The organism is Enterobacter sp. CCUG 70166 (assembly GCF_020224095.1).
In the GTDB taxonomy this organism is placed as follows: Bacteria; Pseudomonadota; Gammaproteobacteria; order Enterobacterales; family Enterobacteriaceae; genus Enterobacter; species Enterobacter intestinihominis.
In genome coordinates this window covers 1-55926 of the sequence record NZ_NRIQ01000060.1, presented here as the reverse complement: position 1 = coordinate 55926, position 55926 = coordinate 1, and the positions used below count along the sequence as shown (strand labels likewise).

General features: G+C 45.1%; 59 protein-coding genes and 1 pseudogene. 25 read left to right on the top strand and 35 right to left on the bottom strand.

The features are described 5' to 3' along the window. The first annotated feature begins 221 nt into the window (after nucleotides 1-221). The 4 genes from CKK19_RS22995 to CKK19_RS22980 all read left to right on the top strand — a co-directional run bounded on the left by CKK19_RS22995 (nucleotide 222) and on the right by CKK19_RS22980 (nucleotide 2448). Complete coding sequence (locus CKK19_RS22995) at nucleotides 222-539, top strand: hypothetical protein (RefSeq protein ID WP_000785965.1); 318 nt, start codon at nucleotides 222-224, stop codon at nucleotides 537-539. A 22-nt stretch (nucleotides 540-561) separates the two neighbouring features. Then, nucleotides 562-867, top strand: coding sequence for a hypothetical protein (locus CKK19_RS22990; protein WP_001100610.1), 306 nt, complete (start codon nucleotides 562-564; stop codon nucleotides 865-867). A 44-nt stretch (nucleotides 868-911) separates the two neighbouring features. Beyond that, nucleotides 912-1583 carry a S1 family peptidase gene (locus CKK19_RS22985; RefSeq protein WP_000285959.1) on the top strand — a complete coding sequence of 224 codons (672 nt, stop codon included), beginning with the start codon at nucleotides 912-914 and terminating at the stop codon, nucleotides 1581-1583. A gap of 457 nt (nucleotides 1584-2040) precedes the next feature. After that, complete coding sequence (locus CKK19_RS22980; RefSeq protein ID WP_001371904.1) at nucleotides 2041-2448, top strand: hypothetical protein; 408 nt, start codon at nucleotides 2041-2043, stop codon at nucleotides 2446-2448. Between the two features lie 50 nt (nucleotides 2449-2498). On the opposite strand, the gene CKK19_RS22975 is transcribed toward CKK19_RS22980, so the two are convergent. From CKK19_RS22975 to CKK19_RS22945, 8 genes are all read right to left on the bottom strand, one after another. After that, entirely contained in the window at nucleotides 2499-2882 is a 384-nt protein-coding gene (locus tag CKK19_RS22975; protein WP_233144839.1) for a hypothetical protein, read from the bottom strand. Further along, complete coding sequence (locus CKK19_RS25395; protein WP_122966916.1) at nucleotides 2785-3000, bottom strand: hypothetical protein; 216 nt, start codon at nucleotides 2998-3000, stop codon at nucleotides 2785-2787. Before CKK19_RS25395 ends, CKK19_RS22975 begins: the two co-directional genes overlap by 98 nt. Further along, nucleotides 2982-3896 (bottom strand): IS5 family transposase, encoded by a 915-nt coding sequence (locus CKK19_RS22970; RefSeq protein ID WP_100185530.1) that lies wholly within the window; start codon nucleotides 3894-3896, stop codon nucleotides 2982-2984. The genes CKK19_RS25395 and CKK19_RS22970 overlap by 19 nt, the downstream gene beginning before the upstream one ends. Before the next feature lie 496 nt (nucleotides 3897-4392). Beyond that, nucleotides 4393-4884: a hypothetical protein gene (locus tag CKK19_RS22965; protein ID WP_000636790.1), complete on the bottom strand. Its 492-nt coding sequence runs from the start codon at nucleotides 4882-4884 to the stop codon at nucleotides 4393-4395. Between the two features lie 84 nt (nucleotides 4885-4968). Continuing rightward, on the bottom strand, nucleotides 4969-5484 hold the full coding sequence (locus CKK19_RS22960; protein WP_000228894.1) for a hypothetical protein: 516 nt from the start codon (nucleotides 5482-5484) through the stop codon (nucleotides 4969-4971). A gap of 564 nt (nucleotides 5485-6048) precedes the next feature. Beyond that, on the bottom strand, nucleotides 6049-9384 hold the full coding sequence (locus CKK19_RS22955; RefSeq protein WP_000502666.1) for a hypothetical protein: 3336 nt from the start codon (nucleotides 9382-9384) through the stop codon (nucleotides 6049-6051). A 222-nt stretch (nucleotides 9385-9606) separates the two neighbouring features. After that, nucleotides 9607-9960 carry a hypothetical protein gene (locus CKK19_RS22950; protein ID WP_000769182.1) on the bottom strand — a complete coding sequence of 118 codons (354 nt, stop codon included), beginning with the start codon at nucleotides 9958-9960 and terminating at the stop codon, nucleotides 9607-9609. A 153-nt stretch (nucleotides 9961-10113) separates the two neighbouring features. Beyond that, nucleotides 10114-10722: a hypothetical protein gene (locus tag CKK19_RS22945; protein ID WP_000926374.1), complete on the bottom strand. Its 609-nt coding sequence runs from the start codon at nucleotides 10720-10722 to the stop codon at nucleotides 10114-10116. A 193-nt stretch (nucleotides 10723-10915) separates the two neighbouring features. On the opposite strand from CKK19_RS22945, the gene umuD reads away from it, so the two are divergent. Both umuD and umuC read left to right on the top strand, forming a co-directional pair. Further along, nucleotides 10916-11350, top strand: a complete 435-nt coding sequence (gene umuD, locus CKK19_RS22940) for a translesion error-prone DNA polymerase V autoproteolytic subunit (protein ID WP_000111290.1) — start codon at nucleotides 10916-10918, stop codon at nucleotides 11348-11350. After that, a complete protein-coding gene (gene umuC, locus CKK19_RS22935; protein WP_001371894.1) occupies nucleotides 11340-12593 on the top strand; it encodes a translesion error-prone DNA polymerase V subunit UmuC in 1254 nt (417 codons plus the stop codon). Before umuD ends, umuC begins: the two co-directional genes overlap by 11 nt. Nucleotides 12594-12638: 45 nt before the next feature. Here umuC and CKK19_RS22930 read toward each other — a convergent pair whose 3' ends face one another. Next, nucleotides 12639-13448: a DsbA family protein gene (locus CKK19_RS22930; protein ID WP_000031378.1), complete on the bottom strand. Its 810-nt coding sequence runs from the start codon at nucleotides 13446-13448 to the stop codon at nucleotides 12639-12641. A gap of 370 nt (nucleotides 13449-13818) precedes the next feature. On the opposite strand from CKK19_RS22930, the gene CKK19_RS22925 reads away from it, so the two are divergent. After that, a complete protein-coding gene (locus CKK19_RS22925) occupies nucleotides 13819-14166 on the top strand; it encodes a hypothetical protein (RefSeq protein WP_121343843.1) in 348 nt (115 codons plus the stop codon). A gap of 59 nt (nucleotides 14167-14225) precedes the next feature. Here the strand turns inward: CKK19_RS22925 and CKK19_RS22920 are convergent, their stop codons facing one another. The 3 genes from CKK19_RS22920 to CKK19_RS22910 all read right to left on the bottom strand — a co-directional run bounded on the left by CKK19_RS22920 (nucleotide 14226) and on the right by CKK19_RS22910 (nucleotide 15848). Further along, nucleotides 14226-14486, bottom strand: coding sequence for a hypothetical protein (locus tag CKK19_RS22920; protein WP_001439466.1), 261 nt, complete (start codon nucleotides 14484-14486; stop codon nucleotides 14226-14228). 195 nt (nucleotides 14487-14681) lie between these two features. Continuing rightward, entirely contained in the window at nucleotides 14682-15074 is a 393-nt protein-coding gene (locus CKK19_RS22915; protein ID WP_000843243.1) for a hypothetical protein, read from the bottom strand. Between the two features lie 24 nt (nucleotides 15075-15098). After that, nucleotides 15099-15848, bottom strand: coding sequence for a thioredoxin fold domain-containing protein (locus CKK19_RS22910; protein WP_000720274.1), 750 nt, complete (start codon nucleotides 15846-15848; stop codon nucleotides 15099-15101). Nucleotides 15849-15995: 147 nt separating this feature from the next. Between CKK19_RS22910 and CKK19_RS22905 the strand changes: the two genes are divergently transcribed. The 4 genes from CKK19_RS22905 to CKK19_RS22890 all read left to right on the top strand — a co-directional run bounded on the left by CKK19_RS22905 (nucleotide 15996) and on the right by CKK19_RS22890 (nucleotide 18876). Continuing rightward, nucleotides 15996-16535, top strand: coding sequence for a lytic transglycosylase domain-containing protein (locus CKK19_RS22905; protein WP_000494968.1), 540 nt, complete (start codon nucleotides 15996-15998; stop codon nucleotides 16533-16535). 82 nt (nucleotides 16536-16617) lie between these two features. Beyond that, the gene (locus tag CKK19_RS22900; protein WP_001371950.1) at nucleotides 16618-17175 is read left to right on the top strand and encodes an HAD domain-containing protein; all 558 of its coding nucleotides are present in this window, start codon (nucleotides 16618-16620) and stop codon (nucleotides 17173-17175) included. A gap of 123 nt (nucleotides 17176-17298) precedes the next feature. Next, the gene (locus CKK19_RS22895) at nucleotides 17299-18360 is read left to right on the top strand and encodes an HNH endonuclease signature motif containing protein (RefSeq protein WP_000902297.1); all 1062 of its coding nucleotides are present in this window, start codon (nucleotides 17299-17301) and stop codon (nucleotides 18358-18360) included. 9 nt (nucleotides 18361-18369) lie between these two features. After that, the gene (locus tag CKK19_RS22890; RefSeq protein ID WP_000654195.1) at nucleotides 18370-18876 is read left to right on the top strand and encodes a YrhA family protein; all 507 of its coding nucleotides are present in this window, start codon (nucleotides 18370-18372) and stop codon (nucleotides 18874-18876) included. 122 nt (nucleotides 18877-18998) lie between these two features. Here the strand turns inward: CKK19_RS22890 and CKK19_RS22885 are convergent, their stop codons facing one another. From CKK19_RS22885 to CKK19_RS22865, 5 genes are all read right to left on the bottom strand, one after another. Continuing rightward, on the bottom strand, nucleotides 18999-22949 hold the full coding sequence (locus CKK19_RS22885; protein ID WP_000386160.1) for a conjugal transfer protein TraG N-terminal domain-containing protein: 3951 nt from the start codon (nucleotides 22947-22949) through the stop codon (nucleotides 18999-19001). 8 nt (nucleotides 22950-22957) lie between these two features. Further along, nucleotides 22958-24373: an IncHI-type conjugal transfer protein TrhH gene (gene trhH / locus CKK19_RS22880; protein ID WP_001257292.1), complete on the bottom strand. Its 1416-nt coding sequence runs from the start codon at nucleotides 24371-24373 to the stop codon at nucleotides 22958-22960. Beyond that, complete coding sequence (locus CKK19_RS22875; protein WP_000196727.1) at nucleotides 24363-25409, bottom strand: thioredoxin family protein; 1047 nt, start codon at nucleotides 25407-25409, stop codon at nucleotides 24363-24365. Before CKK19_RS22875 ends, trhH begins: the two co-directional genes overlap by 11 nt. A 591-nt stretch (nucleotides 25410-26000) precedes the next feature. Beyond that, nucleotides 26001-26513: a hypothetical protein gene (locus CKK19_RS22870; protein WP_001140952.1), complete on the bottom strand. Its 513-nt coding sequence runs from the start codon at nucleotides 26511-26513 to the stop codon at nucleotides 26001-26003. Nucleotide 26514: 1 nt separating this feature from the next. Then, a complete protein-coding gene (locus CKK19_RS22865; RefSeq protein WP_000004208.1) occupies nucleotides 26515-27315 on the bottom strand; it encodes a hypothetical protein in 801 nt (266 codons plus the stop codon). 759 nt (nucleotides 27316-28074) lie between these two features. Here CKK19_RS22865 and mobI point away from each other — a divergent pair. Genes mobI through CKK19_RS22825 form a run of 8 tightly spaced genes read left to right on the top strand, consistent with a single transcriptional unit; the run spans nucleotide 28075 to nucleotide 38217 of the window. After that, the gene (mobI, locus tag CKK19_RS22860; RefSeq protein ID WP_000071885.1) at nucleotides 28075-28560 is read left to right on the top strand and encodes a conjugative transfer protein MobI(A/C); all 486 of its coding nucleotides are present in this window, start codon (nucleotides 28075-28077) and stop codon (nucleotides 28558-28560) included. Next, on the top strand, nucleotides 28557-29294 hold the full coding sequence (locus tag CKK19_RS22855; RefSeq protein WP_000995978.1) for a hypothetical protein: 738 nt from the start codon (nucleotides 28557-28559) through the stop codon (nucleotides 29292-29294). The genes mobI and CKK19_RS22855 overlap by 4 nt, the downstream gene beginning before the upstream one ends. A gap of 9 nt (nucleotides 29295-29303) precedes the next feature. Continuing rightward, entirely contained in the window at nucleotides 29304-32450 is a 3147-nt protein-coding gene (gene mobH / locus CKK19_RS22850) for a MobH family relaxase (protein ID WP_001011152.1), read from the top strand. Continuing rightward, complete coding sequence (gene traD, locus CKK19_RS22845) at nucleotides 32450-34534, top strand: conjugative transfer system coupling protein TraD (RefSeq protein ID WP_001284073.1); 2085 nt, start codon at nucleotides 32450-32452, stop codon at nucleotides 34532-34534. Before mobH ends, traD begins: the two co-directional genes overlap by 1 nt. After that, a complete protein-coding gene (locus tag CKK19_RS22840; protein ID WP_000343600.1) occupies nucleotides 34534-35643 on the top strand; it encodes a hypothetical protein in 1110 nt (369 codons plus the stop codon). Before traD ends, CKK19_RS22840 begins: the two co-directional genes overlap by 1 nt. Then, nucleotides 35630-36292, top strand: a complete 663-nt coding sequence (locus tag CKK19_RS22835; protein ID WP_000718549.1) for a DUF4400 domain-containing protein — start codon at nucleotides 35630-35632, stop codon at nucleotides 36290-36292. Before CKK19_RS22840 ends, CKK19_RS22835 begins: the two co-directional genes overlap by 14 nt. A 10-nt stretch (nucleotides 36293-36302) precedes the next feature. Further along, a complete protein-coding gene (locus CKK19_RS22830) occupies nucleotides 36303-37484 on the top strand; it encodes a S49 family peptidase (protein ID WP_000952985.1) in 1182 nt (393 codons plus the stop codon). Nucleotide 37485: 1 nt separating this feature from the next. Then, the gene (locus tag CKK19_RS22825) at nucleotides 37486-38217 is read left to right on the top strand and encodes a nuclease-related domain-containing protein (RefSeq protein WP_000338612.1); all 732 of its coding nucleotides are present in this window, start codon (nucleotides 37486-37488) and stop codon (nucleotides 38215-38217) included. Nucleotides 38218-38503: 286 nt separating this feature from the next. Here the strand turns inward: CKK19_RS22825 and CKK19_RS22820 are convergent, their stop codons facing one another. The 11 genes from CKK19_RS22820 to CKK19_RS22770 all read right to left on the bottom strand — a co-directional run bounded on the left by CKK19_RS22820 (nucleotide 38504) and on the right by CKK19_RS22770 (nucleotide 45547). Next, on the bottom strand, nucleotides 38504-38857 hold the full coding sequence (locus tag CKK19_RS22820) for a hypothetical protein (protein ID WP_000210769.1): 354 nt from the start codon (nucleotides 38855-38857) through the stop codon (nucleotides 38504-38506). A 65-nt stretch (nucleotides 38858-38922) separates the two neighbouring features. Then, the gene (locus CKK19_RS22815) at nucleotides 38923-39207 is read right to left on the bottom strand and encodes a hypothetical protein (RefSeq protein ID WP_001091367.1); all 285 of its coding nucleotides are present in this window, start codon (nucleotides 39205-39207) and stop codon (nucleotides 38923-38925) included. Nucleotides 39208-39563: 356 nt separating this feature from the next. Continuing rightward, the gene (locus CKK19_RS22810) at nucleotides 39564-39863 is read right to left on the bottom strand and encodes a hypothetical protein (RefSeq protein WP_000442693.1); all 300 of its coding nucleotides are present in this window, start codon (nucleotides 39861-39863) and stop codon (nucleotides 39564-39566) included. Between the two features lie 432 nt (nucleotides 39864-40295). Beyond that, nucleotides 40296-40664, bottom strand: coding sequence for a hypothetical protein (locus tag CKK19_RS22805; protein ID WP_000537761.1), 369 nt, complete (start codon nucleotides 40662-40664; stop codon nucleotides 40296-40298). 225 nt (nucleotides 40665-40889) lie between these two features. After that, nucleotides 40890-41426, bottom strand: a complete 537-nt coding sequence (locus CKK19_RS22800) for a hypothetical protein (RefSeq protein WP_000800251.1) — start codon at nucleotides 41424-41426, stop codon at nucleotides 40890-40892. 67 nt (nucleotides 41427-41493) lie between these two features. Next, nucleotides 41494-41931, bottom strand: a complete 438-nt coding sequence (locus CKK19_RS22795; protein ID WP_000286108.1) for a hypothetical protein — start codon at nucleotides 41929-41931, stop codon at nucleotides 41494-41496. A gap of 44 nt (nucleotides 41932-41975) precedes the next feature. Next, the gene (locus CKK19_RS22790; RefSeq protein ID WP_000856246.1) at nucleotides 41976-42272 is read right to left on the bottom strand and encodes a hypothetical protein; all 297 of its coding nucleotides are present in this window, start codon (nucleotides 42270-42272) and stop codon (nucleotides 41976-41978) included. Between the two features lie 134 nt (nucleotides 42273-42406). Further along, the gene (locus tag CKK19_RS22785; RefSeq protein WP_000237191.1) at nucleotides 42407-43108 is read right to left on the bottom strand and encodes a hypothetical protein; all 702 of its coding nucleotides are present in this window, start codon (nucleotides 43106-43108) and stop codon (nucleotides 42407-42409) included. A 314-nt stretch (nucleotides 43109-43422) separates the two neighbouring features. Next, complete coding sequence (locus tag CKK19_RS22780) at nucleotides 43423-43704, bottom strand: hypothetical protein (RefSeq protein WP_000708863.1); 282 nt, start codon at nucleotides 43702-43704, stop codon at nucleotides 43423-43425. A gap of 65 nt (nucleotides 43705-43769) precedes the next feature. Beyond that, entirely contained in the window at nucleotides 43770-44954 is a 1185-nt protein-coding gene (locus tag CKK19_RS22775; protein WP_001272971.1) for a hypothetical protein, read from the bottom strand. Between the two features lie 416 nt (nucleotides 44955-45370). After that, entirely contained in the window at nucleotides 45371-45547 is a 177-nt protein-coding gene (locus CKK19_RS22770; RefSeq protein WP_001371930.1) for a hypothetical protein, read from the bottom strand. A 510-nt stretch (nucleotides 45548-46057) separates the two neighbouring features. Here CKK19_RS22770 and CKK19_RS22765 point away from each other — a divergent pair. From CKK19_RS22765 to CKK19_RS22745, 5 genes are all read left to right on the top strand, one after another. Next, nucleotides 46058-47002 (top strand): DUF5417 domain-containing protein, encoded by a 945-nt coding sequence (locus CKK19_RS22765; RefSeq protein ID WP_000778029.1) that lies wholly within the window; start codon nucleotides 46058-46060, stop codon nucleotides 47000-47002. A gap of 98 nt (nucleotides 47003-47100) precedes the next feature. Further along, nucleotides 47101-47700 (top strand): hypothetical protein, encoded by a 600-nt coding sequence (locus CKK19_RS22760; RefSeq protein ID WP_001031420.1) that lies wholly within the window; start codon nucleotides 47101-47103, stop codon nucleotides 47698-47700. Nucleotides 47701-47759: 59 nt separating this feature from the next. Continuing rightward, the gene (locus CKK19_RS22755; protein ID WP_000743059.1) at nucleotides 47760-48110 is read left to right on the top strand and encodes a hypothetical protein; all 351 of its coding nucleotides are present in this window, start codon (nucleotides 47760-47762) and stop codon (nucleotides 48108-48110) included. Between the two features lie 46 nt (nucleotides 48111-48156). Then, nucleotides 48157-48360 (top strand): hypothetical protein, encoded by a 204-nt coding sequence (locus CKK19_RS22750; protein WP_001015183.1) that lies wholly within the window; start codon nucleotides 48157-48159, stop codon nucleotides 48358-48360. A 281-nt stretch (nucleotides 48361-48641) separates the two neighbouring features. Continuing rightward, nucleotides 48642-48962, top strand: coding sequence for a hypothetical protein (locus CKK19_RS22745; RefSeq protein ID WP_000332796.1), 321 nt, complete (start codon nucleotides 48642-48644; stop codon nucleotides 48960-48962). 608 nt (nucleotides 48963-49570) lie between these two features. Here the strand turns inward: CKK19_RS22745 and CKK19_RS22740 are convergent. The 3 genes from CKK19_RS22740 to relB form a co-directional block, all read right to left on the bottom strand. Beyond that, on the bottom strand, nucleotides 49571-49729 hold the full coding sequence (locus CKK19_RS22740) for a type I toxin-antitoxin system Hok family toxin (RefSeq protein ID WP_001447866.1): 159 nt from the start codon (nucleotides 49727-49729) through the stop codon (nucleotides 49571-49573). A gap of 71 nt (nucleotides 49730-49800) precedes the next feature. After that, entirely contained in the window at nucleotides 49801-50088 is a 288-nt protein-coding gene (relE, locus tag CKK19_RS22730) for a type II toxin-antitoxin system mRNA interferase RelE (protein ID WP_000323025.1), read from the bottom strand. Then, entirely contained in the window at nucleotides 50088-50327 is a 240-nt protein-coding gene (gene relB / locus CKK19_RS22725) for a type II toxin-antitoxin system antitoxin RelB (protein WP_000534858.1), read from the bottom strand. Before relB ends, relE begins: the two co-directional genes overlap by 1 nt. Nucleotides 50328-50351: 24 nt before the next feature. On the opposite strand from relB, the pseudogene CKK19_RS22720 reads away from it, so the two are divergent. Then, nucleotides 50352-50468: pseudogene (locus CKK19_RS22720) on the top strand (hypothetical protein); the annotation flags it as partial. 121 nt (nucleotides 50469-50589) lie between these two features. Here CKK19_RS22720 and CKK19_RS22715 read toward each other — a convergent pair. The 4 genes from CKK19_RS22715 to CKK19_RS22700 all read right to left on the bottom strand — a co-directional run bounded on the left by CKK19_RS22715 (nucleotide 50590) and on the right by CKK19_RS22700 (nucleotide 55761). After that, on the bottom strand, nucleotides 50590-51513 hold the full coding sequence (locus CKK19_RS22715; protein WP_000167917.1) for a cation diffusion facilitator family transporter: 924 nt from the start codon (nucleotides 51511-51513) through the stop codon (nucleotides 50590-50592). A gap of 199 nt (nucleotides 51514-51712) precedes the next feature. Further along, nucleotides 51713-52285, bottom strand: coding sequence for a cytochrome b/b6 domain-containing protein (locus tag CKK19_RS22710; RefSeq protein ID WP_001515348.1), 573 nt, complete (start codon nucleotides 52283-52285; stop codon nucleotides 51713-51715). A 475-nt stretch (nucleotides 52286-52760) separates the two neighbouring features. Beyond that, entirely contained in the window at nucleotides 52761-53999 is a 1239-nt protein-coding gene (locus CKK19_RS22705; RefSeq protein ID WP_000219087.1) for an IS110-like element ISEsa2 family transposase, read from the bottom strand. A gap of 421 nt (nucleotides 54000-54420) precedes the next feature. Then, complete coding sequence (locus CKK19_RS22700) at nucleotides 54421-55761, bottom strand: ISNCY family transposase (RefSeq protein WP_000589001.1); 1341 nt, start codon at nucleotides 55759-55761, stop codon at nucleotides 54421-54423. Nucleotides 55762-55926 lie beyond the last annotated feature (165 nt).

Genomic DNA, 55926 nt, shown 5'->3' with positions numbered 1-55926 from the left:
GGTCACCAACATGCGTTGAGCCCCTTAGAATTGCATTCAGTTTAGCTTACTCTAAGGTGACGTTTCTATCTGGATAAAAAGTGACATTACTAAATGGTTCTAACAACTTAAGTGCGCATAATCAGGATTATGTAAGATCAGCGTTAAGTAGTCGATTTATTTGAAAGTGACGTCGTCTTTAAGTTAAAATCACCTATAATCAATACCTACTGGAGCAGCTCATGGCTGACACCTACCTCCCCCCGGGCTTTAAAAAATGCAAATCATGTCAGCAAGTTAAACCCTTTGAACAGTTTGGAAAAGAGCTCAAGGGCAAGTTTGGCCTCAAGAGTAAATGCCGAGCGTGTATTAGCGAGAAAAACAAAACGTACGCAGCAGGCCCAGGGGCCGAAGTAAAGACGCAAAATAATAGGACCTACCAGGCAGAAAACAAGACTGAGCTCGCGGAGAAAATGCGCGTTAAGCGTGCGAAAGAAAAATTTGGTGATCGCTATAATTCCTACCTCGCTTCTTTAGAGTCCATGAAAAAACTCAAATAATGTAATCGCCAACGGAGGAATAATGAATGTACATCTGAAATATGATACGATAAAGCACTATCACTTTGATTGGCTAACGCCTGCTGGCGACTATCCTAATTCAGCGGTTATGCTCGTAGGTTTCCGTGATGGGCGCTGGATTATTGTTCAAGAGTTCGGAAATGATTATAGCTGCTTCGAGGGCGTTCTGAAGAATGGTGATGATCTTAATACGGAGCCTAAATTCTATTCCGACTTAGAAAGCGTAGCGGTTGCTGCTTTTGGCATGATGAAGCAGATATATCCCCAGTACCAAGATAGCACGTTAGAAGAATTCCTCGCTGGATAAAATATTCTAGAAACCAAACTCGCCTTATTCGAAGGAAACTGACTATGTATAGAAAGGTTTTAGCTCTTTCAGCCTTACTGATTTCTGCTTGTTCCACCGATAATCCTCATAAACAAAGTATGCACCACAATGATTTTGAGCTTTCGGACTCAGCTGTAAAAATTCAAATCAAGTCTGGAAATAAGACAATCTCCGGCTCAGGTACTTGGATCGATGAACAACATATTCTTACAGCTTCACATTTATGGCTTGATGCAAGCAAGGATTATAGTCTAAGTATAATAACAAGGAATGGGAGCCAACCAGCAACAGTTATCAATATTGATGATCCTAAGAACCGGGACCTCGCTCTTTTAAAAGTAGAAAAAAATACTATTGTCAAAGCCCCACCTAATTGGAAGCTTCCAGTATGTGATAATGTTCTAGCTCCAGGTGAGTCTGTTTGGGTTCTATCGGGAATGTATAATACGCTTTCAAATACGTATGCTTCCCCCGACTCAACCTACTATTATAAAGGAATAGTTGGTTCTGATGGTTTGACTGCTTTTTATCAAAATGGAGTTAGTGGAAGCGCTGTGTTAAACCAATCTAAGAGTTGCTTATATGGTGTTGTGAGTCAACAAGACATTAAAAAGATCAATGTCTATCAGATATATATTACGAAGATTACTACAAATGAAATTATACGCGGATTCATAGGTTATAAAAATAATTAAATGAGCGTAATCTTACAACAGGCAATTCCGACGTTATCTGCGTTGGTCTACCTATCTGAACCTTTAAAAGGAACGTCTATCATGTATAAACTTTTACCCGCAATACTAGTCTTTCTTTCGGTGTTCCTTGGACTAATCGCTCTACTCAGTGCTATCAAAAATGGTTCTGATGAATTGGCGGTATTCCTCATTACACTTTCGGCGTGGTTCGCTGCTTTAAGTAAGTTTTATTCACTTAAACTGTATAAAAATAGTTAGCCTGTGAATCCAAATACAGTTGACAAGTATCCAGCACTGCCCCCGTGATTTATTCAGGTTAGAAGCATTCCCGGAGTGCAGGCTGGGATTAGAAAAGTTACTTTTCTTACGATGTACCAACCAATAGGGCACGACTTATCGTAATGCCTAATTACATATTACCTGTTTAAGTCGATCTAATAATTTCATTGGAGCAGACATGTCCCCGGAATTGGTATCAGGCATTGCACGAGTGGCGCATGAAAAGCTACTTTCAGTTTTGACGGAGTGCGGCACAAAGAAGACGAAAGGCACATGCCTTTTTGCAAGCTATCTTGTATGTTATTTAGCAAAAACTAAAGGTCTAGATGCTGTTGTTCGTGGGGGTAACGGTGCAGATGATGGCGGTATATTTACAGAGAGTGGTGGCTTTGGCCATTATTGGTGTGAATTGAACTTCGAAGAAGTGCAATATTATATTGACATCACTTCCGAGCAGTTTGGGTTTCATCCATACATAGTGAAACGCGTCAACGATATAACAGGATGGCCACGATATATTCCTGGTGATCAGGAAACGGTCGATAGTCATTTAGAACAATTATTACGCGACGGCTATACAGAATAGGCTGCGTATACACTATCGCAGCCTTTCAGGCTCTTAACCCTTGTGACCAGTTAACGGAACCACTCAGGATGACGCTGCCGATCAACGTTGATAACCTGCGAATTAAATTCAACGACATCCGCTGGAGTAAGCATTAATTCATCAGGATTTACAATAAATGGTCTTAAAACCACTTCGCCACCGTCTTCTTTTGCACCGTAGATATTAATAAGAAAGTGCAGTCGTTGATTTCCGTCAGCATTGCGTTGCCATTCTCTAAAAGTCAAAGTCTGTTTAATATAGTTTGTTAAAAGAAATGCGAATTCAGATTCTTCCGTTTGTGAGATACCGTTTTTGTTAGACATTTTTTTTAGTATCTTTCCGAGCATGGATACACAGGCATCTAGGGAAGGTGCGAATAAGCAGGTCATTTCTTCCCAAGCTGACTCGCTGATTAAAATTTCGCGGATCTGGGCCGATTTTTTTCCCGCAAACACATCGAATCAGCCTATTTAGGCTATTTTTTCCACCATTTCTGGCGTTATTTCCGGTTTTTACTGAGATCTCTCCCACTGACGTATCATTTGGTCCACCCGAAACAGGTTGGCCAGGGTGAATAACATCGCCAGTTGGTTATCGTTTTTCAGCAGCCCCTTGTATCTGGCTTTCACGAAGCCGAACTGCCGCTTGATGATGCGAAACGGGTGCTCCACCTTGGCACGGATGCTGGCTTTCATGTATTCGATGTTGATGGCCGTTTTGTTCTTGCGCGGATGCTGCTTCAAGGTTTTTACCTTGCCGGGACGCTCGGCGATCAGCCAGTCCACATCCACCTCGGCCAGCTCCTCGCGCTGTGGCGCTCCTTGGTAGCCGGCATCGGCTGAGACAAATTGCTCCTCTCCATGAAGCAGATTACCCAGCTGATTGAGGTCATGCTCGTTGGCCGCGGTGGTGACTAGGCTGTGGGTCAGGCCACTCTTGGCATCGACACCAATGTGGGCCTTCATGCCAAAGTGCCACTGATTGCCTTTCTTGGTCTGATGCATCTCCGGATCGCGTTGCTGCTCTTTGTTCTTGCTAGAGCTGGGTGCCTCAATGATGGTGGCATCCACCAAAGTGCCTTGGGTCATCATGACGCCTGCTTCGGCCAGCCAGCGATTGATGGTCTTGAACAATTGACGGGCCAGTTGATGCTGCTCGAGCAGGTGGCGGAAATTCATGATGGTGGTGCGATCCGGCAGGGCGCTATCCAGGGATAATCGGGCAAACAGGCGCATGGAGGCGATTTCGTACAGGGCATCTTCCATGGCACCGTCGCTCAGGTTGTACCAATGCTGCATGCAGTGAATACGCAGCATGGTCTCCAGCGGATAGGGCCGTCGGCCATTGCCCGCCTTGGGATAAAACGGCTCGATGACAGCGGTCATATTCTGCCATGGCAGAATCTGCTCCATGCGGGAGAGGAAAATCTCTTTTCGGGTCTGACGGCGCTTAGTGCTGAATTCACTATCGGCGAAGGTGAGTTAATGGCTCATGATGTCCCTCTGGGATGCGCTCCGGATGAATATGATGATCTCATATCAGGAACTTGTTCGCACCTTCCCTAGACTTAACGATGTTAAAATTTTGGTTGTATTAAAATCCTCCTGCGAAAGTGAAATCATCCATGTATTATCTTTATGATAGTCGGTGATATAAATAAAATGAGATGTAAAAGGCGTTGAGTGATTGAACTCTCCTAAGTTCCATCCATACTGTCTCACTGTATTTGAGCTAAGTTCTTTGTCGGTAATGTTCATAATTCATACCTTTCGATAAAGTCTGTAATGATAATTAGCTATCTCAAAGGCCCAGAACAACTCTTGAAATAACCTCACTCGAAGAATTTATCATATTGAACACCCCTACCTAATAACCTTGCCGACTTAATAAATCACAATAGCCCTCCCCTGTCATTTTAAAACGCTACTTGAATTTTTGATAGCTTATAGTTGTTTTACGTTCTTTGTGATACTCATATGTCATCTTCTCTTTCCAGTACCAATCTTGTAAATCCTGCAAGTCTAGCCCATTTTTCTCACGTATGCTTTCGTGTAATTCGCTAAGCGCGAGTTTATCATTAGGTTTATAAATGGCTAATTTTTCTTCAAATAAATCCAGCCAACGTTTCCCCATCTTTCGACGCAAAACAAACACCATCGTGATAATTGTACTGAAATGCACAGCAATTAGTTCCAACTTATGCGATTGCTGACCAGATAAAATTACTATTGTAACAACAGGGATGGCCGTATATAAAGCAATCAAAGCGACCATAAGTTGATATGGTTTTTCCCGTATTACCATGTCCATGGGTAAACCAGAGGACGCTACTGCTTGCCAAAATCTTAAATACCTTCCGATGGACTTAAACCTTTTCCCGTTTTTATGCATAAACCTGTTTTTATTTACTATCATGTTAGACCTCTATTTTTCTGTAATTCTAGAAGAATGTTACCTTAACCCTTAACAGGGATAACACCGCATGTATTATCTCCATAATCAAAGCGCAGGGCCGGTAATAAAAAGTACCATACCATCGATGTGTAGTTCGTTCAGTGCATCCCTGTCCGTGGATAGCTTTCTAATGTTGTCAGGAGTTGCATCAATCGGGTATAAATCTTGCGTCAGTTTGACGAGATTCTTCTCAGTGCAGGTAAGACCGCCTTCAGCGAGAGTGCGCAGGTAATCACTAAACACGACTTCTTTTTCATCAGAGGTAAGTCGCTCGAAGTACCCCATATGTTCGGACGTGAAATTCTCATCTGCAATACTTCTCACTACTGAGATGATATCCGACCTTATGACCAACTCCCGCACCGCAGCATAAAAAATCCTGCCGTAATGTCCTGACACGTTTTCCTTTGCGAGCCACCAGCGCTCATCCGTGGTAACGGGTACTGTGGTCGGGGATGCCAGTAGCAGAACGGGGCTTAAACCGGATCGCGATAACCCTTCAGCAAAAGCTTCTTCAGGAAGACTGCTAACAGGCTTGCCTTGATAACGTGCTTCTACCATCTATGCTTCTCCTTTCTGATGTAGGCATGACTGCCTTCTATTTAAGCAATCAGTAAACCGGATTGAGCTGAGCAACGTTATCCTTCTCCCATCATTGCTTGCCACTTTTACCATAAGCGCCAAACAATTAGCCCCATTATTCCGGTTGTAAACTGAACCTTAACACTAACCAGTATGAATCGGTCATCTGGGGCAAAGTGTCCACCGGGTTGAAGTAGCCAGGTTGTTAGCGGCGGATGGAAAGCCAGTACGAATCCGTAAACTATAAAAGCCAAGCTCAGTAAAAGAAGGAGCATGCGCCCAATACGTTTGAGTTGATAAGATAAACTCGCGCTAGTTTTTCGTGGGGGTACGATATGGTCTTTCAACACTGTCTCCTTGCCAGCAAATGCCGAAGCGCTGGCATAAAGATTAAACAATTTTTATGCCAGTTACTCCGGCGAGATGGGTGATAATCCTCGTTGCCATCATAAAGCCTTATCTCTTTCAAATTTGAGCGATAAGGGGTCTTTGAGCCTGTAATGGCTTTTTGTTTGATGTTTTGATGGCACCTGCCCCCGCGTTTTACCATGACCGAAGTACATAGCGGCTCACACCTTCTGCTGGCTGTTGCCACTCGCTATTCTCCGTTGACGGTCTGAGGCGCGTCGAGCCCCGGGAGATGTTTTTCATCGCCTGCTCAAGAGTGTCCATCCTGTAGGTTTTGATGTTCACCCCTTCTTCAGAAATAGGCCCCAGCAGTTCCGTAACCTCACGCTCACCCTGATAAATATCGACCCACTGTGTAATATTCACCTTATCACCATTCGCATCAATGCCACGTCGGTTAAAGTGGTCAATTTCAAACTCACACACGGTTACCGGTACCAGCCCCTCCGGGCGCGGATACCCGAGTATTTCATCAAAACCAGGTTCCCCTTCATCAGTGACCAGATCAGGCGTCAAATAGAGTTTTCCGTTACGGGAAAAATGCGCAACATGGCAGGACCACTGGTCATTTAACATCGTTGGCATGCTTGTGAACATTCCTGAATACCACCGTCTGGCATTATCAACTGATTTGGTGACGAGGATTTCATCTGGTACTTCCCCGTTGTCCATGGTGTAAAAACTGAGAGACAGAGCGGTATTTCTGCGTGAAAGTAGCTTTTCTTTATTGACCTCTTTATTTTCAAATTTGGACAGGTATTCCTCAAGGAACAGCGCCTGCAACTCGGGTGTCGGCGCTTTCTGATAAAACCAGTCGGCCAGGTCTTTAGTGCCAATATAGATGAGGCTGGCTTTACCTTTTTCGCTCTTGACCGCAACAGGAGCCATTAGGCTTACTTGCTGTACGTACTCACTGGTTTCATTGATACTTTCATAGGCCTCAATCCACTGGCCAAGCAGATTGGTGTAAATCACCGGATCGTTCAGCTTTAAAAACTGCTTAAGAGCCTGAGCGCCACGGGAGCATGTATCAAAATAACGCTGCTTCTCTTCGAAGCTTTTGAAAGCAGTCTTTTTGCCCGACCATGTGGCCACCAGCTGTTCATCTTCGAACAGGGTGTTTTCAGCTGGTAAGAAGTGTTTCATTTTCGCAAAACGTTGATGAGTGACGTTTAAGACATTTCGGGATGTAGCAAGTACCATTCGATGAACCCAGGCATGCCCTTCCATCCGGTTGTCGCATTCAAAATTTGCTGGTGCGGCATATGCAACAAGTTTCCCTGAAGCATTTACCGATAACCTGACCAGCTCATAGCCTTTGCTGCTAATAAAATTACGAACCCCGGGAAGATGTTTGAGCCCCACATCAGCGAGCATATAGAGCTGGTTCAGGAGCTCTTTGGAGCCCTTCTCTGTACTCATGGCAGCTTCCAGCGTCGCCCCCCTGTTATCAGCTCGCCAGGCTACAATGCATCGATCTATCAACTCTGATCTCAGATTAGGCTGGCCAATATTTCCATCGGCCAGAGCCTGGCTCAGCATCTGCCGGTAAGGTTCTTCTGCCTCACGCTCGGCACGAATATAATTTAAAGCCATCTTGAAGAAGCGAATGTAAAACAGGTGATTAGACCTGAATTTACGTCTGTGAATGTACCATTCGAGCTCCTCCGCTTTAATGGTATCCATGCACAGGAAACCCAGTTCAGCATCATTCCTGCTGGACTCCTTAAATAAAGACAAATTCACCTTACAATTGAAATCTCGATCCGTTGAGTATCTGTTTACTGTTGCGTTGACACAGATATCGTCTCCCTGACGGAATGCAATAACCGGCTCATAGTTTTTATGGGTTCTCCCAAGCCATTTATAGCCAGAGTAGCTGTTGTCTTCCTGAACTGCTCCTGGTGCTGTCACTGGGTTCATCAACGAATCCCAGTTGCACATTACCCGGGATCCGGACTGAAGGCATGAGTTTGCCTGTTCAAGATAACTTTGCAGAGACGGCCGTGTCTCAGCCATACCCAAAAGGCCAGAACCGTCTTTGTCGTGCAGAAATTGGAAGTACCGTTCCTGGAACTCAAGGCTCAGAAAACTGTAAGGGGTATTGGTATCATAGAAATCACCAAATAGTTTGAGCCGGTGATCGAGGCCGCAGATAAGGATCAGGAAACGACGGTAGTGAAGTGCCATAAGATCATGCTGCTTCAGTCGGTCGGTATAACTGACGTCCTCAAACTTTATGGTGCTGCCATCAATCCCCTGGAAATGTGCTTCCTGTTCGCTGGCGGAAGGGAATAGCTGCGAAGCCCCAAGATGGCTTTCTACCGAAGAGTAAACCTGATGAATATTTTGACCGTCCCGGACCAGAAGGAATACAACCCGGTTCCTGTCATTGCGGACATGATTTTCCCAGGGATCGCGGTAATCGATATAACGTCGTGTTGTGGCCATACATACGATGGAACGTTCGGACGGAAAAATCTGCTCCACCAGCCCGGGGCTGGTTCGTAAAGTTTCATGAAATTTTTCCATATCAGAGAAGTCGAACCAGCTATCGAGATCGCACCATACGGCCAGCTCTTCATCCACCATCAGCTTTGCCTGAACGACCTGGAGCGGGAGGTGTGATGGAGCGGATTCACCCTTCACGATATTCACTACCTCAACGTCTTTGCCGGTATACAGTTCCAGACTGCCAACGCCATCGTGGATTTTCTTCACATATTCCATGGCTTCTTCTGTAGTGGCCAGACTTGCCGCTGCAACTTCCTCGAAATAGGGCAGCATTCTTTTGCTGGCATTAGCGATTGCCTGCGTTCGTTGTGTGATGATTTTGCTGATGGCTGTGCTGATCTGCCCTTCTTTTAAGGCCGCTTCTCTGATTTGTTCAATGCGGGTATCTGAAATACCAGAGGACAGAGCATTTTGAACTGATCCAATCGCCAGTGAGGTTACCGCCTGCTGCTCTTGTGGGGGCACTAACGCAACGCTAAGGCCCGTCACAGGGTTTTCACGGTCATCTGTACCTAATTGCTCAATCGCAAGGTCACGGAGCCCCTGAGCATCGCTCACGAGGGCTGTAAGCGATGCCTGTAGGCTATTCACTTCTTCCTGAGCTTGTCTGAGTTCAGCATCCCGGATTACCTTATGGTCGGGTTCAAATACAAAACTGGACAGAAAATCCTTAACCAGGAAGCGATGCTCTCGCATTTCTTTGCCACGTTCCCTACGGTTGCCGCTGCTGTCTTCAGTGACAATAGCTACAGTCTGACCGTAAACGCGGGGATGGGCGCGTAGAATCACTGTGTGCAGCTTATCTTCAACGTAACGCAAAGACGTAATGAGCAGCGTATCCCCTGCCACAATACCCTCTTCAGGGATGCTGTCAGTGGACGTCCAGTACTGACCCGCCAGCAAAGAATGAAATCGCTCTAAACGGTCAATGTTATTTTTGCTGACCAGGTCACCCATATACCTTTCCTTCCAGATTCGTATGTTAGGTGAATCATACCAGATTGCACTTACCGTCTAATAACTCAAAAAACACCAACTTCGGCATTCACTAGAAATGAATCCGTCCACTATTATTCATTAATTAAATAGATTCTTAGATATGAATAGCGCATTGCTTTTAAAGCAGGTTTCGCAAAGGGTTAAAAAAGGCTTCTTAAGTGAAGCCTTTAATAATAAATGCTACTTATCTTCAGAGGGATACATTTCCCAGTATTTATTACGTACATTAACAAGGCAATGGTCTGCTGTTTCTGAAGCGCCTTTGTCGCGGTTTACAAAGGCTTCTGCAACTTCATCCAACTTATCCGGTACCGTATTTAATGGTAATGCCTGCTTCAGGTTGGTGGTTACCAGTTCCTTTGCTTTATCATGATTAAGTTCAGTTCGGATGCTTGCATCTTTACAAATATCATCAACCTTACCATCAAGAATAATGTTTGGGATAGGTTCGTTTTCAACTTTATGTGTAGTATTAGCAGAGGAGCCAAAAGCGACTGACATCATCGCACACAGCAGAATATTTTTTAATTTCATAGTTCACTCCATTATGACTATTGATATCTACTTATGAAGTATTAGTTATATCATGTTTGCCGTCAAAACATAGAACCCACTGTTTTGACTTTAAACATATCATGCTACAACGTTTTTTTGCACGTGACTTTAGTAGGCATGATTTATGAGGTTTCAGCAGGACGTCAGATTGTTGTCGATCCAGTATTGATGCAAGCCTACCGTCCATTTCTTCGATAAGGCCGAAAGTAAAAGCGCTAAACCACAGCAGTTACCAGGAGTAAAAATTCGTATGGGATCTGGAGAACCGACTTTAACACTCATAATGAACTCCAGAATGTTGCCATGGCATAGACTATTTCTAAGCCTGACGATATCTGCTTCAGGTTTTTTACCAGCGTCTATCTTTGCCAACATATTCTTCTCGGCTGGAAATGACAGTAATTCTATCGGCATCCCTTCCTGCTTAGCCTTTCGCATTAAAGCGTTACTCATTACTGACGTACCATCTAAGTCCACCAGTACAGGAACTGACTGCTGAACGTTAACAGTTGATTTCAACTTCAGCGTAACCCTGAGTGATGTTTCGATCCCATTCAGAAAGCTCGTACAGGCCGGTAACCATAGACCATGATGCAGCGCCTCGGTTGCTTGTTTAAAAAACCAGTCAATCACGGGGACAGTGCAATGCTCATAATAGTGATTTACCTCGCTGAACCTTGCCATATAAGCATCGTACTCAGCCTGGTCTTCAGGAGATAAAAAATTTGGTGGGAGGAGCATCAGAATCCTTTCATCCTAGCTTGTATACCTTCTTCGTAGGCCAGCTCGCCATTATCGGTAAAAGATGGTTTTTGATGTTTATGATAAAGCTTAATTTTTCGTCAGGCTTGATAGCGTTACCGGAGAGATTTGATCTTTTCTCTTCAACTCGCAATACTGTTTATACATACAGTACAAGAATTCGAGTGTAGCTATGTCTGTTATCCTTGAGCACATTAGCAACAAGCCTTACGAAATGGCACCTTTTTTCAGTGATTTACTAAGCTGTGGAGTGATGAGTCCGTGCGCCGGGCATGAAGATAATGAATTAAATTTGCATGAATATGTAGTCCGCAACCGCCCCTCAACCTTCTTTGTCAGGGCGGCGGGCCTCAGTATGATCAATGCCGGTATCAATGATGGAGCAATACTGGTTGTGGATCGGTCTTTAACAGCACGACACGGCTCTATCGTCGTTGCGCTGGTGGATGGAGAGTTTACGGTAAAGATCTTACACACGTATCCTGAGCTGCTTTTGATGCCTTCTAATCCAGCCTATAAGCCGATACGTGTAAATCCTGAATCCCTTGAGATATGGGGCGTCGTCACCTTTGCACTGAATCAGTTCAGCCATGTACATGCACGTTGATATTAACGGAGCCTATGCGGCATTTGAGTGTGCGATGGATCCCAAGCTGTCAAAAAAGCCGCTCATCATAGCCAGCAATAACGATTCGTCCGTCATTGCAATGAATAAACTGGCTAAAAGCGTTGGTATTAAGCGTGGGACCCCGATTTTTAAGTGCAGGGATTTGATTCAGCAACACCGGATCGAAGTCCGGAGCTCTAACTTTACTTTGTATGAAGACTACTCAAATCGCTTCCATGAAACGCTGGAAAGCTTCGCGCCTCAATCGAGTCGATATAGCATAGATGAAAATTTCATGTTATTGAAAAACATGAACAAGATAATAGATTATGAAGATTACGGCCGGTTGATCAGAAGTACACTTCTTCATAATCTGTCCCTTACCTGTGGTGTGGGTTGTTCAAGCACCAAAACCCTCGCTAAATTATGCACCTATGCGAGCAAACGATGGGCAGCTACAGGCGGGGTTGTAGTTTTGACTGATCAGGCCAGGATCAGGAAGCTCCTGAGCCTGATCAGTACCAGAGAAATATGGGGTATTGGTCGAAAGATTAGTGAACGCCTGTCGGCTTTCGGGATCATCACTGCCGGTGATTTTTATAATAGCGACGTTCGCTTTTTACGTAAAAGCTTTGGCGTTGAAATCGAGCGTACCTGGCGGGAACTGCATGGCGAACCATGTTTCCGGCTGCACGAGTCTCCTCCTGTCAGGCAACAGATTATCGTTTCCAGAAGTTTTGGTCAGCGCCTTAATGAGATAGGCAAGCTACATGAGGCAGTTTCATTTTTTACCGCCCGGGCGGCAGAGCAGCTGCGCAAGGATGGCTCGTGGACCCGTCAAATCACAGTCTTCATTCAGAGTAGCAATTATGCGCAAGGTGAAAACCGCTACAGCAATTGTGGTATCGAGCCGCTTACCGCTACACAGGACACCCGCGATCTGGTTGATGCAGCCATGACCATCCTGAACCGCATTTACAGACCCGGGATAGCGTATGCGAAAGCAGGGGTAATGCTCTCCGCTATGACTGACGGCACAGAGCAACTCAGCCTGTTTGATACTCGCCCGGCCAGGCCTGGCAGTCAGGCACTGATGAAAGTTATGGACCGGTTCAATAAAGAAAAGCGCGGAGCTCTGTTTTTACTGGGGGAAGGCATTCAACAGGATTTTCGTATGAAGCAGGCCATGCTATCACCGAGATATACGACCCGCTGGGATGAATTACTCGTTGTAAAAGCGTAGCGGCCATGACCGGCATGGCCGTACTCATCAAATGTGAAAGTAACTTTAGGCCCCGCGAGCTTTTTCGATTGCGCCCTGCAAAGTTGCTGCGTCCATAGCCCCGGGGATAAATGTGGTAGTCGCCGCATTCGGCTTTTTCATATTCATAATGATGAAACCGGGTGTGCCGGTGATCCCGAGCGCTTCGCCCAGCTGCATATTGCCGGAGATCACGTTTTCATACCGGTTTTTTTCCCTGTCAGAAAACGTGCTGTTAAACCCTGACTTTTCCACCACAGTATTAAAGTCAGTGAGTTCGAATTTGCGTTGAGAGGTCATGAAGGTATGAGCCACAGCCATCAGGTTGTTGTGGTACTTACGATAGGCTTCAGCACCGAAATTCTGATAGACGTGCAGACCCGTAGCGGCCCCCATGGCAGATACAGGTTTTGAACCGGCAAAAATCGGGAATTCTTTAAAGAAGAATTTTACATCTTTGCTCTGATTCATTACCGATTCAACAACAGGTGTAACCCGCATGCAGTAAATACACTGATAGTCGAAGAACTCGATTACCGCGACGTCGGCGTCATCAGGGCCGATGTTTGGCGTCTCCTTGGTATCCAGCAGAGCTGGCGCATATGGAATTATTCGTTCCACTGAGGCACTCACGTTCTGATTTTCCAGCGCCTTACCTGCTTCCACTAAATAATGGGGATTTTTTACCAGGTAAGTAGCGGCAATTTTGCCAATTTCTTCCTCACTGAGCACCTTCGGTTTAAAATAAGTTGCCGTGATTAACGCCGAGGCAGCGGTAGCAATAACCGCAGAAATTAAAATCGTGGCCATCGGTTTTAAATAAAATTCTTTAGACATAGCTACCTTTATGCTTTTCAGCCTGTTAGTTATTAACCTGCGATGGATTATACTGGCCCGGTAAATCGGAATTATTCGTGAAACAATGCTTTTTGGAGATTAAAGGATGATTAGGCAGGGCTTTATACTCACAACCGCAATGCTTTTGAGTGGATGCGGATATCATTTCGCAAACCAGGTAGATGCGTACGATCTAATGCCTCGTCCTGTTACAAATAAAAGGTTTCAGATAGTCCCTCCGGACGAAAGTATTCAGTCCAGAATGTTTTCAGGCCGTTTTGCTGATGGATTAGCAAAAAAAGGAGTCATTATTTCCACTCACCAGCCAGATTATGTGCTCAGGTTCCGAATCAGCAGCTCACAGGAGAACATGCAGTATAGCGAGCAGCTTCTTACTGGGGTGACAGGCTACGTTGTAGATAAAAAGACAACGAGAACTGACAAGCATGGCGAATTGCATACTGACTATGACTACAAGCCAGTCGATGGGGTAATAGGCACTGAGACGATGTCGCAGATGCACTATATGCGACAGCTGGATGTCGAGGTATACCCGTCAGCGAAAGGAGCAAAGCAGGTTCTGAAAGTGAGTATGCAAAGCAATGCACCTGTGCCGTCAGACAGCATTGCTTATTCAGCAATGATCGACGCCTTTACTGATAAATTTGATGCGCCGCTGCGTTCCGGAAATTATGTTGCAGTGATCCCCTGGAACTGAAAGCAGACGGCGGGAAGAGAATGTTCAAAAGTGACTTTTGGACACGCACATTAACGTGGCTATCGCCCTCCCCCATTAAAATCATAAAGTCGGTAAAGATCGCCCATCGTGATGGAATTGGGCTTATTAATGAACAGATACTGTAACTGTTCTTTATGTTGAGTACTGGCAGCTGCATTCATAAGCACTTCCAGGTAGAACTTGTAGCCTATGCTTCGCTCTGAATACATATACTGGAACTGCATCAGTAAAATGCCTGACATAACATACAACAGCAGCAGACTGAGTAATACAGTGCTATCAGGCTGTTCCAGTGCCATACTGACATACCCTGAACCCAGAATGCACAGAAGCCACCCCGTCATTAGAGCAGGCACCCTACGACTCAGACGTTTATAACAACGTTTTATTACGGGATCCCGGAGATACTTTTTGTCAGGTATCCCCGTTGCTCTGATGACGAAGCTACTGAGTATCGACATCTTTTTTCCTTCTGGACGCTCTCAGTCAATAAATCAGGCCAGGCGCTCATTGAAAGCTACCACGAGCTGCGAATCGGGATTTTTTACCAGTTCGGGCCGGATAACTTTTAGTTGCCTCGTTGGGGCGAGCTCATCTGTAGGCCTGATGGTGGTATTACCCGGCCCCTTGCGGGTACTGTCGGTGTTTACCTTGAGCTTTTTATTTCCCAGGTAGCTTTCCATCTTTTTAGAGATGGTGTCACCTGTGGTCGCAACACCAGAGAGTTCCTTTAGATGTTCACCTTTATCCATTTGTACCGATGACATCAGAAATCCGATTCCGGGATCGTTTTCCGTTCCACAGGCTCCGTACTGACATTGTGCAGCGAAAACGGGCTGTACACCTACAGCAACCAGCATTAACGTACTCAGTAAAGTAGATTTCATACACACCTCTTACAGTCGGAAAAGTTACTTTTGCGCAGCGCCCATTTGGGTCACCAGGTTTTCCGGGCTCAGCCACCCCGTAAATAACTGCGGTTTGCCGCTTAGTGTCACCATGGTAGGAGTACCTTGCAGCGGGATTGTTGAGGCCACCTGGAAATGCGATTTGATAATGTTTAAGCAAGCCTCATCAGGACGTCCTTCCGGGATAGTTGAAACCGGATTCATCGCTGCATCCAGAGCTTCGTTTGGCTTTGCTGAACACCAGATTTTGGCCATGTTCCCGGCTACTACCGAGTTCAGTCCTGCACGTGGGAATGCAAGAAACTTAATCGAAATACCGGCATCAAGATAAGACTTCAGATCATGATGCAGTTTTTGGCAGTATCCACAGGTTATATCGGTAAAGATAGCAAGCCGGTATTTTTCGTTTGGTGATTTGTAGTCGATGGATTTTGTTTTGGATGCGAATTCCCGGACGCCCATTAAAATGGCCTGCTCAGTGGTGTTTACCACATCTTTACCTTTCACGTGGAATAAGCTTCCGGTAAAAATGTAATCTCCGTCTTTGCTCACGTAACTTACCCCCTCCCTGGAAATCACCGTAAAAATATCTTTTACTGGCGAGGGTTCGACGTGCTCGATTGAAAGCCCAATGGCTTTGAGCTTATCCCGGGCTGCATCTGGCAGTACCATTGTATTAACCGGCTCGGCATTCATCGTGAAGGCGGTACTTAATGAAAGAAGTAATACCGATGCCTTAATAATTTTTTTCATTTCCGCTCCTTAAATCGAGCACTAATATTATCACGCCCCAAAATTCCAGAATTTTGCTTAAACGCTTAAATCAACGGGTAAAGCCGAAAGAAAGTCGATAGATATATGGGAGAATAGATAAAACGTAGATTCAGTGGAGAAATCGTTGTGTTTACACCACCAGCAGATGATGTGAAACCTATTCCCGTTCCTGATGAGATTTACACTCAGTGCATTACGGATGCCGCCCGCTACTTCGGAATTGATGCTGAACTGGTTTTTACGTTGTTTGACAATGAAGGCGGTAAGGTTGGTACTTTCAGCAGGAATACTAACGGCACTTATGATATTGGCCCAATGCAGATCAACTCATCCAATCTACCTGAAATAAAAAAGCATTTCCCGACGGTAACGTGGCGGGTTCTGGCTTACGATGCTTGCGCAAGTTTCTGGGTTGGAACATGGTGGCTCTATAGAAAAATTGTTGATCGCAAGGGCAATGTGTTTGAAGGGATTGCAGATTACAACAGCAAAACCCCAAAGGTACGTGCAAAGTACATATTTAACTTCATGGTAAAGTACAATCGCCGGATCCAGCAGCGTAACGGGATGGGTGAGCTTTATCAATGGACCCAGCAACCTCCTCGATACAATGGCCATATAGCTAAAAATGTCCCGGAGCAAAACCCGACTCCTGTTGTTAAATAAATACAACCCGATATTACAGAAGATCATCGAGTGGCTTGGGTAAACCACCACAAATATTTCACACTGACTCAGGAGTAATATATTGTCTTCTTCTGCAAGAAATTTATTTAAGATTCTCTCTTCTTTCTTGATCCAGAAAAACCCTCATCATGAAGAAGTATGTGTTCATGAAGAAACAACAGCTGGTTTATGGGCCCCTCTCCCTGATTCGCATGTCGTGCTTTTCTTAGATTTCGATGGGGTTTGCCACAGGTGTAAAAATGAAACCTTTGAGCGAATGCCACTGTTAGAGAAATTGCTGGATAACTGCCCTGCCATGGTGATTGTTATCTCCAGCTCATGGCGTGAGTGCGCTAATACAAGTTATCTGAAATCTCTGTTCCGGGTGCCTTATAGAGACAAAATCATAGGTGCAACCGGTTCGGTATATTTAAAACACGGACAGACTGGTGTGCGGGCTGCCGAGTGTGAGGACTTTGTCTTTTCACATCGAGTTAAAGCATTTATCTGCCTTGATGACGACGAATCATTATTTCCGGCCGGTTATCCGCATTTGCACAAAACCGATTATTACACGGGCCTCACCGAATCTGACCTTGCAGCTCTTAACGCAAGGTACCATCAGCTCATGGGACGCTGATGAACAAAGTAACTTTCCTTTTACCCTGTCACTGCTGATCTCGTACGCCCATCCACTTTAGGATTGATTGTTTTATACCATACGCAATAATGTCTCATATGAATTCGACAAGAAAGGGACATTATGCTGCATCACTGTCAGGCTAAGTCACTGGATGACATATACCTTGAGGATATTCCCCACATCATACATCCGGCCACGGCGGTACATGACCTCGAAGATACCGCCCTGCCAAACCGGATTATTCAGGAATGGAATTTACCGCAGGGATATACACAGTTTGTCAGCCGGTATCACCAGTTCCACCATCAACGCCCCTGGCTCGCTTACCGCGATACGCTTGACGACATCAGATACGGTAAGATCGTTCTGCTTAGAAAAGACATAACCGGCAATGCCGGGCCGGGGGTTATATCAAATGGCAACCTACGCAATGACCTGCCCCTGTCCCTCTTTACCCGTCTGCGCGATATCATCTCTCGTCAGTTGAAACGCCCGGGGTATTACGTTCGATCAACGACACCAGCACAGCACGCCCAATCAACAAAAACCATTAATTCCAAAGCGGCTGGTCGTCTTCTCGCAGCTGGCGGGCTTTATAATGGAAATGTGGAGGGATTTCGACATACGGCTGAACAACTTGGCGGCGAAGCTGTTGAAGGCTATGACCAGGTATTGAACGAAACAACTTCAGGTATGCTGGTTGCAGCGGCTTCACTTCTGGTTATCCGAAATCCAAGGTCTGCGGATGAATTGACAAGTTATCTCGGCAAGTACAAAAAAGCACACGTTTTGCTCGATGATATGAATGTTAGCGAATTGAACTACATGCGCCGAGACAGAGCTGAATATTTAGCTCTCCGTGGACAATTCAACAATACTGTACGCCCTAACTTCCTTAAATCACTTTCAGACCACCCAGATGCCCTGGCTACGTTTGAACCTAACGATTTGATGAAACTTGCAACAGGCAAGGTCCCCTCTGGGTGGCAGGTTCACCACAAGATCCCTCTTGATGATGGTGGCACAAACGCTATAGACAACCTGGTACTTATTCAGAATTCACCATACCATTCAGCACTGTCGAAAGCACAATCCATCATTACGAAGGATCTACCGTATAATTCAAGCACCAAAGTTCTATGGCCATCGCCGAACGGTGTTATCTACCCGGTAGGAAAGTAAGAGGCGCTCATGAAAGATTTAACTCAACTACTCAGCAGCTTAAAGAGGTTGATGGTTGCAGATCACTACCCTTTAGCCAGCCCGGTAGCCCCGGAAGTCTTGAAAGACTTAATCTGCAATCCGCCTCCAGTGGAGTGGGCAGATCACAAAAAGAGCGCCTATATAGATATACAGAAACTCATTAAAACCAGGCTTGATTATGCCCAAGTGTTTAATGCTATGGATGGTTTTGAGTACAACGGACTTACGTTTTATAACCTTGTTCAGGCAGAGAACGAAAATCTATTGTGGTCAAATATTTACATACGCAACTTTGAAGCACGAGACAATGAAATCTACGTTGACCCAAATCTCACTGATAAGGTGTTAATCGGAGAAGATGGCATGTCACTTTTCGCTTATAGTTTTGCAGACGACTGCTTTCAGATAAGAGACAAAGCATCTACTGATTATGTTATTGAATCTCATACAGAGTTTGATAGATTTTTGTCTTCACTGATTCAAACCGTCAGTTGAATGTTCCGCAAGAGCGGTACTTCTGAAAAAAAGGCCGCAAACACATACTTTGCGGCCTTAATTGTTTAGCAGTAATTTACAATCTATTGATAGTCATTTCAGGAGGTTATATTCAACCTCCCTTATTTTTTATTTTCATTAAGCCACTGATCCGCTTTATCGACACGTGACTGGTAAGGCTCATTTGTGTTGCTCAGCTCTGACTTCATGTACTGAATGAATTCATCTGCTTTCTGAGGCCCAAAGCGTGGGTCATCCGTCAATTGCTGCCGGATAGCCCTTTCAGAGTTCTGCGCTGCATTCGCATAAGTCGAAACGCCGTCGCTGCTAATACTCTGATACCGGTCACTTACAGCTGCGACGCCATCAGACATCTGCATGTGATTAAGGACTTTACCCTGGAGAGAATCAGGCATATTTGCAGGGTTAGAGGCATCATTTGCTATCGATGTCTGGGTTTGAAGGATGCCCGCTCCCGTAAGCATCTCATTTACCGGTTTCGCCCCAACGCTGGTTAGCGTATCCGAAACAAATTGCTGGCCCCCGAGTAGCGCACCAGAAATCGCGCCCCGCTCAGTGTTGGCCTCTATCTTTTCCCCAACCAAGCGATCTGTGACGGTCTGAGTGCGGTTACCAACGAGACCACCGCCCGACCCACCTTCTCCCAGGTTTGCCCGTACGACTGACTCAAGTGAACCATCAGCTCTGTTATGAGTGTTGAAACTGCTATGGATGCTCTTAACGTCATTCATACTCCAGTTAACGTTATAGTTACCCAGTTCATTAAGGATCTTCTGGGTATCCGCTTTGAGCTGCTCTCTTTCGGCACCGGTAGCCATGGTGCTGGCACCATAGGTAAAGACAGCTTGCTGTGCCAATTCAGCTCGCTTATCGTCCCGGCTTAAGTTCGGGTTGTTGGCAACACGACTAAAGTAGTTATCAGTGTTATTAGATAAGCCACGAACTTGCCCGCTCTGATACATACTGTTCAAAGCAGTGGCTCGTTGATCCATTCCATCACCAACCACCCGACCTCCAACCTTTTCCAGATCGTTAAATGTGCCTTCTGCATTTCTGACATCCTGACCCGAATTGACGACTTTCTCTACACCCTGATTATTCAGTACAGGTCCATTCTTTTCGAGAGAATTAAGCACATTCCTTTCTTCATCAGAATAAGTGCGGCCCACGTTGTTGTTATGTATTCCCTGAATATCGCCTTTGCCCGCGTTATCAAGGTTATACGGAGTAAAGCCAGCTTCACTTTTTCCAGGGACATGCTGTGTCGCGTCCTGAGCGTTGGAGGAAAGACCGAGTTTAGCCTGCGAATCTACACTTCCACCCAGTTCCCCTACGCGTGACGCACTCATCACGCCAGACGTATTTACGCTGTCAGGAGTTCTATCCTGTGCCTGAGTGATAGTATTAATTCCTGACCCGTCACCTGAAATTCTGTCGAGCTGATTGGTGATAGGTAGCAGCTGCTGTGCATTACCACCGAAGTCGGAAACCAGACTTTTAAGCAGGCTGGAGGTTTCACGGAGATCCTGTTTATTACTTTCGGCCGTCTCTCCCCGGGCGGTATCAATCGCAATTTTTTGCTCACTGAAATCTCGGGTTGCAGCCACAAGCGCGTCAGTACGTTGAAGCTGCGATCCAAGCTGATTACTGGCCTTGAAGGTATCGTTATAGGAGTTGAATTTCTCCATAAACGCATTCTCATCCAGCCCATTCTTACGAGCAAAATTCCTTACATCATCATCACTGAAGTTTTTGTTGCGAATAGAATCGGAGAACCTGTCCAGGTTAATGCTTTGTTTAGAATCAAGGCTCATTCCACTATTGGAGCTTGCGTTAGTCGAAACCGATGTAGAAATATTTTGCGCCATCGTCTGTGTCGCCTGGTTCATTTTCGACGATGCTTCTTTAAACGCATTAGTATTGGATATCTGATCGCTGCTTACCTGAGACGCCGCTTTACTGAACTGGTCAGTTAACGCAGAATCCTGGCTAAGCTGATTCGTGATTGCTTTTGAAAGGTCATTTGAAAGCGAGTCACTGCCTGTATTGGTCTTAGATGCACCGCTACTCAATTGCCCTGCTACAGCCGCTTTCAGCCCGGCTCCATTGCCAGTTCCAACACCTCCATTAAGCCCAGCGTTGAGAATAACATTTGAAGCAATGCTGGCCATCTGAGACGCACTCACCCCATGTTTCGTTGCAATACCTTCTGCTACAGAGGCACCAATCTTATCCGAGATCTGCTTCATTGTTTGCAGGTTGGTTGAGAACTGCTGGCTCGACTGTCCTGACCTTCCAATTTCGCTCATCTGACTGTAACCAGCCTGGAATGAATTACTTGCCGCACTCATAACTGATGAGGTTACAGCTGATCCTTGTCCCTGGCTGTTAGCGATACTTGAACCAGCATTCCACATTCCAAGACGGAAATTACTTGAATCAACTGCGCCGCCATCGCTGTATCCCTGACCGGTACTGGTTAAGGCGGTTCGTGTCACGTCACCAAATGAAGATTTACCGCTGTTAGGGCCATCCCATACTTTGGGCGTTACATGACCAGTATCCACCGGCGCATCGGGGGTCACTCCCTTAACCGCATTCATCATCGGGTGAATCGACTGTGTCATCAGGAATAATGTGAGTACCGGAATCAGAGCATAGAGGGCGGAAGCAACAGACAGGTATGAACTGTATGTTTCCGCAAGCCCTGGGAGTCCCATCCACGTGACGGCATTATTCTGGCTGTTGAGGGTGCTCCAGGTATCCAAGTCGGCCGTCGCGACTTTCTTCACATACGCGTTGACCATTACTGCCGTAAGCGGCCACATATTCACGAAGAGGATAAGTTGCAAATATTTCGCCGCAGCGGCAACACCATTACCACCTAACGCCAGCAGCATAAGCAAAGCAAATGGAGCAACCATATAAGCAAACATTTCAAGGAATGCGATTGCTGCTCCCGACAGTTGTAACCACAACTGGCCCTGTGAAGCCATTGTGTTGGTTCGCTTCAGAGAAGCCTCAAACAACTGCATATCGGAAGCCAGACCGAGTGGGGTCTTATATTTGCTTGCGCCATTTCTGAGCTCATTCATAATGAACAGGTTCAGGGTGGCGTCATACGAACCAATAGCCTTACCGTACATACCATTTGCTGACGCCATAACATCAGTAAAGCTTGCGCCGGTAGGTGCACCATTTGCTTCGTCTGGAGTAAGGATGCCGTTTGTCTGTCCTATAAGGGAAATAGTCTGGCGAGCTTCAGCTGTACTGGTAACCTGTTTCACAGTTGACCAGACCTCATCACACGTACCAGATTTTGAACCGTTAGCGCCAACAATACTGGCAGAGGCATTCTTCAGTGCGCCTTTCATCGCCTGATTAATCCGGTCCATGCTATCTGCCAGATTAGCTGAGAAAATATCGTTAAAAATAGTTTCTTTACCGGCAATATTTGCGCTTGAGTTTTGGGTAGCCTTCAGGCAGTTGTATGCAAGAGACTGAACGGTAGCACATACGTTCATTGGCCCTAGCCCGCTGGCCGGTTCAGGAAATGCGGAACAGTAGCCCTGGCTATCGCCGCCCCATTGCAAAAACTTCACGAATCGGATCATCGGACCGAGGGTGATGTCATCGTCCAGAGTTGTTGCAGACAGGTCCACCGGAGAAAGCGGATCAAACGCTGTTTTATAATCCTTCAGCAAACCCTGGCTTAAGTTAGTGGTGACGGTTGCCATCGCAGCAATAAAAATTGGAATTCCGTCGACGTTTCTGACCTCTCCCGACTTTACAGATTCAATAGTTACATCCACTCGAACCATTGCCATCATGAAAAGGATCAACCCCAAAAACCAGGAGAAAAACGGTAATTCATTTTTGGTCGGAGCCTGAAGCCATAGCCACGTTTTATAGAATAGGCTCACACCTGCTACAACGGCGGCCGTGGTCAGGAACTCTTTTACACCAGTATATTGAGAAAAGATCAGGGCAATACCGGTAAAAGCCGACCAGACAAAATCAATATCACCCAGGGTATATATGTTGTAATCCATGTCAGACCTCAGTTACGTGTGCCACGAATACTTTCAGTGAAAGCCTTCCGTTGCAGGCGACGGTTATCCCAGGTTGAAATGACGTCCGAGCTGGTACCGACCTGGCTGTGCGATAGCTCATAGGCGGCTTTAACCTGTTTTGAGAGATTGTCTGTTAATCGGTTGAGATCATCCCTTTTACCCGACAGCGACTCACTCGGTATGCTCATGGTTGAAATTTTGGCCTCAACCTGGCGCAACATGTTGATTACGAGGCTCGTCGCAGCAATAGTGCTGATGTCCTGAATGTATGCGTACCCTTCCGGTGCTTCGAATGTTTGCAAAGAGTCGATAATGGTCGGGATGCCGATATAGGAGATAATGCGTAATTCATCATCTGAAACACGAACGTCGTTGATGATTTTTTTCTGTACGTTTAAAAGAAGATCAGAAATGGTATCCTTCAATCCCTTAAAACCACCGTCATTAACTTCTGACATGACAAGGCACTGAGCCTTTCGTGGGGATGATGGATCTGGTGCCGGAGAACACTTGAGCATTTTAATTGATCCGCCAGCTGGTGGCCCCATGATGTAATCCGTGACAGTCATGGTAGACGGGCGGACTTCCATTCCCGCTTTTTCGCCTTTGCTATCCCAGTTGATAATGACAGTACCTACGAGAGACATAAGTTGTTCTGCCAGTTTATAACCGGATAACTCCGTTACCCCTCCGATGTTCATCGTTCCCTTATCAATATCCATGAACGACATATAGAAGAGGTTACCACTGAATTTTTCAGCGAACTCTTCGGGATCCTTTGCTTTAACCTGAGAAGTGACAGCTTCAGGTGACTTTGTCATCGATGAGCCAAAATCAGGAATAAGACCATTAATCGATCCCAGAATTGAGGCTGGTCCAGAGCTAACTGAGTTAGCGAACTGGCTTGGCGTACCCACGTTTTCAGAAAGGAAAGAGTAAGTTGCATTGCATGAATCTTTCGCAAATTTATTTAGCGCTTGCAGTTTGTTTTGGATGTCATTAATCGTTGCAGCACAGTCAGCACAAATAGCTGAAACAGCAACGTTAAAAGCATAGATAGCCGCACCCTGGGCAATACCACGGGCCACCTGCACAAGCTGGTCCCCGTTGATCATGCTGAAGGACCCAAGAAAAACGTCAATACCGTTACAACCGACAGAAGCTTTTGGAAACGACATGGAAACAAGGTTGGTATTAACGTTTGTTGTTCGGTAAGACATTGACCCGCCAACTATGCCTGTACGGGTTGCTGTGGAAAAGGTGGCCGGGCTGGTAGACGTCATCATGCCATTGAAAATGTTACGCATTGCGTTGTCTGCATTTGCAGTCGGGGCTAAAATTGCAGCACAAACAGAAAGAGACAAAAGTAACTTTTTGAAGTTGAAAACGGCATTACTGCGCATAAGTGCCTCCAAAACTGCCGCCAGCATTGAGATAATTGACCGGATCGGCCGTAGGCATGTCATAGCCTTCGAGTTTTTGGTCCATTATTTTTTGAAGTAGGAATGGGTCTGATTCCATTTCGGATTTATTAACGGTAATAACGCCATCATCGCCGATGGTATATTGCCTTTTAATATCTAGAGTTGACTGGAACGAAGCGTCATCGATCAGATTCATGCCCTTCGCGGCAAGTATAATAGTGTTCTTTAATTCATCAGCGGAGATCATGCCTTCACTAATGCGCTGAGCTGATGTCCCATCCTTTGAAACCAGGAAAATTGTAGGTACCTCTCGAATTTTAAATTGATCAATAATTTGTGCGTTGGGGATGTTAAAATCCTGAAAAAGGCCATTATGCAATGGCCTTCCATCCATACTGATTGGAAGAATATCTACCGAATAATAGTTCTGCATAAATTGAAGTATTTGGCTTTCTTCGTGGCAAAACTGGCAAGTACTCTGGAAAAAGAAAAATAAACCTGACTTAGTAAAGATATCTTTCATTACCGTTTGCTGATTTTTTTCAACAACAGTGCGGTGAGCATCCAGTGCCACCTTTTCCACTGGTTGCCTGCGTTTTTCAGACATCATCGGGTTTTTAAGAAAATAATCTTTTGATTTGTCAGAAAAACGCGTACTGATATCCAGCATTAACCTTTGCGCCGTGTAATAACGTGATAGATTTTCTGCGGTAGGGTTATCCATTGCCTGCGTTAACAGTCGAGGCATATTCTCTTTTAGCCATTTTGAATTTAAATCTACCATTTCCTCTTTTGAAGGCGAGCTAGCAGCACCGGTTGGTGGCAAAACCTCTTCTTCTTCAGCTTCGCTTTTTTTAGCAGGATCGTCATACCAGAAGAAACCCTTCTTATAAGCCTGGCCAGATACAAAGGGCGTATCTTTTATTAGGGGTTGCTCAGGGCTGGCGTGGGCACCAGTAATTACCAAAGACATAAGCAAAACCATCTTTGAAGGCGCTAATGCAATACGAGTCATAGACCGTTCTCCTTTTCTGATGCGGTTATGATGGCATACAAAAAAAAGGTTAGAGCTCGTATAGCATGGTCGTTTTTATGTTGAAAAGGACGGAAAAGGAGTGCTGACTAAGAAGATAGTCTCGGTGATGGAAAGATCATCCATCTTGCACGTTGTCAAAAATCCGGTGTAACAAAAACATGGTTTTATCGAATATCTAAAAGCAAATATTGCTTTGAAAACAGGTGTATTTAGAGCTGAAAAAAATCATCACAAGTAATGCTGTTTCTATATTTCAAAAAAGGAATAGCTAAGGATCAAAGAAGCGAACTTAGACAAGAATATAAAATATATTAATTGAAAGCGATTAAGAAGTCGTCATGCATAGAAGGTTTTGAGAACCTAAGTAGTTTTACGTTTTCAACAGAAAAAAAGGTGCACATTTTTGGAACGAAGAAAAACTGAATAAAGAAAAATCAAATTATATCTTTACTTGTCAAGAGTTGATATTTAAGTTGTAACTAATATTTGATTGTAAAGCAAACAACAGAATTTGACTTAAGTCAATATTTAGATTCAGACAAGGCAAGTTTCGCGATATCTTTTTTAAATTTAATCTAATTCTTCTTGAGAATACCTCTCTATGGCTGAAGCAGTTGAAGATAATCTGCAACGTGGACAATGAGCATCATTTGTCACTGGCACAATGTATGGGCGTTTACATTTTTCGCAGGCACCTAGTTCTTCAATTTCTTTCATAGAAGTAAGGATTTCTATTATTTTATTAACTTCCGGTGCGCATACAAAGTATCCCAGATTATGAAGGACACTCATTATTCGGTTGAAGTCAATTTGCCGAAAACTCGCTTCCGGATTTATTGGATCAAAACCAAAATAGTTAACTGCGACATCAATAACAGCAGAAAAGGCTCGGCGGTTATCTGTGCGTTTGCTCCAGCCCCGGATACCTTTTTTGAGTTTTGTTTTTGCACCAGGCTCAAAATCGATATTTTCAGCAACATGATTACCGTACAAAATTCGTATTGTATTTTTATTTGCCCCAAGCGACATAGTTCTTGCTGCTCGCAATAGAGCATTAGCTTTTGTTTGATCGACCTTTGCCATATCAATAATCCTTTAACATAACTTTATTTGTTAAAGTGTTGAACACATCCTGACGGTGACTGGTGAACATAGTGTCATAACGTAATAGTTCCATCAAATCATCACTAACTTTTCCTAACCGGATGTCAGCAGACAATTCATAAGCCCAGGCAAAAACTTTCGTTTTAAGTGAAACACTCTCTTCAATATGCCCTTGTGAGAAAGCAATTGTACGTGGGAAAAGAACGACATCGTTAATTGTTTTTAACGATGAATAACCAATGTCTTTAATAGCATCAGCTGTAGTTGGTTTTAAACCAAAGAAAATACTTACAAACTCTGGTGCGAGCATTGAGATAAAGAACACCTGCATAAAGTAGTCATTCTGTATATCAACACATTTAGAACGCAACTCATGAATCTTCTTGGGATTATAGATATCCACTGTACCATTCAGAAAAGTCACTTTTTCACCGGCATCGTAAATACCATAGTCAATATCATTTGTATCATATTCACGAATTACATTGGAATCACCGTCCAAGACCGCAGAAAAAAACCTCTCCCATGTAATTTCCTTTCCGAGTGTACGCGGAACCAAAAAACTACCTGGACGTGTTTCCACTTCAAAAGCTAAATCAGCGGCTGTACTAAATCCTTTCCCAAATAGGCGACGCTGGAGAAGAGGAGTCCCAGTTTGATATGCAGAAGATCCATGCACAGGCAATAACATTAAAAATGCACGGTAACTACGAATAAGCGAAATCTCAGTGCGGAAAAGTTTACCGAGTAAGCTACGAGTTAAATTATCAGATTCTGACATGTGCTGATTGTCCTTGCGCCATTACAATTGTTCAAATCTTCAACATGGATTTTTTGTTAGGTGTTCGGTAGGGTGAAAAGTAACTTTTAGTATTTTCTTAAGGCTTGAATAAGCCTTAAATCTATCCCTTCAACCACACCGCTTACTTGTAACACTTTTTAACCAAACTAACCAGAATTTTATCAAAAATTCCTGCGCATGCTAACGAAATGTGAAGCGATTAAAAAAAAACCTAAATCCAGCCCCTCCCAACGTTGGATTAGAATAACGACGTCTTTCACTGACCGTCATAAACTGACATTTTTACTTTTCATCAACCTCATGCTTACATAGGATCACTAAACAAAGAAAAGTGACCCTATGAATGCCTCACATAGGGTCACTTATGTTTGAAAAGTGACCCTATGTAATGTCGTCATAGGGTCACTTTTTATAAAAGTGTCACTATGGACAAAGTTCCATAGGGTCATTTTTTTTGGAAAAGTGGCACTAGATATATGTATAACTTTAATAGAGCAATGCACATTATCAAAAGCAATAATCCACAATGGTCATTCTGTCAAAAGTAACTTTAGGGGGTAGCGATGGAAGTGAGGCTAAACTCGCTGTTACTGTTTCTGAAGGCCCCTCCCGAATGGGGGAAACAGCGAGTGCATTACATCTGTTCAATTCCCTCATCAAAGAGCATTCAAAAATCTTCTGTTCGTGAAAAAAAACGGAAATTTCCTCCGGTATAGTAATTTCACATCAGGAGGCGTCATGAGTAATTCAAATCTTATAAGTTCTATAGAGCTAACACGTAAAAATTTACGTGCTCAGATTGAAGGTTTGCGTGTTGAGGCTGAAGATCTCATTACAAAATACTGGATCAAGTGGAAGGAACGAAACCACCAAGAGATTAACCTTACCCGACATAGCAAAGTTCCAAAGAGGGAGTACCTGGGTTCTTACGCACCAAAAGTTGAGCTAATTGGTAATGCCAGAAAAGTAACGATCACTTGGCATCAGTTCAGCCCTTATAAAACAAGAGCGCCTAGCCACATGTCAAAACGGGTGCAACCAATGAAAAGTGGAAAATATTCTAAGAACTGTTTTGTAAACCATGCCAGCTGGGAATACGAAATGATTTCTGAAACGGAAGCATTGCTGGAGCCTTACAGAGAAATGCTTGAGCTCTATCATTCAGCATATATCGAACTTGGACGAAAAATCCGTCAATACTCAAAAACTAAGGTGGCACAATGAACGACGCAATTATCACGGACAATGAGCGTATTAACATTGAACCAAAAGATGTAATGGTAAAAGGTTCAAATAAAAAGCAAGGCGTAAACGCTCAAACTTCTACTCAACGTAGACCAGAGCACCAGGGTATGGCCAAAGTTATTATTAACCCCGGCACCCCAGACTTTAACCGGTTTTTAACTGCCAGAAATGGAGCAGTCATCAGAGGTTTTGATGATGTGAGTATCGCTATTTCCTCTCTCTTTAAAACGGTTGATGCAGTTAAACATCCTGACCTTGTTCAGGCTATTCAGGATTGGTTCAACGAGCTGCATGAAGAAAACAATAAGATGAAAGAAAATCTTGTTGCTTATATTAAGTCAATTGAGTTCGACAAGAATGACTCATTCATGTCATCAACTCAGTTTGTACCTTTCAGTTTTGAACCAGTACAACTCAACTTCAATAACCACAACACCATGAGGTTTTACAAGTACATCTTCGAGATGAACCAGCTCATGAACACAATGTATGAGTACAACTCATTGGGTTTACTGGCTGTAAGCGACTATCCGGTTATGTCTCACAACATTATAAAGAGTATTAATTTATATGTTGAGAATGTGAAAAAGACTCTGAATGTTTCTCGCCGTAAGGATGGGCCATACAGTCCAGCAGAGTTCATCACCAAAGTAATGCAATATAAAAGTGTGCAGGCATACATTGCAGCCGAACTGTCAGGCAAACGTCGATAAGGTATGATGATGAATTTCAGGGCGCTGTATTTATGTATTAAACGGATTTTGGGGATATTCTCATCTCAGGAGAATGATGCAACCTCTGTAATGATTGAGGATATATCAAGCCTCTCTCCTTTTGCGCAGATTCTAGGAGATCAGAAGTACACTGTTCCTGATCATCCAAATCCAGAAGTCCTGAAATTCATCGAGTATCCAACTCGTCCGACGGGCATACAGACATTTAATGAACAGTCAATCCTGTCTCTGTATCGGGAAAAGCTGCACTCAATTTCAATGATGTTAGCTATCAGCGATAGCGACATCAGGGACGATGCATATACATTTACTAATTTAGTTTTAAAGCCCTTGGTTGAATATGTTCGCTGGATACATCTTTTGCCAGCTTCCGAAAATCATCATCATAATGGTATTGGTGGGTTACTTTCTCACAGCCTGGAAGTGGCCATACTCTCTTTAAAAAATGCGCATCACTCAGAACTGAGACCAATCGGATATCAAGATGAAGAAGTAGTCCGTAGAAAAGTATATCTCTATGCTGCGTTTATCTGTGGTTTAGTCCATGATGCCGGAAAGGTTTACGATCTCGACATTGTAAGCCTGAATTTAGCTAGTCCGATCATTTGGACGCCAAGCTCACAAAGTCTTCTTGACTGGGCACGTGAAAATGACGTGGTTGAATACGAAATCCACTGGCGAAAGCGTATTCATAATCAACATAATATCTGGTCCAGCGTTTTCCTTGAGCGAATCCTAAACCCGGTATGTCTTGCATTTTTGGATCGGGTAAATAAAGAACGTGTTTATTCAAAAATGATCACCGCCCTAAACGTTTATACTGATGGGAATGACTTTTTGTCTAAATGCGTGAGGACCGCTGATTTCTATTCTACTGGTACAGACCTTAATGTTTTACGTGACCCTATCATGGGTCTGCGTTCTAATGATGCAGCAGCAAGGGCCATTAGTACCATCAAGCACAACTTTACCAGTATCAATATCAACAATTACAATGCTAAGCCTATGCACATCATTATCGTAAATGGTGAGGTATACCTTAACGAGAACGCATTCCTTGATTTTGTTCTCAATGATTTCGAATTACATAAATATAACTTCCCTCAGGGAGAGGCTGGTAAGACCGTATTGGTAGAATCCCTAGTTCAACGTGGTTACGTCGAGCCCTATGATGATGAGCGTGTCGTTCACTACTTCATTCCGGGTATCTATTCGGAAAACGAAATATCAAACATCTTTAGAAATGGGATAGGGAAACTAGAATTCTATAACCTTCTTAAGCTAAGGTGGATTGGTTTAATCTTTGATTCTTATAAAATCCCTGACTCAGTGCCGGGTCTTTTTAGCGTTAATGCCAATAAAGACTTTATTTACATTGACGAGCAAAAAACAGTTACTGAATACAGAAGACCAGTGCCCGGTCGGGACGTTATAACTAAAATTACTGATACTGTTGAGACGGCTGTTCTTAAGGTTAATGATTTAGGCCGCTCCTCTGCCTCTATTGATGTTGATATACATTCTAAGAAAAATGAAGGCTCATCCGACGATTTTGAGAAGAAAGCCGAAAGTGATAATGAAATTGATAATGACACGCAGATAGTTAAATCTGAGGGTGAGGAAGCAGCTGATCCTGTCATTCCTGATATAGAAGAAAGTGAAGATGAATCGGCAAAGGACACGGAATCCCATGTCCTGGTCAACCAACTTCATGAACTCCTTTTAAGCGCTCCACTTTCCAATGACTATATAGTGTGTGTTGATGCTGTCCCCTACCTCAACATAGATACCACTATGGCATTGCTGCCGGGATTAGATGAAAAAGCATTCAGTGAAGAGCCCTATTTCCAACTGACATTCAGAGAAGGCTCTCTCGATGGAATGTGGATAGTAAGGGACATTGACGATCTGCGTTTAGTCCAGCTCGGCGATAACTGCGCCGGGTTCCAGCTCACCTATCATGAGCCAAGAAGGCCAACAACTTTAAAGTCACTTTTCAATACTTCTATGTATCAGGCATTAGTGATTAATGATGAGTCTTCTGTTGAAAACTCTGCCCCACGTCCAAAGCAAACGCTTGAGCTGCCTCCCCCACGTGTAAATGCAGTCGAAGAACATTCTGGCGACGTGGAATATCATGGAACCGATAGTGCATCCGCGACTGGTCCGCTGAAAACTGAGGCTGTGGAATATGAACATTATCAACATCTTTTTGAGAAAGAAGATGAAGAGCATGAGATCATTGATTATACCGATTTCTCACAGCTTAGTGTTTCTCGGCCAGAAGTCGGTAGTTGTGCAACAAGCTCTTCGGTCCATAATGAAAAGCTTCTCTCCGAGCCGTCAGAATTACCAGAACTTAACCGAGAACAGAACGCTGATCCCCAGGGTACGAATGAACGCTCTATGGATGTTTCTGTAGGACAAGAAAACTCAGAACCAGATACTGAGGGTAACTGCCCACCACCAGCTGAAGTTGTGTATTCCCAGACCGAAGCAGCCGCAACCAGTGTGATGGCAAGTGAAGAGCCCGCCTTACCTCCTGTACTTGAAGAATCAAATGGAGAGCATGCGCCCACAGACGCTAAGGGGCATCATCTTTCGCCAGCACTGGCCAGACTGTTCGCCCCAACAGCACCGGTAGAAAAACAAAATCCCAAGCGCAACCGGAATAAATCATCGGACAAAGCAGAAGTACAAAAACCAGCATCACCTGTTTCTGGTCACAATCTGAACAGTAAAGTCTTTGCATCTACTGAATCAGACCAAAATGGTGAATTCTCGCTTATAAGCGAAGGTGACGTTACAGAGCTTGAATTTGTAGAAATTGCGTTAGTACTGCATCAAATTCTGTCCAAAATGGAGGTGGCGTTTAAAAGAAAGCGCAAAAACAGATTTATGGTAAGTACTCCTAATACTCTCTATCTGACCCAATCTTGCGTGGAAAAATTTGGGTCGCAGTTAGAGGCTCAAGATCTTTTCAATAAGCTTCCTCAGTACCTCGTTAATTCTGGTGCTGTGATCAATACAAAATGCCATGCATTTAACATGCCTACTTTGCTGGCCGCATCAGACCGGGCGAAAGTGGACATTGAACGAATTATCAATAACCTGAAAGAGGCTGGGAACCTATAATGTCAGATTCGAAGAGGACTAACCTCCATGCACAAGAGAATTTTTATCGGCCTATTCTTGAGTATCGTAGTGCCTCAATACTTTTGATTTGTTCGGTTTCTATGCTTTATATGGGACTTTCTTCAGACGGACTGGACATCGCCCCAATAGTTCTGTTCACCTCAATATTGCTTTTTTTGCTGTGCCTTTATCGTTGCAAAACAGCAGCGCCATTTTTGATGGCTCATTGGCGTGTATTCAAGCGACATTTCATGTTCGTTAGTCTTGATTCACTGCGTGTAATTAACAAAAGTAACTTTTTCTCCAATGAGCGAAAGTATCGTCAACTGGTTCAGGATTATCAAAATAAAAATAAGGATATACCCGAGCGAAAGTCCTATTTTTGTGATGGGTTTGAGTGGGGTCCGGAACATGCGGATCGGGCATATCAAATAGCTAACCTCTCCAGTGATAAACGTGAGATCGAGTTGCCATTCGTCTTCAACCCAATTAAGAGACATTTTGACGCAATGGCTCGTAAGATGGGCGGCAGCAATGCAATTTTTGCTGTGGAACGTAGGGAACCCATATTTGTAACTGAAGACAATTGGTTTGGTCATACTCTGATAACCGGAAACGTGGGTACCGGGAAAACGGTGCTACAGCGTTTACTAAGCATTAGCATGCTTCATCTTGGTCATGTTGTTGTTGTCATAGATCCAAAGAACGATGCAGAGTGGCGAGAATCTCTAATGGAAGAGGCTAAGACCCTCGGTCTTCCTTTCTATAAATTTCATCCTGGCCAGCCAGCATCTTCGGTCTGTATTGATGTCTGCAACACCTATACTAATGTTTCTGACCTAACATCTCGTCTTTTGAGCTTGGTGACAGTTCCCGGTGAGGTTAACCCATTCGTTCAGTATGCCAAGGCTCTCGTTTCCAATGTGATTTCCGGGCTTTCTTACATAGAGAAAAAGCCTTCTATTTATCTGATTCACAAGAACATGAAAAGCCACATGTCTATTGTGAATCTTACAGTCAAGGTAATGGAGTCATGTTACGCGAGATATTATGGTTACGATGTCTGGACCGAAAAAGTTAAGTACGTCGCTAACGATACCTTGCCGGTACGTTTCAAGCGTCTCGCTGAATGGTTTACGGCTCATTTCATGAATTACGAGGGGTCCGAACAAATAGACTGGTTAGATACTGTTTCCCAGCTTATTGATTACTCAATGTCCGACCCAGAGCATATGGCTAAAATGACCGCAGGTATTATGCCTGTTTTCGATATGCTCATTGAAAAACCTTTAAATGAGCTTTTATCTCCTAACCCGAACTCAGTATCATCAAGAGAAATTGTAACAAGCGAAGGGATGTTCAGCACTGGCGGGGTGCTATACATTTCGCTTGATGGCCTTTCAAACCCCGATACAGCAGCTGCTATTTCTCAATTAATAATGTCAGATCTGACCTCCTGTGCCGGTAGTCGCTACAACGCTCAAGATGGTGATATGTCAGCTAATTCCAGGATAAGTATTTTTGTTGATGAGGCACACTCAGCCATTAACAACCCTATGATTAACCTTCTGGCGCAGGGTCGTGCAGCGAAAATTGCACTGTTTATTTGCACCCAAACCATCTCCGACTTTATTGCTGCGGCAAGTGTTGAAACTGCCAATCGAATTACGGGGCTCTGCAACAATTATATAAGCTTGCGAGTCAACGATACTCCTACTCAGACGCTTGTTGTAGAGAACTTTGGTAAGAGTGCGATAAGCACAAATATGGTCACTTATACGACCGGTTCAGAAACATCTTTGCCGCATAATAACTTCTCAGGTTCAATCTCAGAAAGAAAGCAGACAACTTTAGAAGAGAGTATTCCAAAGGATCTCTTGGGTCAGGTCCCTATGTTTCACATAGTTGCCAGGCTTCAAGATGGCAGGAAGGTTGTAGGCCAAATCCCTATTGCTGTTGCTGAGAAACAAATGAAGCCAAACACAACTCTGTCGGAAATGCTTTTCAAGAAGGCCGGAAAAGTTACTTTGCGTCAAAATCTCGATATCAAAAATCTTAATAAATTTCTAAGGAAGTTGCATTGATGGATGAAAAAATTGTCCTGACGCGCCAGCAAATTTTAAGCTCTGCACTAAAAGTCAGCAAATGTCGCTCGCTCGTAAAAAGGCGCTTTCAGTCTTTGGGTTTAAAGTACGCAGATTCTCAGGAAGTTCGAGATCGGCTAACTATGATAGAAAAAAACGCGTTTCATCATTTGGGAAAATTTTGTCAGAGCAACGATATCGATTCCCTATTCTCCATGGCAAATACCCTGTCTGAGCTTTTCCTTTTAAAGGGAGAGTTGATCACGACTGATCCCTTTGGGGACCGTGAAACCAGCTACTGGTCGGTACCACAAGGATCATGCCATGAATGGATTCAATCACTGACCACCAGCGAAGGTCCTGAACGTAAATTCGTTAGTTTCCGTATTTCTTTCGATAACAATGACGTACGGTGTGATCTTGTAAAAAAGAATGCCCGTATGCTTGGTTGTTATCTTTTGCCTTATTTCGTCGATTTAACACGCACGGTGGGCGCATTCATTAATTTGCCAGGTAGTGTCTCTTTTAAACAAGTACAGCGCATCAAACCCCAGATTCATCCAGAAACAACACATAGTCATATAGTTACTATTGAGGACTCTCCCTTTCTTTCTCGGTTAAAATTTAAAATCATTACTGCCATAGATCAGCTTCCTGACCCTAATGGCCTTTATACAAACACCTTTAACAGCATTATTGACCGTGCACTGCTGACTCATCTCAAAACCGAACAGGAAAAAATAGATAGTCCAAGAGTCTGCAAAAATGTGATTTCGGCTTTTGCCGACTCAACTCTTTCTCTGCCGGTGTTTAACATCGGCCTAAACGAGCAGTACAGATACTGGACGCCGTGGGGCATCAACTTTATAGAATTTTCCCGCCAGGCCGCAAAAGCAAGGACCGCTGTATTTGTTCCTGATGTGGGACAGATCGAGTGGAAAAGCGCAGAGCATAAAGAACTGGCGGAGTTAAGCCTCATCGACCAAATCATACCTAAACAGTACCACTGGCTCCTGGGTATCCCGACGATGTGGCGTAACAACTATTGCAATCACGATCAGAGGCTAGCTCTTTTTCGTGAATGGAGGGAAAGCAATGGCTGCGGATAATACAAGCAGGGCAGCAGTGCTCAGAACAATGCTTTTTTTTGGCATGGTCATTTATTTTGGTTACAGCTTGGCTTTCCAGAATACTGAGGAGCTCAAATATCAGATTACTCAGGAGGTTAATGCAAGCCGGTCCATCATATCAAATGACCGTTGGAAGTCTGTCATTGCAAATAGTGAAGCGACTTTAAATTGGTTGGTACATGACTATAAGTTAATTGACTATCTGAATACTATTCTGATCCCTGACACCAAAAAACCAGCCAGAGGTATTAACATTGTTGCTGAAAAATTTACCTCTATTAATTACACTATGGCCAAAAACATACCCCTCTTACTTTATCAGTCCATTTTCCGGTGGAACTTAATCCTGGGGTGGCTAATCGTTTTTCTGCCCTATCTATTTGCCATGCTAGCAGATGGAATGTACCAGTGGAAATTGAAGAGGTACGTATTTGGTAAGGTTACAGTTCAGTTTTATCGTATTTGGTTTCGAGCATTTTGGGTGATCAGTGCTTTAACGATGGTCTACCTGGTCATGCCAAATATGTCACTATTTAACAATATCGCTCAACTTTTCCCACCAGTCGCTTTATTGATACTGGGAATTGCATTGAATCGCTTGTGGTCTAACTTTCAAAAACTCATGTAAAGGTGGTCAGATGTTAAGCAGTAAAAAAAGGAAGTCCCCTACAAATATCAAAGAATCGCTCAATGATAACGCTGACCGTTTTTATAAGATGTTTCGCATTCATACCACGGCAAAAGTTGCTATGTCGCTAATTGCCATGACCGCTGTAGGGTTTTCTTTCTACAATCTTTACGAACAATGGCAGGACGCTGAAGGGAAGAAAGACCATATAGCTGTAATACGGATTTCTGGCGAGATGGGTACCGGCTCGGAAACGGGCGATGGAACAGTGATCGCAACAGCTCTTGCCAAAGCTTACAATAATCCCCATGCCAAAGCAGTTATTATCGAGGCAGAGTCAGGTGGTGGTGGTCCCTCTGACGCCATCATTATTTACCGCCAGATAAACGCGCTTAAAAACCACCAGCCACAGATTGAACGCGTATCAGATGCCGGTGGCTCTCTTTCATCTGTAGCCGCTGACAAGAGTAACAAAACCGGGAGCACAGAACGTGGCGATGAAGCACGGTCGAAGCAAAACTCCCTCGAAGTACTCTCCAGCGGTACCGGTCGTTTTTTCTCTGATATCGCAGACTCATATAAACCAATCATCGTTAGTGTGAAAGGCATATGCGCATCCGCATGCTATTACGCGGTATCGCCCGCTGATGCAATTTATGCCGACAGTAATGCCCTGATCGGTTCTATCGGTGTGCGTATGGACCACTGGAATCTGTCAGAGATCATGAGCACAGTAGGCGTCAAGAATGAGCCCCTTACGGCCGGTGAGTTCAAAGATGCTCTTGACCCCTTCCACCCATTGTCCGATTCAACGAGGGAGTTCATGCAGAAGGAGATCCTGAACACGATGCATGAAAAATTTATAACTGATGTTGAACTTGGACGGGGTAAAAAGCTTCTCTCGCGTCATGATGCCGATGCTGTTTCTCTCTATTCAGGCCGTGTATGGCCAACACCTCAGGCAGTTAAGTACGGCCTGGTGGATGGAGATCTTACGTCAGTAGAGATCCGTACACGTCTTTCAAAAATGTACTCCACTGACACGTTCAAAAACTACAATGAGCCTCATCGTAATCTCCGTTCTGCACTCGGCATGCTGATGAGCCTGTCTTCAAATATTGAGAGCCTTACCGGTACCACTACCCGCTTAGTAGAATCTGTTAATGCCACCAGCTACCCCTCTGTGAGGTAACATGGATGCTTTCAATCTGCTGTGGAGCATTACGGGGGTAGCTTTCATTATCCTTATTTTCGTCGTGTTGCTGTGTCTGTTGGGATTTATGACCTCTGCCATAGCGGAACGGCGGACTGCAAAGGCAATTGAATCTGGGCTTCCTGAAGAAGCTCAGGGGCTACTTAGTGATCTCACCTTTCAGTTGTCGGCTCATAGCACTACGCAGGTTGATCACATTCTCGTAGCCCCACATGGTATATACGTCATAGAGCAGAAAAACTACGTAGGCAAGCTCTACGGTACTCTGGAGGAAAGCCACTGGCGGAAATGGACTCAGTCCCGAACCCTCAAGTTGCAGAACCCGTTTAAGCAAAACCAGGGGCACATCAGGGCTATTCAGTCTGCTCTTAAGGCTAGAGAACTGGAATGTATCAATGTCGTCATCATAAACGGACGTTGTAAGTTTGATGGCATCAAGCCGGAATGGTTATGTATGGGGATGGACGATTTTATCCATAAAGTCAAACAACGACGAGGGCTACGGTTGTTCACACCGGAGTCTGTTCAGCACATCTGTTCGGTGTTGAAGTCAACAAGGAAGTCGCCAGGGCTCTATACGGACCTTACTCATATTCATAACATAACGACAAAGTACAAAGCCCCGATGAAATTCGAGCAACGAGTAACATACATTCTGCTCAACTTTATCCATTATCTGTGGGCAAGTCTGTTCACTAAGCAGAAGCCTTAGCGCTCTATCATTGGTAAGGCTGTAAAATGTCTGCAAAAGGCCCCATCGGTAAATTGTTGGGGCTTTTTCTTTGCGTAGTTCTGATACGGTTTATCCTGTGGAGCATTATGGCCACCAGCCAGCTGGTGACTGGCCAACGCTTTGTATGACGTAGCCTACTCAGGGCAGGCTATTTTAGAGGGACCGATTTTTATCCGGGCTAATTTAGAAAGAGATAATTTGAACTTAGGCGGGCTGACCACCAGCAGAGAGGTAAATCACTAGCCGGTGATATTGACAGAAGTCGTCAGGGGTTTAACGCCGGAATATTTTGCCAGGCCTCCTGCAAGGTCTGCAAGACTTCTACAAGTGATAGTGACGGCCACAGGACTGTTTCCGTCATTATCACTCCAGGTGGCTCGCACTCTACTGGTACCAGAATTAAAACAACACGAGTTCCTTTTACCTGGTAGGCAAGGTTTACTGCCGGTTGGCGGTAGGAGGCCAGTACACCCTCACCATATTGAGCAGGGTTACTTGCCCAGTTCCGCACCATTGCATACACCTGAGGCATATACCGACTATCCAGATCCCCTTTGGGCCGTCTGAACGGCACGATTTCTTCTGAGCGGTAGGTGGTCGTTGTTGTATTGGTTGTCATCTTTGTCACCTCCCCTGTTCGTCCATTTAGAGTTTTAAGCTGCTTTACACATCACACTCAACTGATTATTTAAGCTGGTCATCGTCTCTGGCCAGCATAGCCCAACCATTCGCCTGGTTTTCGCGGGAGTAAGGATTCATTTCAAAATAACTATCTACCGCGTCGCTGTCCGCAACAGAACTGTTGTTAGCTCTCTTTGAACCCTGAACCACTACAGCATCAACCTCTGCGGCTTTCCCGTTGCGCTGTACCAGGATTTTAACCGTATTGGGCTTACGTCTTGCGAGCAGTTTGTTGGCGATAAAAAGCACAACAATCCAGGCCAAAAGCACGTATAAAAATGTATTCATAATGCCCTCCTTTGTATGTGATTATTATACCTGCTTCCATTGCAGGCCAAACAGGTTCGGTGCATGAAAAATAGACTTCTCTCCGGCGTATAGCAATCTACTTACTGATCTGTTTTCGTATCAAACTGTATGGCATAACCGAGGGGCGTACGTGGTGAGTCAGAAAGTTACTTTTCCGTAATAGTTAATTTCAGATCCTTCTTCCAGTTACGCTTCAGTATAAAACCGATACCCTCTAATTCAGCATCCTTCACGTTTAATACGCTTCACTTTAAGGCAGGGCTTTTCGGTTGAAATGAATTCTTTTTCCGGTTGCTGGACATGGGTTTCATCCTGATAGTTAAAGTTGCAGGCTATCAGTCACCACCACCACCTCCGTCACCTCCTCCACCGCCACCATCACAACCACCAGCTATGCTATTTTCACCATTACAATCACCTCCGAGGGGGTTCAAATGGCTGCTCCCCTGTAGATGGTGTCCTTGCCAGATCGAACCCGAACCAGCGCCTCCTGAGCGTCTTTGCTTGCCCTGAGGCAATTGTGCAGGCTCACCAGCACCGGCGGTACCAAAAATGTCCCGGGCAATTTTATAAAGAAGGTAAAAAGGTACGCCCAGCATCATAAAAAAGATTACTGAAAATATTACACGTTCCATTGATGATCTCCTGTCTTGTGAGAGACCAGTTATATCAGGGTGATTCAGTATTTCCGTTTAGAAAAGAGTACTAATTTGGCCCTGTTCGCTCTTAATTTGCCATCCGGGAAAAAGTCATAGGGATAGGCCTGCCAGAGTCAATAACTTCCAGTGATCTGGAGGAGACCCCGGCTCTCTGAGCCCTCATGGATGGTACGGCTTTACCCCTTGTAAACAGATTCACGTTCCGCAGGACAAACATCGACTACTGACGTCTCATATTTGCTGACGCTAATCCGACGTCTCATTGCCGTCTGCTTGTTTTCTTTAAAGGGTGTATTAGACGAATATCAAATCGGAATGGTAGGGGATGTGTGGGCACCATGCCCGGCCCTCTTTGAGCATCTGAGAGATTGGAGACCTAGCCGGGTAAGATAGCTACTTTCTTACGGGTTACCCTTCAAATCCAAAGACGAAACGGACGCTGCCGTTCTCCACGTGGAGACGCTTTACTTCTTCGACAAATTCCTGGATCACCTCTCCGGCGTTATCGGGTGGTATGGCTGACAAAATTTCTTCCGAAGTCAGCCATGAGTATGAATGTTCACCGAATAAATCATCATCTTCGGACGGTATATCATCAGGTAATCCGCGTAATGCGTGGATAAAAACTGCTGATGTGCTCGCCCTTTCACGATCTACATCAAATCCGAGCCAGGCAAAGTGGAGATATGATCGGTCCCCTTTATAATTGCTTGATAAATTAATCCATTTACCAGGCTTTTCTTCCCTTTGAAATCGCCAGCAGATATCAACGCCCATTAAGAAACTCCATTACTATCGTTCGTATGAGATAACTATCATTTCAGAATACTATGACTTCTTCCCGTATAGAACTAATCGCTCACGCCATTTAGCTACTTACTTTTTTTACGTACGCTTGCAGCGCAGTACCTTGAGAGAAGTAAGTAAGACTGGGCGAAGCCAACCGGTTCCGCCACCTCGCTCACCGGCTTTTAGGCGTAAGCACTGAAGTCAGCCTCCATGCTAACTGGCGAGCCTGCGAAAGTCAGACTCGTTGTTATAAAGCGGCATATCGTAAGCAGTGTCTGAAATGAACATTCGGATCTGCTCAAGCGTCATGCCACAATGAAAACGGGTTACGCTCACATTGGCCCGGGGGAAGTCAGCACAAAATGCATTCAAAACATTCTCATGGACAATACCAATGTTGATTAACGCAGCTGGCCCGTTGTCACGGAAAGATACGACACGGAATCCCCCATACCAGCCTGACTGGGAGAAAAATGAAAATGCACTCGTTGCCAGACCATTAGACAGGTCATAGCGCAATTTCCCGCTCAGAGACTGGCTGTCTCTGCTGTACACGCGATTAATGAAAATGCCGGGACCAACTTCTACCGGCTGCTTGTTGCTTGCTAAACACGGAAAGCCCACCAGCGAAACCTCCCTTTCTCCTAACCAGTTTACCTGATACCCGGCAGTGAGAAAGTCAGTCAGTTCTACGCCAGAAAGAGCATTAATGGCCGCAATATCGGTATCCAAAATATTTACGTTTTTCATATTCATCTCATCTATATTCTAAAGTGCGTTTTTTGTCTATCAGCCCGAGGATTGAAAATTTGAATATTTAATGTGACAGAAAAATACCTGTCACCTTTTCAAAAACTGCCTGCAATTGAATATCGAGAGAGTCCATTTTAAAATCCACCAGCTCAGCTTTATTATCGCAAACCGAATAAAAATAGGAGTCAAATGCGTCTGTATCTTCATCTTTAAAAATACGGAAGGAATTAATTTTATTATGCCCTTCAAATTCGGCATGAATACCATAGCGAACCGAGCCGTCATCGAACTGAACAACCCGTCGTACAGAATTAATCCGGACGTACTGTTTTAAGGCCCTCGCGAAATCGGCATTTAACGCCAACGCTCGTAAGATTGAATCAGCGGTTTCATTCTGCTTTTTACGATCATATTCAAACATCCCACAGCCGGTGTTACGAAAGACCGGCTGAAGAGCATTAACCAGGTTGAAGGAATCCACGTTTCTGTCGTTTCTGTACATGAGATATCTCCTGCCCCTCCGCTATACGAAGGGGCTTGATAGGGTTACTGCCAGGCTGCGATCACTTCTTCGCACTGGAAATGAGATAAGCACTGCTGGAGTAAAAGGGCCAGCACCGCTGTGTTAGGGACGCGATTGTTACACCACGCGTTGAATAGCAGCTGCCATGGACCGGCATAATACCCGGCCAGTTTCTTTTTTTGTTTATCTGTGCAGCAGCTGGAAATGGCCTGCTGATAAAGGCTTTCATTCTCGGCACCAGAGCGTTGTTGCAGTGCCTGATAAATATAGGAGTAGACAGAATCGGAGCAATTAGATGCATAGGCCAGATTGGTTTTCATAATACCTCCTGTGTTTTTGGGTATTATATAAAACTCCGACCTACTGGCTAATAACCCACACTGTAATTTCTTTTAAAAACACAATAAATTTTCAAAATTGGACCAGTGTGGATTTAAGCGAGCAGTTTAAATCTTTATGAACTAGCTTTCAAAGAGGTTGGTTTTTCGGGAAGTTTTTTGCCAGACCAGCATGTTGGTTTTTTTTCTGTAGTGCAGATTAGCTGGTACCTGCCCCTTCTTACCTCTTTGAGCAATGACTGTTTGAAATATGGTAAGCCCAGTTCAAAAACCCAGTAACGACCGTCTGCAAAAACGACTGAATTTTCAACGCCATCCGAAGCCACCAAGGATGCATCATTAAGTAGACGTTCTTCATAATGAAATGGTAATGAAAATGTCAGATATAACGCACAAAGTACAAAGATTCCTGTGAGACTAACTGCCAGTGAACCACAATAACCAGAATAAACATTTAAATTTCTTTTGATAAATTTCTCATGCAAGATTACAAGCAGACAGAATACACAAGCTACCAGCCCAAATCCTACATGCAGATAAAACTGTCTTATTTCATCATTCCAGACGATGTTGTCCCATTTCGTGCTTAAGATTGAACCCAACAAGGAGATAATAAAAGCGGCAATTTGAGAACTGATAAAGTAGGAGAAAGCTGACTTTGAAGTTATTTTTTTCATAGAAACAGGAACCTCTTTACCTCGTTCCTGATCAGAGAAAAGACACAAAACGCACCATGCGCAAAAAACTGCAAGTCCAGATGCAATAATCTCGCGTAAAAACATATTAAACGTTTCCGATAATGAATAAGTAATTACCATATCCTCTCCGTAAGTCTACATATAATTCAGACGTGACAAATAATTAAAGGCATTGCTATTCTATCATTATGCATTGCGTTTAAAATCATTTCTAATTCAGCAGAGTAGCGATACAGGCATTTCGCTATCCTAAAATCTGGTAGCTTTCCATTTCCTTGCTGAGATAAATCAAAATAATTCTATTTATTGCCTATTCGGATGCTGCAAAACCTTATAAATCCGGATGTATATCACTTAACAGTGAACCATTCGGTGACTTGCTCTCCGTGAGGTCCACCGGGTTTATCCAGTAGGGAACATTCTGCTTTTACCGTTTACTGCATACGCGAGCAGGAATTCTGTTGCAGTTCTGCATTTGCCTGCTTTTCCAGTGCTGTCATAACCCGGCGGAGCATCGCCAGAGCCTGAACAGGCGAGCTCCCAAACTGCACTTTCACTTCATCCGTATCATGATCCTGAATCAGGTCGAGGATGTTCACTTCGATCCCTGCCCCGTTTTCATCTTTTGCCGTGCACTGAATACTTACCCGGGTCACCGAATCCGTCAGGACTGGCAGTGGGTTAGTCTTGTCTACGTTGATAAAAGCCTTCTTCATTGCCCTGTTTCCCCTTGTCCTGAAAAAGTTACCGACCCGTCCGGATGGAGGGGTCGGTCAGAAAATCATGCCTGTCCCTTATTCATCTTCTCAGCATGCTTACGCAGGTACTCTTTCAGGTCAGCATGAGCATTGATGATATCGTTCATTTCATCATTGGTCAGAACAAGCGTGTAAGTATCAGTGCTGACAGATTCACCTTCTTTAAGCTTGGCTTCTTCAGCAATACGTTCAAAAATCGGGATCGCGGTGTCGGCAATGACGGTCACGGTCTTTTTGTTCAGAACGCTGGACATGGATGGTGCTTTACCTGCCGGGTTCTGTTTAGGAGCGCTGTCCTTTGGAGCCGGAGCTGGTTCCTGTACCGGTGGCGTAACCAGCGTCTCTGTATTGCTTTCATCATTCAGTTGATCCGGTACCGGGGTGTTAACGGTAGCATTACCTGCCGGTTGCTCATCACCGGAGTTTTCCGGAGTCTGCGGATCTGCCATGCGCTCTTCTACCTTGGCAGCTTTGACGAATTTCAGCGTGTTTTTCGTCGCTTTACCATAGATGGAGATCGCCTTGTTGATGTTATCTACCGCATCCTCACCGCTGTACATATACTCGTCCAGCGCAACGTACATGCTCACCTGATCGCTCACAAGCATGGTCTGTAGTTCAGAAGGCAGGTCCAGTACGCGAACCATCTGGCGAAGATGCTGCTCTGATTTACCACGTTTTTTTGCCAGTTCCGCAAAGGTCTTAGGCTCTTCTTTATCTTCAACAAGACGCTTAATTGAAAGCGCTTCAGCTACGACAGACAGCGCCAGGTTGGAGTTGCCGGTCAGGGTGAAGAGTTCTGCTTTTGAAGCGCTACCGCGAAACTCTTCGCAGCGAATACGAGTAATGCGTTCACGCCCTTCTGCTTCCAGCTGGCGGTTTGCAATAGCGATGGAACGGATACGGCAAGCCCCCTGACGCAGTACAGGTACGCCATTAACCATCTGAACAACGATAGGCGTCACGCTGAACGGGTCTTCCATGTAGGCATCGGCCAGGCTGTTCAGGTGTTCCACAACGTGAGGCATTGAATAGTAGAGCTCGCCCATACCGGCCGTGCGGGTGTTAAAGCCTTCCTGCTCTACAACAACCGAAGGGTCAATGATAAGGCCGTTACCTTTACGGGCACCGTTACCAGTGCGTTCCAGGTAACCACGAAGGCTGATTTCGTTGCTGTTGTTTTTTACTTCAGTTTCGATTGCGGACATTTTTGTTCTCTCTTTTGGTTGGTTGTTTAACTGCGCTACAACACAACAATACCAGGTTCGACATTTTTTCTAATAGGTTGCACAGAAGAAAAAGTAACTTTTCTTAAAAAAAATTCCTGAGACAATACTACTCGATCCGTCCGTTTTAAATCTTCACAACAGTGGGCCGTTTTTACGTTTAAGCAAAATAGCTGGTTCAGAAGGTGAGTCGGAGAGAAAAGTTACTTTTCCGGTTGTCTGGGCCAGTGATGAGAGAGTGGCAGGACAGGAATGGCTAAACCGGTGCGGGTCTCTTGTAAGTCGCAGGGGATTGAGGAGATATAGAGGTAAACCGGTACGTTCAGTTTTTGGATTGAGCCGGGCTTTTGGCCCGGGCTTAAGGAAGCGGAAATTTGAACGAACTGGCAGGTAATGATTTATGCCGCCGACAGCTGGCCGTCAGTGCTTTGCTGTTCTGGTTTGACAGTTGGGGGATAACCGGCAGTTAGCCGCTGGCATTCCGCATCACAGAAAGCCCTGAGGTTGCTGAAGACGGACTCCATGAAATCAGCATGAGCATACGAGTCTACAGGACGTGTCTTGTTATCTTTCATCTTGTTCTCCTCAATCATTATTAAAACCAGCGGATTTAGTTCCTGGCGCTCCATCTGCTGACCGGCTTTCCCAGAGAGCAGCGATGTGTCGGGTTCTGTTTCTCATTTTATCGTTTTCATCGGGCCCATCCGGCCGTATAAGAGACCGATTTGGCATGTTTAAGAAACGTACTGGCGACATTAAAAGCTGAGGTTGGCTTTGGAATAAAAGGATACTTTTCCCGTTTGTCAGGTCTTTCGCTACCGCTGCACGATGATTCTGTCAGGCATTCTGCGCCCTCCTTGGCTGTACATCTTGAAACAAGCGGTGGGATGTTCCCTTCCCCCTGCTCACCGCAGAATAATTGGCAAGTCCCGACGGTCGTTCCGTACGAGCCGGGTCCAAATAATGAATAAATACAACGCCACTTCAATTGTATTGACAATAGAAGTTAGGAGGATCATAGTGTCATTCATGGTGCGGCTTTCGCACCACCGCCCCGGCGGTACCGGGCAGAACTGGAGTACCTCATGAAACTTTCCCGTCAGACGACTTCTGATACTTCTGTTGATGGCCGTTCACGCGCATATGCCTGGGGCCGTGTCCATTATTTCATTATCGAACATGCACCAATGGCTGAGCTGGTCGCTATTGACGAGCTGCTGGAAAAAGCTGGCTGGAGCAATGACGGCTGTCCGAACTATGAGAAAGATGACGAGTTTGGTAATGCTGGTTACAGCTGTGGTTACTGGATCGATATTGACAGCGTGGGAAGCTTCAAGGCTGACTACAAACGTCTTAAGGGTGAGATTAGTGCGCATATCGCCTCAAAGGCGGCAGAGGTGGAGATCCGCGTACTGGACTCGATGTCCGACAAAGAATGTAAAGATGTTGCCTCGGTGGCATGTACTGTTCGCCGTGACTTACGTACGCAGTCCGAATCGCTTCATTCACTGCGTACTATCGTAACGGTTGATCATTACAATCCCTATGTGATCACCAGCCGCCCGCTGAGCATTTCCGCCTGGACACTTATCCACGACTGTCTGAAAACCGGCACCATCAATGACGTCTGTTCACGGTTGAGTTCATTAATCCTGCACTCTGAAGCCGCGATTGCCCGTTGTAAGGGAAGCTCCGACTACTCTTCGGAACACGCTCAGCTATCGTTTTTTGCTGGTAACGACTATGTCACCAGACGCACCCTTGTTGATGCAGCTCACGAAGAGGCTCTGCGAATGAACCGCCGCTTTGATGAACGTATTGCAATGAACGCGGATTCTGATGCCAGAAGGCTCCAGTGCGAATTCAACCTGAGCAACCATGTCGTACAGCGTCGGACCGTTGAATCTGCTCATATCCAGGCAATCAACGAAGACGTCACCCGTTCACAGGCGGAACCACGCTGCCCTGGAAAGCTTCTTCTGAAAATGACCAGTCATGAGGAAGTGCGGGACTCACTGAGCACCTGTTAGTCCAGCGACACCCCCTGCGGCTCTACTACCGGGCCGCAGTCTGCTCCGGCCAGATGGTGCCAGTGGCGTAATGAATTTGTTTAATAAGGCTGAGTATGATGAATAAAGAACAACTAATCGACAAACTGGAACGCGTGGTATGTGGTCAGTACTCCTACGAAATGCAGGAGCTTGCGTATTCGGCCCTCTGCTGCATTAAAGGCACCCCGGACGACTGCGCTAAGTTCCCTGTTACGCGTCCGCTGCCTGACACCTTAGTGGACGTATGGGACGAGATCGGGCAATACCTTGGCACAGGCAAAGCCATTGAAACTCGCAGTTGCGGCGTTTCGCTTCTGCTTCATGGACACTGCTACGATTCAAATCATGTGCTGTACTGGCGCAATGCTGGCGCACTTCCAGCAGCTTGCGATACGCCACTGGCTGGTGGGTCTCGCAAACTGTTCACCTGCTCAGCCTGTGGAGTGGACGGTCTGGATGAACCACCTGAAACCAGTTGCCACTGCTGCACAGAGGGGGCCCACTGGATTGAGAGCAGGCTCTTCACCTCCGGGCAGGCAGACCCTGAAGAATTTAGACCCGTGGCGGTCGTGAAAGAGTGTGCAGGCTCAACGCCGGATGATCGGCTCATCTGGAGCGTGATTGAACAGCTCAACGGCGAACTGGCGGAAGGCGATAAACTATTTAAGCGACGCTGACAGATCACGTCAGCATTTATATCAGACGAACTCCAGAATAATTTAAAGCAACCATGAACATGAAAAAGCCCAAAGCTGCATTACAGAATGCCATGAAAGAAGATGTGCCAGCTGTGACACAGATTCAGATGCGATCTACGGTTTCCAGAAAGGTTCGCTATGTAAAACAGGCAAATCGAGAGGGTCTGAAATTATCTGAGTGGATGTCGCGGCATCTCGACGCTGTCTGTGATACCGCAGATGAGATTCATAAAGGCAAACGCTCAACTCCGGTTGCGCCTGGGAAGATTCCCCCTGAGGTATACCAGGTGATATACGATCAGTGCGGCGGGTTCGTGGAGTGTGATGCTAATGCCCAGGTAATCTGGGAAGCCTGCCGTGATGCCATTCTTAACGGAGACAAAGGGTAAACGGCAGGTATCGCCTGTCATTTTTACCCTTGTGAGGAAAATCCTGATGAACCATGAGAGCCGAACTGTATACCTGAACACGGCCATTGAGGCCCTGTTGAAAGCTGAGGCGGCTCTGAACGAGCTGGCATTAGCCTATGTACTCAAACCAGGTGAAAAGGCAAGCGCATGCCATCCCCGAACCGGTACGCTTTCCACAGCTTCCCAGGTAAGAAAACTTCGCCGTGTTCTAGAAAAAAACAAGTTATGACGGCCCTTATACGCTGGCATAATGTACCGTGCTTCGCTCATCCCAGCAGTATGGGTTTTAAACTCTTCCATTTTTAAGAGTACGGGAAGAGCCTTATTATTGTCGCATACCCTACGGATGCATTGCAGTTCAAACCGCTGTTCGGTGCAATTATTGCTGTATCCGGCGGATTTGAAAATGACAGAAATAGTGATGTAAAGCTCCGCCATTAAAGAAATGCCCCGTAGTTTGGCGAATCAACTTTCTGAATTATCTCGATGAACACCATTTAAGGAAATCGAATGTGTGATTTTTGCAGGGCTGACGAAAATTACTTTCATATGGCAGAATGCGTGTATGACCAACTGGTTAAAGAGTATCCCGTAATGTGGCTGCGGGATTCAACCCGGATCGGGGCCTGCTACCTCTGTCGAGAACTGCTGTCGCCGGAGGGGATGGTCCTGGCGATGCAGAGCGCTTTCCCTGCGAAGGGATGGCGGCTGCGTATTTGGTACAATGAAACCATTGACGAAGAGATAGAACCGCAGCGTGGAGACTGTATTGAGCTGTCCTCCAGGGCGGACGCTCTGCTGTCCTTCATGTCGTTCCAGGAAAAGGTTTAGCGCTGCGGCCCCCCTCACAAAAAGGCGCTTTCCGCGACAAATCTGGTACGACCGGACAACGTTGAGTCAATTCTTGCTTCCCCGCAGAAGAATCCCTATGAAGTAAAGTAGAGGTAGGCATTACGCCCACCAGCAAACCTGATAACTGTTCTTTGCGTAACATCCTCAAACTTCTGGTGCCTTCGTAGACTGCGATGCGAATGCCCATGAGCTGAATTCACCGTATCATTTGACCGGATGCAGCGAGAACAGAAATGACAATGTTTGAACGATTTGCCAGACGGCCATAAAACTCTACTGGGTACAGAATAAGGACTGACCGCAATGGCTACGTTCTATGAGCTACCGACCAGTGAGAAGTCCATTGTTTCCGGTACGTGCCCGGACGAGCACCGGTGAAATTTTTCCCGACTGGATTACGCTAAGGCTTTTGAACGGTTTGCGTGAAGTGGGACTCTTTGGGTCTGGTTCTTGATTTATACAAAAGGCTATATGCCACAAGACGGGAGGAAAAAAGGGTTTCCCCGACTGGAGAAACCCTTTCAAAAGGTGCCGATGGCATACTAATCCACACCCCGAAAAGAGGGGGTTGCCCCCCTCTTTGTCAGCTACTTACCGGATTCGTAGGCCAGGATAGCAGATACCTCCCTTGTTCCGTCTTTCATCCGCAACTCGCAAAGCGAGTTTCGTGTGAGCCAGGTGAATATCAACAGCGTTAAACAAACTATTAATATGCACAAAACAATGGGTTGGTTCGGCATTTTCATGGCCTTCTTCTCCTGTCAACGCAAAGCAGAAGTGTCACCATCGGTGCGAAACAGAGATGTCATGCTTTGGTTCAGAGAATGCGTTTGACCGCCTCGCTATATACTTCCGAGCGTTCTCTTTTCCCAACAGAAATCACGAAAACGACAACTTTCTCGTCTATAACCTGGTATACAAGGCGATAGCCTGAAGACCGGAGCTTAATCTTGTAACAATCAGGCATACCACGGAGCTTGTTTGCTTCAATCCGGGGTGACTCAAGTACTTCAACCAGCTTCTTTTTCAACTGTTCACGTACCGTCGAGCCCAGCTTTCGCCATTCCTTTAGTGCCCGCTCGTCAAAATCCAGAAAATACGCCATCAGAGTTCATCCAGCGTCACACGTACTGGCTTAGGATTACGAAGTCGTTCTTTCACTATCTCCACAAGTTCAGCATCTTCATCACTCAGGAGTGTCTGTTTGAACGGCAAGCGTTCATTGTCAGCGATATACTCGAGCATGAGACGAAGCGCTTCAGAAGGAGTTACGCCCATTTTTTCAAGCGCGGCGTAAGAACGCGCTTTAAGTTCATCGTCAATACGTAGGTTAATGCTACCCATGTCTTACACCCCTTGTAATTACAAATGTCATTACAAGTATCGCACTACAACATGCTTAGGGCAAGTCACGAAGTAAGTCAGAAAGTAGTCGTAAGAACGGTGATCACTGTCCGCTTTGTGCCAGAAGCGGACTTTTTAAAAATATTGCGTGCCCAACAATTGGGCGCAGGTCACATCAAGTACCCTCAGAATTATAGAGAATACCTGAAATTTTTGTAGAGCGAGGTTTGTTACCCTGCCCGACCAGCGACATGTGGTTAGTTTAGTGATCAGAAATGTCGAGCGTTTGGTCGTTCATTGACGCGGGATCTTCCAACGGTTCCACATGAGTGGTGATATGGATAAAAGGCAGTGCGGTGCGGATATCATTCTCTATACGCTCGGCCCAGTCGTGCCCATATTGAACAGTCCATCGCCCAGGAACTAGGATGTGCATTGTCATAAACGCCCGCCCGCCAGCCTGGCGTGTACGTAGTGCATGGAAATCAAGCCCCTGTTCACGATATCCTGCCAGCAGTGACTCGATTTTTTTGAGTTCTTCCGTGGGTAGCGATACGTCCATCAGACCTGCAGCTGAACGACTCATAAGCTGATAACCAGTCCAAACGATGTTGGCTGCGACCAGCAATGCAACGATCGGATCGACCCAAAACCAGCCGGTCAGATAAACCAGTCCGACACCAAAAATGACACCGACCGACGTCCAGACATCGGTCAGCAGGTGATGAGCATCTGCCTCAAGAGTGATAGAGTTGTGCTGCCTGCCAGCCCTTAACAAAATGCGAGCCGTCACAAAATTAAGGATTGATGCGACTGTTGAAACCAGTAATCCGAGACCAATCTCCTCAAGCGGCTGTGGAGTTAACATCCGCTCAACTGCGGTATAGGCGATACTGGCTGCCGCCAATAGGATCAGAAATCCTTCGAAAGCACTCGAGAAATATTCGGCTTTGCCGTGCCCATATGCATGGTTCTCATCGGCCGGAAGCGCAGCCAAGGTCAGCATCCAGAGCGCCATTAGGGCTCCTGCGAGGTTAACTACGGATTCGATGGCATCAGATAGCAGACCGACCGAACCGGTCATTTTCCACGCCACACCTTTGAGTCCGATAGTGGCAATAGCCGTGGCAATGGAAAGCCAAGCGTAGTGCGTCAGCGGACGAGGTAACCCTTTTGTTTTAGTCATTATTAACTTCCTAAAATAGGACGACTAACTCACATTTCTATCCATGATAGATAATTAAACAATCATTTCGCCATGAATATTTTTTCGTTTTTATTAAATTTAATTAAAAAGTCTCTGCAAGTGCTGTTTCATCTTCTAGTAAACTAAATTTTATTTTTAGGGTTTTCTTCAACTTGAAGTAATATTATCTCACAACAGATTAGTCACTTAGGTTAACTGAGCGGCTTTTATATTTTTCAATTAAAATATGCAAAACTCCCATTGCACCATGTGCATAAAAATAGACCTCAATGAAAGTAGTAAAGAACTTATGCCAGTGGATTACTGTTTCAGCCAGATTTGACTGCATGGTATTCAACAAGAACCATAGGCCACCTGAAAGTGCTACAATTAGCAATGCTAGAACTCCAAATCCTTGGATTGTACTGGCAATACCTCCCGAATGTGCATCGGGCAGTCGGAAACTAGTCAACGTTTTTATATCTTGCTTAATACCACTAAAGTCAAGCCCTACCCATGAAAAATAATAAGTAAAACCTCTTTGAGTAAGCATCCAACTTAACATAATAAAACCACAAATAATCAGTCCTAACCCTGAAATAATGTGCATCCAGGTTATAACTCCTTCAAGACTATGTTCACCAATTGCTTCGGTCTCTGTCAGATTAGAGTTAATAATTTGTGATAATATTAGAAATGCCACAATGATGTGAAGAATACGAAAAAAAGGAGCGTAATCATGGGGTAATAGATTCCAGAGTCGCAATTTCATTAATGAGTCCTTAGTAAATTTATCGATGATCTTAATCATACAAAAGAATTATTAGGATAACCTTAATTCTTAAAATTGCAGCAGGCATTAGTTCACCTCTGATATGGCCACTTGCGAAATGGGAATGGTAACTGTTATTACTATGTGTTTACTTGCTGTTCTTGTTACGCAGCCCCTTAAACACATTACTTTCAAATATGATTTCCTGCTGGGTTTAAATATGTGTCTTTCTATAGTGCGGCAACCTATTTTTACACCAACTCATGAATTAAATAAGAATCATAAATTAAATGAGAGGTTTAATTCTCTTGCTTAACGCGATGATATTAAATGGAAATTTTAATTTTTGTAATTTATTAAACAGTTAGAATGAGACATGGTAAATACGATCTTCCTTTAGATAATTCTGATAGCACTTTTTCTACTGGGCAGTCTGCAATGTCCGCTTCACGCCCTGAGACATTCGACAAGCTTTTTATGGCTTCAGTAAGGGCGAGTGTCTCGCTTCGAGAGCCAGCAAATATTTCGCTTCGTCATAACAGGTTCTGGCCTTCCAGCAGCGGTAAATGATCCTTATCCATTTGAACGCCAGTGCCCGGATCGCAGACTGATGAGATTTGCCCTTTTCTCTAAGGCCCTGATAATACAGTTTGGCCCAGTATGATGAATTAACCGTCTTGGCAGCCCATTCAACAAAGGTCTGCCTGACGAACTTGGCACATTGCCATCGCCAGTGAACCCATGATTTTTGGCCGCTTCGTTCGGTCACCGGTGCTATACCTGCGTAGTTTTGAATTTCTTCAGCGCTGTTAAACCGGTCACGATTATCACCAAGTGCAGCAAGCATCCGTGGGCCCATGCACGGTCCCATGCCCGGAAGTGATTTGAACAGCCCCGCATCTGGCAATGTGTCAAACAGCGTTTCGATTCGTTCGTCATAGGTTTTGATGATTTCACTCACGACTTTAATTTGTGTCGCCAGTGCTGCTGCCATCAAAGCATTAGCCTCTATAACACTCGGGTCTGTAGTCAATGGGATCGCATTATCAATACTCGCAACACGTTGCTCGGTAAGGGCCATAGCGCGACCACCTTTGGCATTCAGAAAGTTGCGGATCGTGTCGCGTCTGGCTCGTTTCAGTTGTTGCAGACTGGGCCACCGGATAATCAGCTCACACAACAGTAAGCTACCCCGATGTGAGAACCACTCCAGTGGCTGAGGATAATACTGTTTAAGCGTGTTGATTATCCGGTTCACAAAGCGTCGTTTATCTTCAACCAACTGACGACGTTGCTCAACCAGTTGCTGAAGTAAGCGAATATCCGCATTGTCGGGTTCAATAGCTTTTATCTTCTGGGGGTAACGCAGCATTAACTCTAATGCCAGCTCGGCATCCTGCGGATCATCTTTAGCGCCGCTGGGCGAGAAGGCTTGCCGATAACGAGCCAGGGACAATGCGTGGACGGGGAAAACGGTGATAAAGGGGTATTTTTGAAGAGCATATACCACGGGGCCCTTCTTCAGTTCGAGAGCTATTGCGATTCTACCTTTTACTTTCTGGTGTAACTCAGTAAGCCAGGCATCAAGCGCTTCTGCTGTATGTTCAATCACATCGAATACGCGTTCACCGTTTTTAAACTGAACACAGACATCGTGTTTTTTATCAGCCCAGTCCAGACCAACGTGCGCAGCAAATTGATTAGTCACAGTCATCACCAACTCCTTTTTATCGGGGATTGGTATGCATTCCACGCTCTTCGAAAGAAATATAGCCAGCAGTTTATCTGCATGCCCTGAGTATTCGTTAGCGAACGTGGAGCACCTACTGGCTCGAAAGAAAAGCGGCGATCATCACATGATTCTCGCTCAATATTCGTAACCAGTAAGCGCATACCCTGAATCACTTCAAAGTGTAATTCTCAGGGTACGAATGACTATATCTCGCTCTTAGCGGACATTAGCATAGGCTATTTACCATAACGCCGCATTACGCGTACCGCTCAGACGGCCTGAGCGCGTTTCTGACGTGTCCCCGTTAAAAACAGTAACAAACCACCCGAAAATGCACGCCAGAAACGCTACGTAAGAATCTATCCTATGACTGGATATGCACTCAACTGAATAACGCCTGGTTTCAGTCCATTTTATCGGGATCAGCCTTCTTTCTGGGTAATTTAGGGGGCTTCACTTGCTGATTACTTTGCGTGCGGCGCGTGAGCCAAGGATGGTCAGCTTTAGGTTTTACGTAGAATTTTGAGCGTAAATCAAAACGGGCATTATCCACACGTTCATGGACACTTTTTTCATCATCCAGTGGTATAGGCTCCGGGCCATCAACATATTTTTCCCATCCCAACGCTTTCCCATCATACAGAACCTTAATTTCACCGTTAAAGCTTTCGCATACCGTGACAACCGAATGCCGAAGTCGATATCCCCGGCCTTCACTGCGAATCTGAAACGCACTGCTTTTGTACTGGAAAGTGAGATTTTTGGAGAGAACGCGCTTCGCCTGGAGGCTGAAGATATAACCCAGTTCCTCTTCAGAATGGTGTACATCAAGATGGGCGTTATCAGCAATACGAGGCGGCGTAGCAAACCGGTTGTTATAGGCTTCAATAAAGGTCGGCAACCATGCGTTTGCTGTTTCAATATCACTGATACCCTGAAGCCGCATTTCTTTGACCAGCCTGTCCTGCAGTGTCTGATTGGCACGCTCTACCCGCCCTTTTGCCTGCGGGCTGTTGGCATGGATTGGCTCGATGCCCAGTGTCTTTATCGCACGTGTGAACTGAGTCAACTCTCCTTCCCGCTCCGGGTTATTTACTCTGAATATACTGTGTCTGTCAGAATAGAGAGCCAGTGGTACGCCATGATCATTAAGGTAACCCCGGAGGGTTTCCATGTAAGCCCGGGTTGTTTCTGCAGGAGCGAATCGTAGCGCCATCAGAGCGCTGGTAGCATCATCGATAAAGACTATCAGTGTGCATTTGGGGCCCCGACCTTCAAACCAGTCATGAGGCGAGCCATCAATCTGGATGAGTTCACCGTAGGATGGGCGCCGCATCCGGCGCTGATAAATTCGGGCAAACTTACGACGACGTTCGCGCCATATGCCCTCCTCTACCATCCACTTCCTGAGAGTTTCAATGGATAAACACAAGCCGTGTATCTCGCGCAATTTTTCGCACGCAAGCGTAGGTCCAAAATCAGCGTAGCGGCCTTTGAGGAGTGAAATTACTGTTGCTCTGAATTCGGTAGAAAAGGAATTATTGGGACGCTTTCCACGTCGGCGGGAAACTAGACCAGAAGGCCCTTCATTTCTATACCGTTGCACCAGACGTTTAACCTGCCGAATAGAAATGCCAATGCGTGCCGCAGCTTGTTCCTGAGTAATATGGCGATTAAGTGACTCCTGAATAATGTGAAGTCGGTCGAGTTCCTTATGACTCATCGTAACAGTCTCTTTGATCATGAAAAATCCCCCAGAGAATTGTCTGGGGACATTTTAGAATGGTTCAAAGGGGACATTACAGCTTGGTGTTAACAATGGCCTTCTTCTCCTTGCATTTAAGCAGGCAAGAGGCTACTCTGAATGTGACTAGCATACAGGGGCCTCGGGTTGTACTGACCCCAAAAA

Bases quoted from the DNA above. Each gene is read 5' to 3' on its own strand.
- CKK19_RS22995 (WP_000785965.1), top strand. From the start codon at position 222: ATGGCTGACACCTACCTCCCCCCGGGCTTTAAAAAATGCAAATCATGT.
- CKK19_RS22990 (WP_001100610.1), top strand. From the start codon at position 562: ATGAATGTACATCTGAAATATGATACGATAAAGCACTATCACTTTGAT.
- CKK19_RS22985 (WP_000285959.1), top strand. From the start codon at position 912: ATGTATAGAAAGGTTTTAGCTCTTTCAGCCTTACTGATTTCTGCTTGT.
- CKK19_RS22980 (WP_001371904.1), top strand. From the start codon at position 2,041: ATGTCCCCGGAATTGGTATCAGGCATTGCACGAGTGGCGCATGAAAAG.
- CKK19_RS22965 (WP_000636790.1), bottom strand. From the start codon at position 4,884: ATGATAGTAAATAAAAACAGGTTTATGCATAAAAACGGGAAAAGGTTT.
- CKK19_RS22960 (WP_000228894.1), bottom strand. From the start codon at position 5,484: ATGGTAGAAGCACGTTATCAAGGCAAGCCTGTTAGCAGTCTTCCTGAA.
- CKK19_RS22955 (WP_000502666.1), bottom strand. From the start codon at position 9,384: ATGGGTGACCTGGTCAGCAAAAATAACATTGACCGTTTAGAGCGATTT.
- CKK19_RS22950 (WP_000769182.1), bottom strand. From the start codon at position 9,960: ATGAAATTAAAAAATATTCTGCTGTGTGCGATGATGTCAGTCGCTTTT.
- CKK19_RS22945 (WP_000926374.1), bottom strand. From the start codon at position 10,722: ATGCTCCTCCCACCAAATTTTTTATCTCCTGAAGACCAGGCTGAGTAC.
- umuD (WP_000111290.1), top strand. From the start codon at position 10,916: ATGTCTGTTATCCTTGAGCACATTAGCAACAAGCCTTACGAAATGGCA.
- umuC (WP_001371894.1), top strand. From the start codon at position 11,340: ATGCACGTTGATATTAACGGAGCCTATGCGGCATTTGAGTGTGCGATG.
- CKK19_RS22930 (WP_000031378.1), bottom strand. From the start codon at position 13,448: ATGTCTAAAGAATTTTATTTAAAACCGATGGCCACGATTTTAATTTCT.
- CKK19_RS22925 (WP_121343843.1), top strand. From the start codon at position 13,819: ATGCAGTATAGCGAGCAGCTTCTTACTGGGGTGACAGGCTACGTTGTA.
- CKK19_RS22920 (WP_001439466.1), bottom strand. From the start codon at position 14,486: ATGGCACTGGAACAGCCTGATAGCACTGTATTACTCAGTCTGCTGCTG.
- CKK19_RS22915 (WP_000843243.1), bottom strand. From the start codon at position 15,074: ATGAAATCTACTTTACTGAGTACGTTAATGCTGGTTGCTGTAGGTGTA.
- CKK19_RS22910 (WP_000720274.1), bottom strand. From the start codon at position 15,848: ATGAAAAAAATTATTAAGGCATCGGTATTACTTCTTTCATTAAGTACC.
- CKK19_RS22895 (WP_000902297.1), top strand. From the start codon at position 17,299: ATGCTGCATCACTGTCAGGCTAAGTCACTGGATGACATATACCTTGAG.
- CKK19_RS22890 (WP_000654195.1), top strand. From the start codon at position 18,370: ATGAAAGATTTAACTCAACTACTCAGCAGCTTAAAGAGGTTGATGGTT.
- CKK19_RS22885 (WP_000386160.1), bottom strand. From the start codon at position 22,949: ATGGATTACAACATATATACCCTGGGTGATATTGATTTTGTCTGGTCG.
- trhH (WP_001257292.1), bottom strand. From the start codon at position 24,373: ATGCGCAGTAATGCCGTTTTCAACTTCAAAAAGTTACTTTTGTCTCTT.
- CKK19_RS22875 (WP_000196727.1), bottom strand. From the start codon at position 25,409: ATGACTCGTATTGCATTAGCGCCTTCAAAGATGGTTTTGCTTATGTCT.
- CKK19_RS22870 (WP_001140952.1), bottom strand. From the start codon at position 26,513: ATGGCAAAGGTCGATCAAACAAAAGCTAATGCTCTATTGCGAGCAGCA.
- CKK19_RS22865 (WP_000004208.1), bottom strand. From the start codon at position 27,315: ATGTCAGAATCTGATAATTTAACTCGTAGCTTACTCGGTAAACTTTTC.
- mobI (WP_000071885.1), top strand. From the start codon at position 28,075: ATGAGTAATTCAAATCTTATAAGTTCTATAGAGCTAACACGTAAAAAT.
- CKK19_RS22855 (WP_000995978.1), top strand. From the start codon at position 28,557: ATGAACGACGCAATTATCACGGACAATGAGCGTATTAACATTGAACCA.
- mobH (WP_001011152.1), top strand. From the start codon at position 29,304: ATGAATTTCAGGGCGCTGTATTTATGTATTAAACGGATTTTGGGGATA.
- traD (WP_001284073.1), top strand. From the start codon at position 32,450: ATGTCAGATTCGAAGAGGACTAACCTCCATGCACAAGAGAATTTTTAT.
- CKK19_RS22840 (WP_000343600.1), top strand. From the start codon at position 34,534: ATGGATGAAAAAATTGTCCTGACGCGCCAGCAAATTTTAAGCTCTGCA.
- CKK19_RS22835 (WP_000718549.1), top strand. From the start codon at position 35,630: ATGGCTGCGGATAATACAAGCAGGGCAGCAGTGCTCAGAACAATGCTT.
- CKK19_RS22830 (WP_000952985.1), top strand. From the start codon at position 36,303: ATGTTAAGCAGTAAAAAAAGGAAGTCCCCTACAAATATCAAAGAATCG.
- CKK19_RS22825 (WP_000338612.1), top strand. From the start codon at position 37,486: ATGGATGCTTTCAATCTGCTGTGGAGCATTACGGGGGTAGCTTTCATT.
- CKK19_RS22820 (WP_000210769.1), bottom strand. From the start codon at position 38,857: ATGACAACCAATACAACAACGACCACCTACCGCTCAGAAGAAATCGTG.
- CKK19_RS22815 (WP_001091367.1), bottom strand. From the start codon at position 39,207: ATGAATACATTTTTATACGTGCTTTTGGCCTGGATTGTTGTGCTTTTT.
- CKK19_RS22810 (WP_000442693.1), bottom strand. From the start codon at position 39,863: ATGGAACGTGTAATATTTTCAGTAATCTTTTTTATGATGCTGGGCGTA.
- CKK19_RS22805 (WP_000537761.1), bottom strand. From the start codon at position 40,664: ATGGGCGTTGATATCTGCTGGCGATTTCAAAGGGAAGAAAAGCCTGGT.
- CKK19_RS22800 (WP_000800251.1), bottom strand. From the start codon at position 41,426: ATGAAAAACGTAAATATTTTGGATACCGATATTGCGGCCATTAATGCT.
- CKK19_RS22795 (WP_000286108.1), bottom strand. From the start codon at position 41,931: ATGTACAGAAACGACAGAAACGTGGATTCCTTCAACCTGGTTAATGCT.
- CKK19_RS22790 (WP_000856246.1), bottom strand. From the start codon at position 42,272: ATGAAAACCAATCTGGCCTATGCATCTAATTGCTCCGATTCTGTCTAC.
- CKK19_RS22785 (WP_000237191.1), bottom strand. From the start codon at position 43,108: ATGGTAATTACTTATTCATTATCGGAAACGTTTAATATGTTTTTACGC.
- CKK19_RS22780 (WP_000708863.1), bottom strand. From the start codon at position 43,704: ATGAAGAAGGCTTTTATCAACGTAGACAAGACTAACCCACTGCCAGTC.
- CKK19_RS22775 (WP_001272971.1), bottom strand. From the start codon at position 44,954: ATGTCCGCAATCGAAACTGAAGTAAAAAACAACAGCAACGAAATCAGC.
- CKK19_RS22770 (WP_001371930.1), bottom strand. From the start codon at position 45,547: ATGAAAGATAACAAGACACGTCCTGTAGACTCGTATGCTCATGCTGAT.
- CKK19_RS22765 (WP_000778029.1), top strand. From the start codon at position 46,058: ATGAAACTTTCCCGTCAGACGACTTCTGATACTTCTGTTGATGGCCGT.
- CKK19_RS22760 (WP_001031420.1), top strand. From the start codon at position 47,101: ATGAATAAAGAACAACTAATCGACAAACTGGAACGCGTGGTATGTGGT.
- CKK19_RS22755 (WP_000743059.1), top strand. From the start codon at position 47,760: ATGAAAAAGCCCAAAGCTGCATTACAGAATGCCATGAAAGAAGATGTG.
- CKK19_RS22750 (WP_001015183.1), top strand. From the start codon at position 48,157: ATGAACCATGAGAGCCGAACTGTATACCTGAACACGGCCATTGAGGCC.
- CKK19_RS22745 (WP_000332796.1), top strand. From the start codon at position 48,642: ATGTGTGATTTTTGCAGGGCTGACGAAAATTACTTTCATATGGCAGAA.
- CKK19_RS22740 (WP_001447866.1), bottom strand. From the start codon at position 49,729: ATGAAAATGCCGAACCAACCCATTGTTTTGTGCATATTAATAGTTTGT.
- relE (WP_000323025.1), bottom strand. From the start codon at position 50,088: ATGGCGTATTTTCTGGATTTTGACGAGCGGGCACTAAAGGAATGGCGA.
- relB (WP_000534858.1), bottom strand. From the start codon at position 50,327: ATGGGTAGCATTAACCTACGTATTGACGATGAACTTAAAGCGCGTTCT.
- CKK19_RS22715 (WP_000167917.1), bottom strand. From the start codon at position 51,513: ATGACTAAAACAAAAGGGTTACCTCGTCCGCTGACGCACTACGCTTGG.
- CKK19_RS22710 (WP_001515348.1), bottom strand. From the start codon at position 52,285: ATGAAATTGCGACTCTGGAATCTATTACCCCATGATTACGCTCCTTTT.
- CKK19_RS22705 (WP_000219087.1), bottom strand. From the start codon at position 53,999: ATGACTGTGACTAATCAATTTGCTGCGCACGTTGGTCTGGACTGGGCT.
- CKK19_RS22700 (WP_000589001.1), bottom strand. From the start codon at position 55,761: ATGATCAAAGAGACTGTTACGATGAGTCATAAGGAACTCGACCGACTT.